Annotated in this window: 56 protein-coding genes and 1 pseudogene (2 of these 57 cut by a window edge); 31 read left to right on the forward strand and 26 right to left on the reverse strand. The window is 66.7% G+C overall.

Going from position 1 to position 55,619, the window contains the following annotated elements; genetic code table 11:
• Positions 1–1,975, reverse strand: partial view of a 2-oxoglutarate dehydrogenase E1 component gene (locus MasN3_RS18955; RefSeq protein WP_281909287.1) — the 5' portion only. Its footprint begins 881 nt before the window's first position; 1,975 of the gene's 2,856 nt are visible here — the first part of the coding sequence; it begins with the start codon at positions 1,973–1,975; its stop codon lies beyond the left edge, outside the window.
• Between the two features lie 288 nt (positions 1,976–2,263).
• Between MasN3_RS18955 and MasN3_RS18960 the strand changes: the two genes are divergently transcribed.
• From MasN3_RS18960 to MasN3_RS18980, 5 genes are read left to right on the forward strand one after another with little or no spacing between them, the layout of a single operon-like run.
• Positions 2,264–2,929 (forward strand): PepSY-associated TM helix domain-containing protein, encoded by a 666-nt coding sequence (locus MasN3_RS18960; RefSeq protein ID WP_281914549.1) that lies wholly within the window; start codon positions 2,264–2,266, stop codon positions 2,927–2,929.
• 37 nt (positions 2,930–2,966) lie between these two features.
• Positions 2,967–3,479 carry a DUF2271 domain-containing protein gene (locus tag MasN3_RS18965; RefSeq protein WP_281909289.1) on the forward strand — a complete coding sequence of 171 codons (513 nt, stop codon included), beginning with the start codon at positions 2,967–2,969 and terminating at the stop codon, positions 3,477–3,479.
• A 24-nt stretch (positions 3,480–3,503) separates the two neighbouring features.
• Entirely contained in the window at positions 3,504–4,322 is an 819-nt protein-coding gene (locus MasN3_RS18970) for a DUF4198 domain-containing protein (protein WP_281909291.1), read from the forward strand.
• Between the two features lie 14 nt (positions 4,323–4,336).
• Positions 4,337–5,350: an FAD:protein FMN transferase gene (locus tag MasN3_RS18975; RefSeq protein ID WP_307730380.1), complete on the forward strand. Its 1,014-nt coding sequence runs from the start codon at positions 4,337–4,339 to the stop codon at positions 5,348–5,350.
• Between the two features lie 10 nt (positions 5,351–5,360).
• Positions 5,361–6,707 carry a sulfite reductase subunit alpha gene (locus tag MasN3_RS18980; RefSeq protein ID WP_281909292.1) on the forward strand — a complete coding sequence of 449 codons (1,347 nt, stop codon included), beginning with the start codon at positions 5,361–5,363 and terminating at the stop codon, positions 6,705–6,707.
• A 51-nt stretch (positions 6,708–6,758) separates the two neighbouring features.
• Here the strand turns inward: MasN3_RS18980 and MasN3_RS18985 are convergent, their stop codons facing one another.
• Positions 6,759–7,184, reverse strand: a complete 426-nt coding sequence (locus MasN3_RS18985) for a KGG domain-containing protein (protein WP_281909294.1) — start codon at positions 7,182–7,184, stop codon at positions 6,759–6,761.
• Between the two features lie 258 nt (positions 7,185–7,442).
• Between MasN3_RS18985 and MasN3_RS18990 the strand changes: the two genes are divergently transcribed.
• The 8 genes from MasN3_RS18990 (at position 7,443) to MasN3_RS19025 (ending at position 14,275) form a co-directional block, all read left to right on the forward strand.
• Positions 7,443–9,008 (forward strand): ATP-binding protein, encoded by a 1,566-nt coding sequence (locus MasN3_RS18990; RefSeq protein WP_281909295.1) that lies wholly within the window; start codon positions 7,443–7,445, stop codon positions 9,006–9,008.
• Positions 9,005–9,667 (forward strand): response regulator, encoded by a 663-nt coding sequence (locus MasN3_RS18995; protein ID WP_281909296.1) that lies wholly within the window; start codon positions 9,005–9,007, stop codon positions 9,665–9,667. The genes MasN3_RS18990 and MasN3_RS18995 overlap by 4 nt, the downstream gene beginning before the upstream one ends.
• Positions 9,668–9,793: 126 nt before the next feature.
• A complete protein-coding gene (locus MasN3_RS19000; RefSeq protein WP_281909298.1) occupies positions 9,794–11,818 on the forward strand; it encodes a PKD domain-containing protein in 2,025 nt (674 codons plus the stop codon).
• Between the two features lie 94 nt (positions 11,819–11,912).
• On the forward strand, positions 11,913–12,368 hold the full coding sequence (locus MasN3_RS19005; protein WP_281909299.1) for a hypothetical protein: 456 nt from the start codon (positions 11,913–11,915) through the stop codon (positions 12,366–12,368).
• A gap of 54 nt (positions 12,369–12,422) precedes the next feature.
• Positions 12,423–12,815 (forward strand): BlaI/MecI/CopY family transcriptional regulator, encoded by a 393-nt coding sequence (locus MasN3_RS19010; protein WP_281909300.1) that lies wholly within the window; start codon positions 12,423–12,425, stop codon positions 12,813–12,815.
• Positions 12,812–12,988 (forward strand): oxidoreductase-like domain-containing protein, encoded by a 177-nt coding sequence (locus MasN3_RS19015; protein WP_281909302.1) that lies wholly within the window; start codon positions 12,812–12,814, stop codon positions 12,986–12,988. The genes MasN3_RS19010 and MasN3_RS19015 overlap by 4 nt, the downstream gene beginning before the upstream one ends.
• Positions 12,989–13,074: 86 nt before the next feature.
• Positions 13,075–13,539: a DUF421 domain-containing protein gene (locus tag MasN3_RS19020; protein WP_281909303.1), complete on the forward strand. Its 465-nt coding sequence runs from the start codon at positions 13,075–13,077 to the stop codon at positions 13,537–13,539.
• Positions 13,540–13,684: 145 nt separating this feature from the next.
• Positions 13,685–14,275 carry a CHRD domain-containing protein gene (locus MasN3_RS19025; protein WP_281909305.1) on the forward strand — a complete coding sequence of 197 codons (591 nt, stop codon included), beginning with the start codon at positions 13,685–13,687 and terminating at the stop codon, positions 14,273–14,275.
• On the opposite strand, the gene gluQRS is transcribed toward MasN3_RS19025, so the two are convergent.
• Together gluQRS and MasN3_RS19035 are read right to left on the reverse strand one after the other, a co-directional pair.
• Positions 14,268–15,191 carry a tRNA glutamyl-Q(34) synthetase GluQRS gene (gluQRS, locus tag MasN3_RS19030; protein WP_281909307.1) on the reverse strand — a complete coding sequence of 308 codons (924 nt, stop codon included), beginning with the start codon at positions 15,189–15,191 and terminating at the stop codon, positions 14,268–14,270. The genes MasN3_RS19025 and gluQRS overlap by 8 nt on opposite strands.
• A gap of 42 nt (positions 15,192–15,233) precedes the next feature.
• Positions 15,234–15,734, reverse strand: coding sequence for a nuclear transport factor 2 family protein (locus tag MasN3_RS19035; RefSeq protein WP_281909309.1), 501 nt, complete (start codon positions 15,732–15,734; stop codon positions 15,234–15,236).
• Positions 15,735–15,893: 159 nt separating this feature from the next.
• Between MasN3_RS19035 and MasN3_RS19040 the strand changes: the two genes are divergently transcribed.
• The 4 genes from MasN3_RS19040 (at position 15,894) to MasN3_RS19055 (ending at position 20,327) form a co-directional block, all read left to right on the forward strand.
• A complete protein-coding gene (locus MasN3_RS19040; protein ID WP_281909311.1) occupies positions 15,894–16,607 on the forward strand; it encodes a response regulator transcription factor in 714 nt (237 codons plus the stop codon).
• A complete protein-coding gene (locus MasN3_RS19045) occupies positions 16,594–17,814 on the forward strand; it encodes a sensor histidine kinase (protein ID WP_281909313.1) in 1,221 nt (406 codons plus the stop codon). The genes MasN3_RS19040 and MasN3_RS19045 overlap by 14 nt, the downstream gene beginning before the upstream one ends.
• 112 nt (positions 17,815–17,926) lie before the next feature.
• Positions 17,927–19,564 carry a phosphoethanolamine transferase gene (locus MasN3_RS19050; protein WP_281909314.1) on the forward strand — a complete coding sequence of 546 codons (1,638 nt, stop codon included), beginning with the start codon at positions 17,927–17,929 and terminating at the stop codon, positions 19,562–19,564.
• Entirely contained in the window at positions 19,545–20,327 is a 783-nt protein-coding gene (locus tag MasN3_RS19055) for a phosphatase PAP2 family protein (protein ID WP_281909315.1), read from the forward strand. The genes MasN3_RS19050 and MasN3_RS19055 overlap by 20 nt, the downstream gene beginning before the upstream one ends.
• Here the strand turns inward: MasN3_RS19055 and rnk are convergent.
• The 5 genes from rnk to paoA all read right to left on the reverse strand — a co-directional run bounded on the left by rnk (position 20,272) and on the right by paoA (position 25,948).
• Entirely contained in the window at positions 20,272–20,679 is a 408-nt protein-coding gene (gene rnk, locus MasN3_RS19060) for a nucleoside diphosphate kinase regulator (protein WP_281909316.1), read from the reverse strand. The genes MasN3_RS19055 and rnk overlap by 56 nt on opposite strands.
• 324 nt (positions 20,680–21,003) lie before the next feature.
• Positions 21,004–21,945 (reverse strand): hypothetical protein, encoded by a 942-nt coding sequence (locus MasN3_RS19065; RefSeq protein ID WP_281909317.1) that lies wholly within the window; start codon positions 21,943–21,945, stop codon positions 21,004–21,006.
• 122 nt (positions 21,946–22,067) lie between these two features.
• The gene (paoC, locus tag MasN3_RS19070; protein WP_281909319.1) at positions 22,068–24,326 is read right to left on the reverse strand and encodes an aldehyde oxidoreductase molybdenum-binding subunit PaoC; all 2,259 of its coding nucleotides are present in this window, start codon (positions 24,324–24,326) and stop codon (positions 22,068–22,070) included.
• A gap of 15 nt (positions 24,327–24,341) precedes the next feature.
• The gene (locus MasN3_RS19075; RefSeq protein WP_281909320.1) at positions 24,342–25,298 is read right to left on the reverse strand and encodes an FAD binding domain-containing protein; all 957 of its coding nucleotides are present in this window, start codon (positions 25,296–25,298) and stop codon (positions 24,342–24,344) included.
• Positions 25,295–25,948, reverse strand: coding sequence for an aldehyde dehydrogenase iron-sulfur subunit PaoA (gene paoA, locus MasN3_RS19080; protein WP_281909322.1), 654 nt, complete (start codon positions 25,946–25,948; stop codon positions 25,295–25,297). Before paoA ends, MasN3_RS19075 begins: the two co-directional genes overlap by 4 nt.
• A gap of 351 nt (positions 25,949–26,299) precedes the next feature.
• Between paoA and MasN3_RS19085 the strand changes: the two genes are divergently transcribed.
• Positions 26,300–26,722, forward strand: coding sequence for a hypothetical protein (locus MasN3_RS19085; protein WP_281909324.1), 423 nt, complete (start codon positions 26,300–26,302; stop codon positions 26,720–26,722).
• 1 nt (position 26,723) lies between these two features.
• Here the strand turns inward: MasN3_RS19085 and MasN3_RS19090 are convergent, their stop codons facing one another.
• The gene (locus MasN3_RS19090; protein ID WP_281909326.1) at positions 26,724–28,703 is read right to left on the reverse strand and encodes a TonB-dependent receptor; all 1,980 of its coding nucleotides are present in this window, start codon (positions 28,701–28,703) and stop codon (positions 26,724–26,726) included.
• An 80-nt stretch (positions 28,704–28,783) separates the two neighbouring features.
• The gene (locus MasN3_RS19095; RefSeq protein WP_281909327.1) at positions 28,784–29,140 is read right to left on the reverse strand and encodes a hypothetical protein; all 357 of its coding nucleotides are present in this window, start codon (positions 29,138–29,140) and stop codon (positions 28,784–28,786) included.
• Between the two features lie 155 nt (positions 29,141–29,295).
• On the opposite strand from MasN3_RS19095, the gene MasN3_RS19100 reads away from it, so the two are divergent.
• Entirely contained in the window at positions 29,296–30,540 is a 1,245-nt protein-coding gene (locus MasN3_RS19100; RefSeq protein ID WP_281909329.1) for a b-glycosidase, read from the forward strand.
• Positions 30,541–30,692: 152 nt separating this feature from the next.
• Here the strand turns inward: MasN3_RS19100 and ybgF are convergent, their stop codons facing one another.
• The 12 genes and pseudogenes from ybgF to MasN3_RS19160 form a co-directional block, all read right to left on the reverse strand.
• Positions 30,693–31,475, reverse strand: coding sequence for a tol-pal system protein YbgF (gene ybgF / locus MasN3_RS19105; protein ID WP_281909331.1), 783 nt, complete (start codon positions 31,473–31,475; stop codon positions 30,693–30,695).
• The gene (locus MasN3_RS19110) at positions 31,462–31,836 is read right to left on the reverse strand and encodes an excalibur calcium-binding domain-containing protein (RefSeq protein ID WP_281909333.1); all 375 of its coding nucleotides are present in this window, start codon (positions 31,834–31,836) and stop codon (positions 31,462–31,464) included. Before MasN3_RS19110 ends, ybgF begins: the two co-directional genes overlap by 14 nt.
• A gap of 114 nt (positions 31,837–31,950) precedes the next feature.
• Positions 31,951–32,484, reverse strand: a pseudogene (locus tag MasN3_RS19115) (DinB family protein).
• Positions 32,485–32,524: 40 nt separating this feature from the next.
• Complete coding sequence (locus MasN3_RS19120) at positions 32,525–33,403, reverse strand: PhzF family phenazine biosynthesis protein (protein ID WP_281909334.1); 879 nt, start codon at positions 33,401–33,403, stop codon at positions 32,525–32,527.
• A 94-nt stretch (positions 33,404–33,497) separates the two neighbouring features.
• On the reverse strand, positions 33,498–33,920 hold the full coding sequence (locus MasN3_RS19125; RefSeq protein WP_281909336.1) for a GNAT family N-acetyltransferase: 423 nt from the start codon (positions 33,918–33,920) through the stop codon (positions 33,498–33,500).
• Between the two features lie 130 nt (positions 33,921–34,050).
• Positions 34,051–35,352, reverse strand: coding sequence for a citrate synthase (gene gltA / locus MasN3_RS19130; RefSeq protein WP_281909337.1), 1,302 nt, complete (start codon positions 35,350–35,352; stop codon positions 34,051–34,053).
• A gap of 63 nt (positions 35,353–35,415) precedes the next feature.
• Positions 35,416–35,682: an FAD assembly factor SdhE gene (locus tag MasN3_RS19135; protein ID WP_370662306.1), complete on the reverse strand. Its 267-nt coding sequence runs from the start codon at positions 35,680–35,682 to the stop codon at positions 35,416–35,418.
• 233 nt (positions 35,683–35,915) lie between these two features.
• The gene (locus tag MasN3_RS19140) at positions 35,916–36,626 is read right to left on the reverse strand and encodes a succinate dehydrogenase iron-sulfur subunit (protein ID WP_281909340.1); all 711 of its coding nucleotides are present in this window, start codon (positions 36,624–36,626) and stop codon (positions 35,916–35,918) included.
• 51 nt (positions 36,627–36,677) lie between these two features.
• A complete protein-coding gene (gene sdhA, locus MasN3_RS19145) occupies positions 36,678–38,456 on the reverse strand; it encodes a succinate dehydrogenase flavoprotein subunit (protein ID WP_281909341.1) in 1,779 nt (592 codons plus the stop codon).
• Between the two features lie 2 nt (positions 38,457–38,458).
• A complete protein-coding gene (gene sdhD, locus MasN3_RS19150) occupies positions 38,459–38,827 on the reverse strand; it encodes a succinate dehydrogenase, hydrophobic membrane anchor protein (RefSeq protein WP_281909343.1) in 369 nt (122 codons plus the stop codon).
• Positions 38,828–38,829: 2 nt separating this feature from the next.
• Complete coding sequence (gene sdhC, locus MasN3_RS19155) at positions 38,830–39,243, reverse strand: succinate dehydrogenase, cytochrome b556 subunit (RefSeq protein ID WP_370662371.1); 414 nt, start codon at positions 39,241–39,243, stop codon at positions 38,830–38,832.
• A gap of 304 nt (positions 39,244–39,547) precedes the next feature.
• Complete coding sequence (locus MasN3_RS19160) at positions 39,548–40,312, reverse strand: GntR family transcriptional regulator (protein ID WP_281909347.1); 765 nt, start codon at positions 40,310–40,312, stop codon at positions 39,548–39,550.
• Between the two features lie 258 nt (positions 40,313–40,570).
• Here MasN3_RS19160 and MasN3_RS19165 point away from each other — a divergent pair, with 258 nt between their 5' ends.
• The 7 genes from MasN3_RS19165 to MasN3_RS19195 all read left to right on the forward strand — a co-directional run bounded on the left by MasN3_RS19165 (position 40,571) and on the right by MasN3_RS19195 (position 47,659).
• Positions 40,571–41,560, forward strand: a complete 990-nt coding sequence (locus MasN3_RS19165; RefSeq protein ID WP_281909348.1) for a malate dehydrogenase — start codon at positions 40,571–40,573, stop codon at positions 41,558–41,560.
• Positions 41,561–41,664: 104 nt separating this feature from the next.
• Positions 41,665–42,654: an HpcH/HpaI aldolase/citrate lyase family protein gene (locus tag MasN3_RS19170; RefSeq protein ID WP_281909349.1), complete on the forward strand. Its 990-nt coding sequence runs from the start codon at positions 41,665–41,667 to the stop codon at positions 42,652–42,654.
• The gene (locus MasN3_RS19175; RefSeq protein WP_281909351.1) at positions 42,654–43,214 is read left to right on the forward strand and encodes a hypothetical protein; all 561 of its coding nucleotides are present in this window, start codon (positions 42,654–42,656) and stop codon (positions 43,212–43,214) included. The genes MasN3_RS19170 and MasN3_RS19175 overlap by 1 nt, the downstream gene beginning before the upstream one ends.
• Before the next feature lie 86 nt (positions 43,215–43,300).
• On the forward strand, positions 43,301–46,009 hold the full coding sequence (gene acnA / locus MasN3_RS19180) for an aconitate hydratase AcnA (RefSeq protein WP_281909352.1): 2,709 nt from the start codon (positions 43,301–43,303) through the stop codon (positions 46,007–46,009).
• Between the two features lie 241 nt (positions 46,010–46,250).
• Positions 46,251–46,745 carry an Hcp family type VI secretion system effector gene (locus MasN3_RS19185; RefSeq protein ID WP_281909354.1) on the forward strand — a complete coding sequence of 165 codons (495 nt, stop codon included), beginning with the start codon at positions 46,251–46,253 and terminating at the stop codon, positions 46,743–46,745.
• A 2-nt stretch (positions 46,746–46,747) separates the two neighbouring features.
• The gene (locus MasN3_RS19190) at positions 46,748–47,140 is read left to right on the forward strand and encodes a Rap1a/Tai family immunity protein (RefSeq protein ID WP_281909355.1); all 393 of its coding nucleotides are present in this window, start codon (positions 46,748–46,750) and stop codon (positions 47,138–47,140) included.
• A 12-nt stretch (positions 47,141–47,152) separates the two neighbouring features.
• Complete coding sequence (locus MasN3_RS19195) at positions 47,153–47,659, forward strand: T6SS effector amidase Tae4 family protein (protein ID WP_281909357.1); 507 nt, start codon at positions 47,153–47,155, stop codon at positions 47,657–47,659.
• Between the two features lie 26 nt (positions 47,660–47,685).
• Here MasN3_RS19195 and MasN3_RS19200 read toward each other — a convergent pair whose 3' ends face one another.
• Positions 47,686–48,081, reverse strand: coding sequence for a hypothetical protein (locus tag MasN3_RS19200; protein ID WP_281909359.1), 396 nt, complete (start codon positions 48,079–48,081; stop codon positions 47,686–47,688).
• Between MasN3_RS19200 and MasN3_RS19205 the strand changes: the two genes are divergently transcribed.
• The 4 genes from MasN3_RS19205 (at position 48,074) to MasN3_RS19220 (ending at position 52,039) form a co-directional block, all read left to right on the forward strand.
• Positions 48,074–48,250 (forward strand): hypothetical protein, encoded by a 177-nt coding sequence (locus MasN3_RS19205; protein WP_281909361.1) that lies wholly within the window; start codon positions 48,074–48,076, stop codon positions 48,248–48,250. The two genes, MasN3_RS19200 and MasN3_RS19205, sit on opposite strands and share 8 nt — an antisense overlap.
• Positions 48,251–48,476: 226 nt before the next feature.
• The gene (locus tag MasN3_RS19210) at positions 48,477–49,646 is read left to right on the forward strand and encodes an ABC transporter substrate-binding protein (RefSeq protein ID WP_281909364.1); all 1,170 of its coding nucleotides are present in this window, start codon (positions 48,477–48,479) and stop codon (positions 49,644–49,646) included.
• Positions 49,646–51,754, forward strand: coding sequence for a hybrid sensor histidine kinase/response regulator (locus MasN3_RS19215; RefSeq protein ID WP_281909366.1), 2,109 nt, complete (start codon positions 49,646–49,648; stop codon positions 51,752–51,754). The genes MasN3_RS19210 and MasN3_RS19215 overlap by 1 nt, the downstream gene beginning before the upstream one ends.
• Positions 51,755–51,892: 138 nt before the next feature.
• The gene (locus tag MasN3_RS19220; RefSeq protein ID WP_281909368.1) at positions 51,893–52,039 is read left to right on the forward strand and encodes a lmo0937 family membrane protein; all 147 of its coding nucleotides are present in this window, start codon (positions 51,893–51,895) and stop codon (positions 52,037–52,039) included.
• A gap of 54 nt (positions 52,040–52,093) precedes the next feature.
• Here the strand turns inward: MasN3_RS19220 and MasN3_RS19225 are convergent, their stop codons facing one another.
• Positions 52,094–52,777 carry a Fe2+-dependent dioxygenase gene (locus MasN3_RS19225; protein ID WP_281909369.1) on the reverse strand — a complete coding sequence of 228 codons (684 nt, stop codon included), beginning with the start codon at positions 52,775–52,777 and terminating at the stop codon, positions 52,094–52,096.
• 91 nt (positions 52,778–52,868) lie between these two features.
• On the reverse strand, positions 52,869–55,217 hold the full coding sequence (locus tag MasN3_RS19230) for a TonB-dependent receptor (protein WP_281909371.1): 2,349 nt from the start codon (positions 55,215–55,217) through the stop codon (positions 52,869–52,871).
• Positions 55,218–55,434: 217 nt separating this feature from the next.
• Here MasN3_RS19230 and MasN3_RS19235 point away from each other — a divergent pair, with 217 nt between their 5' ends.
• A protein-coding gene (locus MasN3_RS19235; protein WP_281909372.1) for a DUF2863 family protein crosses the window boundary here: on the forward strand, positions 55,435–55,619 show its start. It continues 1,069 nt past the right edge of the window; the window shows 185 of its 1,254 coding nt (coding positions 1–185); its start codon is at positions 55,435–55,437; its stop codon lies beyond the right edge, outside the window.

A 55,619-nucleotide genomic window follows, 5' to 3' on the forward strand; every position in this document is an offset into this window, starting at 1 on the left:
GGTTGTCCGAGACGTTGGCCAGCGGCAGGTAGATGCCCTGGTCCCAGCGCTCGCGGTTCTGGTCGTGCAGCACGGCGTGGCGGTGCACGAAGGTGCCGCGGCCGGCGTCCTGGCCCGACAGGCGCACTGCGTAGCCCGAGGACAGCAGCGACGCGAATGCCAGGTGCTCGCCCATGCCCCAGTCGAGGTTCATCTCGCCGCGGCCCATGGCGGCGCGGTCGTTCAGGACCTTCTCGACCAGCGAGTGCGGCTTGAAGCCTTCCGGCACCTTGGTGATGCGTTCGGCCAGGCGCTTCAGTTCGGTCAGCGGCACGGCGGTGTCGCAGGCGTCGGTCCACTTCTTGTTCAGGAACGGCGCCCAGTCGACGGCGTACTTGTTCTTGAAGTCGGTCAGCACCGGATCGATGGTGTGCTTGCCGGCGTCCATCGCGGCGCGGTATTCGGCGACCAGCTTGTCGCCGCCGTCGGCTTCGATGGTGTTCTGCGCAGCCAGCTTCTCGGCGTACAGCTTGCGGGTGCCCGGGTGCTTGGCGATCTTCTTGTACATCAGCGGCTGGGTCAGGGCCGGGGTGTCCTGCTCGTTGTGGCCCAGCTTGCGGTAGCAGACGATGTCCACCACCACGTCCTTGCCGAATTCGGTGCGGTAGTCCATCGCGATCTGCGAGGCCAGCACGACCGCTTCCGGATCGTCGGCGTTCACGTGCAGCACCGGTGCTTCGATCATCTTGACGACGTCCGAGCAGTAGATGGTCGAACGGGCGTCGCGCGGGTCCGAGGTGGTGAAGCCGATCTGGTTGTTGATGACGATGTGGACGGTGCCGCCGGTGCCGTAGCCGCGGGTCTGGGCCAGGTTCAGGGTTTCCATGACCACGCCCTGGCCGGCGAATGCGGCGTCGCCGTGCACCAGGATCGGCAGCACTTCCTTGCCCTTGCGGTCGCCGCGGCGTTCCATGCGGGCCTTGACCGAACCTTCGACGACCGGGTTGACGATCTCGAGGTGCGAGGGGTTGAAGGCCAGCGACAGGTGGACCGGGCCGCCCGGGGTCGAGATGTCGCTCGAGAAGCCCTGGTGGTATTTCACGTCGCCCGCCGGCAGGTCGTCGGCGTGCTTGCCTTCGAATTCTTCGAACAGGTCGGCCGGGCTCTTGCCCAGGGTGTTGACCAGCACGTTCAGGCGGCCGCGGTGGGCCATGCCGATGACGATTTCCTGCACGCCCTTTTCACCGGCGCGCTGGATGACTTCGTCGATCGAGGCGATGAAGGATTCGCCGCCCTCCAGCGAGAAGCGCTTGGCGCCGACGTACTTGGTGTGGAGGTAGCGTTCCAGGCCTTCGGCCGCGGTCAGGCGCTCGAGGATGTGCTTTTTCTTGTCGCCCGAGAAGGTCGGGGTCGAGCGGATCGACTCCAGGCGCTCCTGCAGCCAGCGCTTTTCGGTCGGGTCGCTGATGTACATGAACTCGGCACCGATCGAACGGCAGTAAGTATCACGCAGCATGTTCAGGATCTCGCGCAGCGGCGCGGTTTCTTTCCCGAAGTAGGTATTGCTGATGTTGAAGACGGTGTCGAGGTCCGCTTCGGTGAAGCCGTAGAAGGCCGGATCCAGTTCCGGCAGCGGCGGACGTTCCTGGCGCTGCAGCGGGTCGAGGTTGGCCCAGCGCGAGCCGAGGTAGCGGTAGGCGGCGATCAGCTGGGTGACGGCCACGCGCTTGCGGCCCATTTCCGGATCCGACGAGGCGCTGATGGTGCGGATGGGGCCTTGTTTCGCGCGTTCCGCGAACGAGGCGACGACCGAGGAGTGGACCACGTCCGGACGGCTGGAGCCGTCGACTGCGGGCACATGCTGCATCTGGTCAAAGTAAGCGCGCCAGTTTTCCGGGACCGAACCCGGATTGTTCAGGTACGCTTCGTACAACTCTTCCACGTACGGCGCATTACCGCCGAACAGGTACGAGTTCGCATTCTGTTGCTGCATCATTCTTGCTCACCTTTCTTCGCGCTTCGCGAGTATGGGGCGGGTTGGTTTAACCTTCCGCGACACGGCCTGACCGGTTAGCGGATCGCACTTACTACATCAAGTTGTGGGGGAAGGGCGTATTTCTGTGGCACAAAACAAGACAGCGGGGCCTCCGTTGCCTTTTGGCGCACAGTATTGTAACGCAAGCTTCCGGGCAAGGCAGAGCGTTCAACAAGAAATGTTTTATTTCTATTTGTAAAGCCGCATCGCGCTGTTGACCAGGTAAATGATAATCGTTATCATTTGATGATGAGCCCAACCGGACCGACCACTTCCGCATCGACACCCGCCACCCTGCCCGGCGTGGGGCGTGCCGTCTATCTGAAGCAGCTGCACCAGTGGCACTGGATCAGCTCGGCCATCTGCCTGATGGCCATGCTGCTGTTCAGCTTTACCGGCCTGACCCTCAACAATGCCAGCCTGATCGAGGCCGAACCGCGCGTCACACGCCTGAAGGCGAGCCTGCCGGAACCCCTGCGCGCCCAGCTGCAAGCCTATGCAAGCGAGCATGCCGACGCCGAAGTGCCGCTGCCGAGCGAAATCGCGGACTGGGCCAACGCCAACTTCCCGGTCGAGGCGCGCGGCAAGCGCGCCGAGTGGAGCGAGGATGACGCCTACCTGGCCCTGCCCCGCCCCGGTGGCGATGCCTGGCTGCGGATTGCCGCCGACGGCAGCGCCGAATACGAACGGACCGACCGCGGCTGGATCTCCTGGCTCAACGACATGCACAAGGGTCGCAACACGGGCCCGGTGTGGAGCTGGTTCATCGACATTTTCTCGGTCGCCTGCGTGGTGTTCTGCATCACCGGCTTCCTGATCCTGAAATACCACGCGGCCAAGCGGCCGTCGACCTGGCCGATCGTCGGTTTCGGCATCGTGCTGCCGATCGTGCTGGCCTTGCTGTTCGTGCATTGAATCCCTTCGTCGCCGTATTTACCAGAGAAGACCAAGAATGAAACTGTCTCACTCGCTCCTCCTGACCCTGCCGTTTGCATCGAGCTGGGCCGTGGCCGCCGACCTGTCCGTCAAGTTCGAGCTGCCGCGCCTGAACGTCGCCGAGTACCACAAGCCCTATGTCGCGCTCTGGATCGAGCGCGCCGACCAGAGCGTGGCCGCGAACCTGGCCGTGCTGTACGACCTCAAGCTGAAGAACCGCGAAGGCGAGAAATGGCTGAAGGACCTGCGCACCTGGTGGCGCAAGGCCGGACGCGAAGCCACCATGCCGATCGACGGCGTGAGCGGCGCGACCCGTCCGCCGGGCGCCCACACCATGAAGTTCGACGGCGCCCGCCATGGCCTGGACAAGCTTGCGGCCGGCGACTACACGCTGGTGGTCGAGGCCTCGCGCGAGTCGGGCGGGCGCGAAGTGGTCAAGCTGCCCTTCAACTGGGCCGGCAAGGGCAAGGTCGCGGCCAGCGCGGTGGGCAAGGACGAACTGGGCGCCGTGTCGCTCCAGATCCAATAACGCATCAAGAACAGGAGAACCCTCATGCAACAACGCTTCACCAAGACCGCCCTGCTCGGCCTAATCCTCGCCGGCACGACCCTCGCGGCCCAGGCCCACGACGCCTGGCTGCTGCCAAACAGCACCATGGTGGACGCCAAGGAAGCCTGGGTCACGCTCGATGCCGGGATCTCGAACCAGCTGTTCGAATTCAACCACGCCCCGCTGCGCCTGGACAACCTGACGATCACCGATCCGGACGGCGTGGCCACCAGGGCGCAGGGCGCGGTGCTGGGCAAGTACCGCAGCACGCTCGACCTGCGCCTGCCGAAGGACGGCACCTACCGCCTGTCCATCGTCAACAACAACGTGACGGGCAGCTACAAGCTGGGTGGCGAGACCAAGCGCTTCCGCGGCCCGCAGGGCAGCCCGCAGGTGCAGATTCCGGCCGGCGCCACCGAGGTGCAGACCACCGACGTGCACACCCGCCTGGAAACCTTCGTCTCGGCCAACAAGATGAACGAGACCGCCCTGAAGCCGAGCGGCGTCGGCCTCGAACTGGTCCCGGTCACCCACCCGTCCGACCTGCGCGTCGGCGAGCCGATCCGCGTGCGCTTCCAGCTCGACGGCAAGCCGGCCGCCAACATGCCGTTCAGCGTGGTGCCGGGCACCGCCAAGTACCGCGGCTCCTCGGGCGAGCAGCGCCTGAATACCGACGCCAAGGGCGAAGCGAGCTTCACCGTGGCGACGCCGAACATGTACTACCTGAGCGCCAGCGTGCCGCACGGCGAGCGCGGCGCGCCGCAGCAGCCGGGCGCCAAGCGCTACACCTACGCCGCCACCTTCGAAGTGCTGCCGCAGTAAGGACGGCGCGCGCCATGCCGACCATGCGCAGCGTTCTCGTTCCGTTCGAGATCGACATGGCACTTCCTCCCGCGGGCAGCGTGCTGCGCCGGGCGGCAGGCCAGTCGATGGGCACGACCTGGTCGGCGCAGATGCTGGTGCCGCCAGCTAGCGGCCAGGGTCTGGAAGCGGCCCTGCAGCGCGAGCTGGACGAGATCGTCGCGCAGATGAGCCACTGGGAAGAAAGCTCCCTGCTGGCGCGCTACAACCGGGCGCCGGCGGGCAGCTGGCATGCGCTGCCGCCGCAGTTCTACGAAGTCGCCGAGCTCGCGCTGCAGATCCATGAAGACACGGCCGGCGCCTACGACCCGGCCGCCGGCGCGCTGGTCCAGCTGTGGGGTTTCGGCCCGAGCGGCCGCCACGACCGGGCCGGTTTCCAGCTGCCCTCTCCCATCGAGGTCGCCAGCACCCTGGCGCGGCGCGCCCGCGCAGTCCCTCAGCTCGACCGCACCAAGCGGCGCCTGCTGCAGCCGGGCGGCGCGGTCCTCGATTTCTCCTCGATCGCCAAGGGTTACGGCGTGGACCGCCTGGGCCTGTGCCTGGAGCGCCTCGGCGTGCGCCACTACCTGGTCGAAGTCGGCGGCGAGCTGCGCGGCGCCGGCATGAAGCCGGGCGGCGAGCCATGGTGGGTCGAGATCGAAGGCGTGCCCGATGCGGCGCCAAGCCCGCAGGCCATGGTGGCCCTGCACGGGCTGGCGGTCGCCACCTCGGGCGATTACCGCAGCTACTTCGAGCACGGCCGGCAGCGCGCCTCGCACACGATCGATCCGCGCAGCGGCCATCCGATCGCCAACGGCGTCGCTTCCTGCACGGTCGTGGCAAGCAGCTGCATGGTGGCCGATGCGCTGTCCACGGCGCTGACCGTGATGGGCGCCGAGGCCGGCATCGCGTTTGCCGACGCGCGCGGCATTGCCGGGCGCTACCTGGTCCGCCATGAGGACGGCCTGCGCGAACACGCCAGCGCCGCCTGGCGCGATCTGCTTCAATGAATCTCCTGCAATGATGCTCACCATCGATCCCGTGCGCTGGGGCAGTGCCCTGGCCCTGTCGAGCGGCTACCTGGCGATGTGCCTGGCGATCTGGCGCGCCCGCGCCGCCGCCCGCCCAGGCCCCGTCACGGGCGCGGCCGACTGGCTGGTGGTCCACGCCAGCCAGACCGGCAGCGCCGAACACCTGGCCGCCCGGACCGCAGCCACCTTGAGCACCGGCGGCCTGTCGGCGCGCGCCATGTGCATGTCGGAGCTCGGCCCGGACACACTGTCGGTAGCGCAGCGCATCCTGTTCATCGCCAGCACCTATGGCGAGGGCGACGCGCCCGATAGCGCCGCGCGTTTCGCCGGCGCGGCCATGGCCGCTTCGCCCGATCTGTCGCACCTGCACTATGCGGTGCTGGCGCTGGGCGACAGCAGCTACACCCATTACTGCGGCTTCGGCCGCGCACTGGACGGCTGGCTGGCGGCGCACGGCGCGACGGCGCTGTTCGACCGCATCGACGTCGACCGCGGCGACCCCGCCGCGCTGGCCGCATGGCAGCACCACATCGGCCGCCTGGCCGGCACCAGCGACGCGCCGGACTGGGAAGCACCGAATTACGGCAACTGGCGCATCGCGGCGCGCACGCTCGCCAATCCGGGCAGCGCCGGCGCGCCCCTCTACCGCATCGCGCTGGTGCCGGTGGATGCCGCGCTGCCGGACTGGGAGGCCGGCGACCTGGCCCAGGTCAGCGCGCCCGCCGACCCCGGGCATCCGCGCGAATATTCGATCGCATCCTTGCCCTCCGAAGGCCGGCTGGAACTGCTGGTGCGCCTGCAGCGGCGCGCGGACGGCAGCCTTGGTGCGGCATCCGGCTGGCTGTGCGAGACGGCCTCGCCGGACGAGCCGATCCCCCTGCGCATCCGCGCGCACGGGCGCTTCCGCCTGAACGGCAATGCGGGACGTCCCCTGATCGCGATCGGCAACGGCAGCGGTCTGGCCGGGCTGCGCGCCCTGCTCAAGGCGCGCATCGATGCCGGCAAGGGCGACAACTGGCTGCTGTTCGGCGAACGCAACGCGGCGCACGACTTCCTGTGCCGCGACGAACTGCAGGGATGGCTGGCCTCAGGCGGCCTGGCCCGGCTCGACCTCGCCTTCTCGCGCGACGGCGCGACGCCGCGCTACGTGCAGCATCTGCTGCGCGAGCATGCGCCGGCGCTGCGCAGCTGGGTCGACGACGGCGCGGCGATCTACGTGTGCGGCAGCCTGCAGGGGATGGCGGGCGGCGTGCACGAGGCGCTGACGGAAGTGCTGGGCGTGGAGATGCTCGATGCGCTCACGGCCGCAGGCCGCTACCGCAGGGATGTATATTAATTGACATGGCCGGCAAGGCCGGCCATGTCAGTGGAGAACGACGCGTGAGACTTACTTGTCGTTCTTGTGGCTCTGCGAGCCCGCCTTGGCATGCTGCTCCGGCGTGCCGCCGCGGGTGTTGTCGCCGCTTGCCTGGTTGCCGCTGCTTGCCTGGTTGCCGCTACTTGCCTGGTTGCCGCTACTTGCCTGATTGCCGCCGCGGCCGCCGCCGCTCTGCTGGTTGCCGCCCTGGCCGCCGCTCTGCTGGCCACCACCGCCGCCGTGGCTCATCGAGCCGGCACGGCGTGCTTCTTCCGAAGTGAACTCGTGGGCATTGCCCGATGCGTGCGCGGCGCGGCCGCCTTCCGCAGCGATCTCACGCTGCTTCTGCGGATCCATCGATGCGAAACCGCGCTTGCTGGTATCGCCGCTCTGCTGATTGCCGCCCTGGTTGCCGCCCTGCTTGCCCTTGTTGCCGCCTTGGTTATTCGATGCCATAGTTGCCTCCTGTTCATGTTGAAAGCACCAGCCGGAAGTGGCTGAGACAGGTCCATCCTAACCACGACGACTCCGGCAAGCCACCCAAAACAGGCAATGCTCTTGTAGGACTTGGCCTTGCCAACTCCGGCGCTTTCTCCCTCAGACTAGGAGTAATTGCTTTTGTGATTTTTCAACTAGTAGAATAGGATGCACTTTCGACAAGCCTTATTGAGAATAAAGAATCTCTATCACGTAGTCCCACACTGACGCGACATTGTGAAATTTTCCATCGGCCACCGCCTGTTCTTCTCGGTCCTGCTCGCCATCCTCGCGGTGGTGGCCAGCGCCGTTTACCTGCTGCGCCAGAACGTGCTGGCCAGCTTCGGCGACTACGCCGTCGGCATCGAACTCGACCGGCTGGGCGAATTGTCGGACAGCCTGGCGACGCGCTATCGGGCTGCGGGCGGCTGGCAATTCCTGCCCGCCGGCGATGAACGGCACGGCTGGATTGCGCGGGAACTGGCGCGCCTGCAGGACGAACGCGAGCGCCGGGCGCTGGCCGTCCCGCCGGCACCGGCGGCTCCCGCGCCGCCGGCCCCGCTGGCGCGCGCCGGCGCCCCGCTCCCGGCCGCACCGGTGGCGGCCGCTGCCGCGCCGGCGCCACCGGCGCCGCCCGCTCCTCCCGTGCCGCCGGCGCCGCCCCTGGCCCCGCCGCAACTGGACGCGCCGCACGCCGACGGCGTCACCTACGACCTGCACCAGCGCGTCACCCTGCTCGATGCGAACGACGCCTATCTGGCCGGGCGCGTGCCCGGCGACTTCCCGCTGGTCCACCGCGCCATCGAGGTCGACGGCCGCACGGTCGGCCTGCTCGGCGTGGCGCCCAGCCAGCGGCCGAGCGATGCGATGGCCTTCGCCTTCCTGGAACAGCTGCGCAGCAGCCTGTGGCCGATCGTCGCCGCGGCAGTGGGCCTGAGCGCGCTTGCCGCCGTGCTGCTGGCGCGCCACTTCCGCCAGCCGATCCGTGCGCTGGCCGAAGGCGCGGGCGCGCTGGCCGGCGGCCGCTACCAGGTGCGCCTGCCGGCGGCGCGCAGCGACGAGCTGGGCGAGCTGGCGCGCCACTTCAACGCCCTGGCGCAGCAACTGGAAAGCGCGGAAGGGGCGCGCCGCCAGTGGGTGGCCGATACCTCGCACGAGCTGCGCACCCCGCTGGCCGTGCTGCGCGCCCAGCTCGAGGCCCTGCAGGACGGCGTGCGCAGCGCCACGCCCGAGACCGTCGAGGCGATGCTGCGCCAGGTGCTGGCCCTGAACAAGCTGATCGACGAGCTGTATGCGCTGGCGCGCGCCGACGTCGGTGCGCTCGACTGCAAGCCGGTCGCGCTCGACCTGTGGCAGCTTGCCACCGCCCATGCGCAGGGTTTCGCCGCGCGCCTGCGGGCGGCCGGGCTGGCCCTCGAGCCGGGCGCCGCGCCGGCGCGCAGCCGCGTGCTGGCCGACCCCGACCGCCTGCGCCAGGTGCTCGACAACCTGTTCGAGAACAGCCTGCGCTACACCGCCCCGGGCGGACGCATCGCACTCCATGCGCACGCGGACGCGACCTGCCTGCACCTCGTCATCGACGACAGCGCGCCCGGCGTGCCGGATGCCGCCCTGGCGCGCCTGGCCGAGCGCTTCTACCGCGTCGACGCCTCGCGCAGCCGCGCCCACGGCGGCGCCGGACTCGGGCTGGCGCTGTGCCGGCGCCTGCTCGAGGCCCAGGGCGGCAGCCTGGCCTTCGCCCACTCGCCGCTTGGCGGCCTGCGCGTGACGCTGTCCTTGCCGCTGGCGGGAGACGCCGCATGAGCCAGACGATCATGATCGTGGAAGACGAGCCGGAACTGGCCGCACTGGTGGCCGACTATGCGCGTGCCGCGGGCTACACGGCGCAGGTGGTCGGCGACGGCCGCGAGGCACTGGCCGCGATCCGTACGCAGCCGCCGGCCCTGGTCGTGCTCGACCTGATGCTGCCGGGCCTGGACGGCCTGTCGCTGTGCCGCGCGCTGCGCGCGTCCAGCGACCTGCCGGTGATCATGGTGACCGCGCGGGTCGAGGAAATCGACCGCCTGCTCGGCCTCGAAGCCGGGGCCGACGACTACCTGTGCAAGCCCTTCAGTCCGCGCGAGCTGATCGCCCGCATCAAGGCCATCCTGCGCCGCGCGGGCCCGGCAATGCCCCGGCGTGCGCTGGCGATCGACGAGGCGGCGCGCCGGATCAGCATGCATGGACACCCGCTCGATCTCACGCCCAGCGAGTTCGCGATCCTGGCCGCGCTAGCGCGCCGTCCCGGCCAGGTGTTCTCGCGCGCCCAGCTGCTCGATGCCGCCCGCGCCGACAGTCTGGAGGCCACCGATCGCGCCATCGACAGCCACATCAAGAACCTGCGGCGCAAGATCGATGCCGCCGCACCAGGCCTGGAACCGATCCGCTCGATCTACGGGCTCGGCTACCGCTGCGACCTCTGAGCTTCCGCTACCGGCGCCATGCCTGCTTGGGGGCACGCTGACACCATACGGCCGCCAAGGTTCCGTAGCGTCCCTTGCGCTACTTCGTCTTGCGCGTCTTACGCTGTTTTACCTTTGGCCGGAACCATGTACGACGCATGGATCGACTGGACGGAGGCGGCAATGCGAACTCTTTCGGCAGGACGCGTTTCTGGAGGCATCGGGATACTGCTGCTGTCGGCGGCAATGTCCGTGTACGGCTGGGCCGACAGCGCCGCAGGACCTGGCGCCGCGGCAAACCCGGCCGCCACGCAGGACGCCGGCGCCGGCCCTGGCGGCCGGGACAGGTACGGCATCGTCAACCTGGTCCCGTCGCGGGTTGCATTCAGAACCGACTTCAACGCGCGCGGCCAAGCCGTGTTCGAATACGTCGCGCCCGACTTCACGACCCGGGTCGCCTTCCTCGACGGCGAGCGGGTGATCGCCCCCTTGCCGCCGGCCGCTACCGTGTCGGAACTGGGTGCGCTCAATGACAGGGGTGAGGTGGCCCTGCTGGCCCGCTACCTCGATCCAGCGCATCCCCTCTCCGACGGCTTCTGGCCAATGCGCTGGACCGACGCACGCGGCGCGGTCGTCCTGCCGGCGCCATACTCGCCCCAGGCCAGCATGTATATCGGCGCCATCAACAACCGCGGCGAGATCGTCGGGGAATCGGCCACCTCCGCGGGCGGTACAAGCTTCCGGGCGGTGCGCTGGACGGCAGCCAACCGCGTACTGCCCCTTCCCGGCCCCCCGGGCTTTGGCGACACGACCGCGTTCGACATCAACGAAAGCAACGTCAGCATCGGCTACGGCGTCACCGCCACCGGCGCTGCGCATGGATTGCGCTGGGATCCCGCCGGCCGCCCGCTTGACCTCGGCACCTTCGGCGCCACCGGCGCGGTACCGCGCTACATCAACAACCGCGGCGACATCGCCGGCGCGCTCGACCCCGTGGGCGACAACTTCCAGGCCTTCCTGTGGAGCCCGGGCAGGGGCACGGTGCGCGTCGGCTTGAACACCGTGCTCGCCAGGCTCAACGAGGCCGGCGAGCAGGTCGGACGCATCCAGCGCCTGAACAACGAGAACCGCGCCTACTATTTTTCGCGGGCACGCGGACTGGTCGACCTGCACCCACGCTCCTTCTATGCATCCGAGGCAAACGACATCAACGACAGCGGCACCGTCGTCGGCCTGGTGCGGCGCAGCGTCATCGACCAAGGGCTGGCCTACCGCTGGTCGCGGGCGGGCGGAGCGGTCAACCTCAATGCGCGCCTGCTGGCGCCGCCTTCCGGCCTGGTTGTCAACGAGGCGCTCGCCGTCGCGCCCAACGGCGACATCATTGCCACGTCGAGTGCCGGCCTGGTGCTGCTGCGCGCCAATGGCCGCGCCAGCGATGCACCGGTACTCGGGCCGATCCGGCTGCCTCAGCCGGTACTAAATCAGCCGGTCACGCTCACGCTGCCTTTCACCGACCGCAATCCCGGCGACACGCATCGCGCAACGATCGACTGGGGCGACGGCAACGGGCCACAGCCGGCCGCCGTGCGCGCGTACCGCGGCCGCGGCGAGGTGCGGGCCGTCCACACCTTCACCGCCGAACGCGAGTACAACATCGTCGTCCGCGTCACCGATTCGAGCGGGCGCAGCAAGGTCCAGTTCGCGACGACGACAATCTTCCCGAGCGGCGGACCGGTGCTCCTCGGCGAAGGCGCGCTTCCAGTCCCGGCGGCCGGACCGGCGGCGCGCGCAGACGCCGGACCGATGTTCCGCCTGGCCGCGCCGCTCGCTGTCAGGGACGGAAGCGGCACGCCGTGCAGTTTCCACCTGCTCGGCCGCAGCTCCTTCAAAGGCGAGCAACTCGAACGCGTCAGCCTGGACGGCAACGCAGTCCGGCTCGAAGGCAGGGGGCGGCTGGACGGCCGGCCTGGCTACCGCTTCGTGCTGGACGCCGTTCCCGGCGACCAGGCTGCGGGAACCGCTGCGCGGCTGGCTGTCCGGATCGTGGAAGCTGGCCCCGATGGTGACCGGCTGGTCCTTGGAGCCGGGGCCGTCGACAGCGCGGCGCAGGTCGCGCAAGCAGCTGCGCCTCCGCACATCCTCCACCGGGGGCGCCTCGATCTGATCCGCTAGCCGGCAAGGCGTCCATGTTTTCTCCACAATTGGCGTGCAGGATGCGCACATGGCCCGCGCATCCTGCGTGGGCCGCAGCCATGAGGAGAAAACCATGAACAAGACGACCGCCGCCCTCAGTGCCTTCGCCCTGCTGGCCGCGTTTGCCGGCAGCACCCAGGCGGGGGTACATGTCCACAGCAAATGCGCCTCGACCGTCGATGGCAAGTGTCCGCCGCCGCCAGTCCCGCCAACCCCACCTGCACCGCCTGCACCGCCAGCCCCGCCGGCGCCGCCTGAACTCCCGGGCGAGCGGGTCACCGGCATCGCCCCGCCGGCCCTGCCCGCGATGCCCGCGATGCCCGCGATCCCGGCCCCTCCTGCGCCGCCGCCACCGCCGCCCCTGCCCGACGTGCCGGAAGCCGCCCACGCCGCCTGCGCCGGGAAGGCCGCCGGCACCCGCGTCAAGCACGTGCTGCGCCAGGGAGAGACCATGACCGGGGTGTGCGTGCGGGAAAACGGCAAGACCGTGTTCGCGCTGCGCGAGTACCGGCTCCACGACCGGGACTGAGCGCCGCCGCGGGGACGGCTCGACGTGGCGGTCTAGATCATTTATTCTAGATCCATGAGCACTCCCGACCTTCCCGCCAAGCCGACCCCGTCCGAACTGGAAATGCTGCGCCTGCTGTGGCAGCTCGGTCCCGCCACTGCCCGCCAGGTGCACGAGGCGGCGCTGGCGGCGCGGCCCGACATGGCCTATGCCAACGTGCTGCGGCTGTTGCAGATGATGCATGCCAAAGGCCTGCTCACCCGCGACGAGAGCGCACGTGCGCACGTCTATGCGCCGGCCCAGCCGCAGGACCGGCACCAGGCCGGCCTGATCAAGGACCTGATCCACAAGGCCTTCTCCGGTTCTGGCAAGGAACTGGTGCTGGCCGCGCTGCGCGGCCACGTCAGCAAGAAGGAACGCGAGGAAATCCAGCAGATCCTGAATGGCGAGAACGGGCGCAAGGAATGAGCATGCCCGCGCCGCGCCCGGTTCCGCCGGTGCAGCCCGATCTCGAGGACTGCTGCCGCAGCGGCTGCGTGCCCTGCGTCTTCGACCTGTACGAGGAAGCGCTGGAACGCTACGAGCGCGAACTTGCCGCCTGGGAAGCCGCCAACACGGTCCTTCCCCCGCCCTCTTCCTGAGCTTGGTTCCTGTAGCGCACGCTTGGAAATCAAGATATTGACGTTTTGATTAGAATGAACCCATCGGTGTTGTGCATGGAGACGATATGTTCGACATGGATCTTGAATGGTGGGAATTCGTCGTACGCGGACTGACCGTATACATCTTGTTGCTGGTAATGGTGCGCCTGTCCGGCCGCCGCACGGTGGGCCAGTTCACGCCCTTCGACCTGCTGGTCGTCATGCTGCTATCCGAGTCCGTCTCCAATTCGCTGACTGCGGGCGACGACTCGCTGGCCGGCGGCCTGATCTCGGCTGCGACCCTGGTCGCCATCAATTCCACGGTCGCCGTCCTCAGCTCGCGCAGCCGGCGCTTCGAGAAATTCGTGGATGGCAGCGCCGTCCTGATCGGCCGCGACGGTGTGTTCTTCGACAAGGTCGTGCGCAACTGCCGCCTGTCCGAATCGGACATCGAGGAAGCGCTGCGCGAGCACGACTGCCCGCGTCCGGAGATGAAATGCGCCTTCCTGGAAGCCGATGGCGAGATCACCATCATGCGCAATCCCCACTGAGCCAGGCTCCTTTCTTTCGCGCTTCTGCCCAAGGTACTTTTATCGCCCGTACGGTGTGGACGGTGCGGAATTGATGCGCTACTTTTTTCGGCAGCACGCCGGCCGGGTGTGCTGTTTGGATTCTTTCCTAATCAGGAGGACTGCCATGAAAAAAGTACTGACCGCACTTGCGCTTGCCGCTTCGGCGCTGGCCCTCGCGCCGGCGGCCCAGGGTGCCGACGTCTACCGTGCCGTAGCCAGCGGCCCGGGCGAGTCGCCGCCCAACAGGTCGCCCGGCGAGAGCATCGCCACCCTTGAGGTCGATGGTTCGCTGCTGCGGGCCGACGTGCCGTTCCGCGACCTGCTCGCCGGCACGACCGTCGCCCACATCCATTGCTGCACCACCGAAGCTTTCACCGGGGTGGCGCCGCCGGCGATCTCGCTGACGGATTTCCCCATGATGGTGACCGCGGGCGACTACACCCACACCTTCGACCTGAGCGACGCGGCGGTCTGGGATCCGGCCTTCCTGTCCCAGTTCGGCGGCACGCCGTCGAGCGCCGGCGCGGCGCTGCTGGCGGGCATGAACGCCAACCAGGCCTACCTCAACATCCACACGACCGAGTATCCGAACGGCGAGATCCGCGGCTTCGTGGTGAGCGCGCCGATTCCGGAACCGGCGACCTGGGGAATGCTGGGGGTTGGCCTGGCCGGACTGGCGCTGATGGCGCGCCGCCGGCACAGCCAGGTCAGATGAGGCCTGGCGCGATCAATGCGCCCGGGCGGGTCGCCAGCAAGCGGCTCCAGGCCGGTATCGCCGCTTGCCAGAAGGCCTGCAGCGATGCCGGCCTTTCCAATGGCAAGCCAAGGAAGCGCGCCGCCTGCAGCAGTGCGTCGATCGCCGCCGCTTCATCGCCCGGCGCCACGGCCAGCGCGCCGGTCTGCTTCGACAGTTTTTCGCCGTGCTCGTTGCGCACCACGGGCACGTGCAGGTAACGCGGGGTCGGCACCCCGAGCACGCGCTGCAGGAAGATCTGGCGCGGCGTGGAGTCGAGCAGGTCGGCGCCGCGCACGATGTCGGTGACGCTCTGCTCGGCATCGTCCACCACCACCGCCAGCTGGTAGGCCCAGAAACCGTCGGCGCGCTTCAGGACGAAGTCGCCCGATTCCGCGCTGAGACGCTGCGTGACCTCGCCCGCGAAGCGGTCCGTGAAGCCGACGACGTCGTAGCCCGGTTCCGGCACGCGCAGGCGCAGGCTGCGCATGCCGCGTCCCTCGGCCAGCCCGTAGCGGCAGGTGCCGGGATAGATCGCGGCGCCATCGGGGGCGAATCCGAGGCGCGAATCGGCGATCTCGCGCCGGTTGCAGCCGCAGGGGTAGGTGTGTTCGGCGATGCGCGCGGCGGCGGCCTGGTACAGGTGCTTGCGCCGGCTCTGCCAGACGACTTCGCCGTCGGCGTGCATGCCCAGCTGCGCCAGCAGGGCCAGGATGCCTTCGGCCGCGCCGGGCACGCTGCGGCCCTCGTCGATGTCCTCGATGCGCACCAGCCAGGTGCCGTGGTGGGCACGGGCGTCGAGGTAGCTGGCCAGGGCCGCGACCAGCGAACCGGCATGCAGCGGGCCGGTCGGCGATGGGGCGAAACGGCCGATGTAAGGTGAAGTAGGTAGCGACATCCGCTGATGATAACCGCAGCGGGACGGCCGTGCGGCCTGCCCTTATTTGCCGGCCGGCTTGCCCGCTTGTTCGTGCTCGGCGATCAGCGCCGTCACCCGCCCCGCCACCTCGTTCGGCACCGCCATCGACAGCTGGTAATGCACGATCTCGAAGCCCTTGGCCGTCTTGCGGATCACGCCGCTGGCCATGCACGGGCCCATGTTCGGGGTGTCGAGCAGTTCGTCGAACCAGATCAGCGACTTGTCGGCCGAGGCATAGACATTGCGGCGCGTGGCCTTGAAGCTCCAGGCCGACTTGCGCTCAAAGTACTTCTTGGCCCAGGTCTTGAACGCGTCGCGCTTCCACAATTCGCTGCGGTCGGTGCCGATGTACACGCCGTCGGCGGCGATCTTGTCGAAATAGGCCATGCGCGCGTTGGCCGCGTCGTCGTGCCATTCGTCGACGAAGGCATTGACCTGCTTGGTGAGCTGGGCGTCGGTCTCGGCACGGGCGATGCCGATCAGGCCCAGCAACAGGAAGGCGGCGGCGAGGAATCGTTTCATGGTCTCTTTCGTTGGCAGTGTCGACTGCGCCCACGATAATCCAAACATGCGGATTTGCCAACATTTCTCGACGCCGCCCCCGGCGCCGGCGCAGTGTTAACGCGATCTTAACGTCTGGAAAGCTACGCTGAGCCCGCCCTACTCCACTAGAATAAGCGCATGCGCATCCTCATCGTCGAAGACCACCCCGACATCCTCGCCAACCTCTACGGCTTCCTGGAGCCGAAGGGCCACCAGCTCGACTCCGCCCGCAACGGCTACGGCGGGCTGGCGCTCGCCTCCGAGAACGATTACGACGTGATCGTCCTCGACGTCATGCTGCCCGGCCTGAATGGGCTGGAGCTGTGCCAGAAGCTGCGCACCGAGCTCGGCAAGGCCACGCCGGTGCTGATGCTGACCGCGCGCGACAGCCTGCCCGACAAGGTGGCCGGCTTCGACAGCGGCGCCGACGACTACCTGGTCAAGCCCTTTTCGCTGGTGGAACTCGAAGTGCGCCTCAAGGCCCTGGTGCGCCGCTCGTCGGCCGCCCATGCGGTGCACGCGACCATGCGCTTCGGCGAGCTCAGTTACGATCCCGAGACCCAGGAAGCCGCGCGCGCCGGCGTGCCGGTGCAGCTGACCCGGACCGGCTACACCCTGCTGCGCTGCCTGCTCGCCGGCGCGCCGCGCATCGTCACCCGCGAGACGCTGGAGCAGGCCGTGTGGGGCGAGGACCGCCCCGACAGCGACGCCCTGCGCACCCACATCCATGCGCTGCGCCAGGCGATCGACAAGCCCTTCGCCACGCCGATGCTGCAGACTGTGGCGGGCGTCGGCTACAAGCTGGTCCAGGGCGATTCGCAGGCCAGCTTGCAGCGCGATGCGTCCCGCTGATTCCCTCAAGCGCCGCATCGTCGTCGCCTTCATGCTGTTCGGCCTCGGCGCCTCATGCTTGTTCGCCGTCATCGCCGCCATCGCGGTGGAAGGCATCGAAGTGCAGCTGGTCGACAAGCGCCTGGAGGCGGCGGTGGCCTGGGCCGCCCCGCGCCAGGCCGCCGGCCTGGACGTCGACATGCCGGCCGGCCTGCGCTTCCACCGTAACGAAGGGATTCCCGCACCCTTGCGCGGCCTGTCCGACGGCGTGCATATCATCGACGTCGGCGCCAGTCGCCTGCACGTGCTGGCCGGGCATGACGCGTACGGCAGCTGGGTGCTGGCCGACCATGAAAGCGACTACGACAAGATCGAGCTGGTGGTGTACTCGATGTTCGCCGCCGTGCTGCTCGGCCTCGTGCTGCTGGCTTCGCTGCTGGGCGGCTTCTTCGCCGCCCGCGTGGTCACGCCGATCGTCGAGCTGGCGCAGTCGGTCCGCCATGGCGGCGCGGCGCCGGAACTGACGGGGCGCAAGGACGAACTGGGCGTGCTCGCGCGCGCCCTGGAAGACCACACCGCCGAGCTGCGCGCCTTCCTCGACCGCGAACGCTACTTCACCGGCGACGTCAGCCACGAACTGCGCAGCCCGCTTACCGTGATCATGGGCGCCGCCGAGATCCTGATGCAGCAATCCGCGCCCGCCGTGCGCGCCCCGGCCGAGCGCATCTACCGGGCGGCGCGCGAGGCCGCGGAATCGGTCACCGTGCTCCTGCTGCTGGCGCGCGCGCCCGAGCTCGGCACGCTGGCCCCGGTCGACGTCCATGCCGTGGCCGAGGACGAAGTCGAAAAATACCGCGCGCTGGTCGCCGGCAAGCCGGTCGCCCTGCGCTTCGTCGACGGCCCGCTGCTCGCCGTGCGCGCCCCGCGCGAGCTGGTGGCGGCCGCCATCGGCAACCTGATACGCAATGCCTGCCAGTACACCGACCGCGGCGAGGTCGTGGTGCGCCTGCTGCCGGACCGGGTGGTGGTCGAAGACACCGGACCCGGCCTGCCGCCGGCGGTCGAGGCCACCCTCGGCAGCGGCGGCGCGCCCTCGAGCGGATCGGGCGGCACCGGCCTGGGACTGGCGCTGGCCCGGCGCATCTGCGATTTCCTCGGCGCCGGTTTCGCCTACGAAGCACGCCTGGGGGGCGGCAGCCGCTTCACGCTCCGCTTTCCCGCCGCCTGAGAACCTTCGTTTTACGCTGCCTTAACGTCCGCTTGAGGCGCGGTTCACGCCCTGACTCGTATCCTGCATGCATGACGCGGCCATTCCGGCCGCGCGCTTCGATGGGTACGACGTGCCATACCAATTTCCGCGGCGCATCAGCGCCAACCTGCTCGTCTTCGGCGTCGCCCTGCTGCTGGCCAGCGCCGCCAACATCAATTTCTGGTCGAGTTTCATTCACGCCGTCGGCGGCTTCTCGCTGGCGCGGCTGCCGCTGCTGGCGGGCAGCTTCGCGATCGTGGTGCTGCTGTTCTACGCCCTGCTCACGCCGTTCAGCTTCCGCTACGTCGCCAAGCCGGCGCTGGTCGTGTTCATCCTGGTCGCCTCGGCCTCGGCCTGGTTCATCAACCAGTACGGCATCGTGATCGACAAGGCCATTATCCAGAGCATGTTCGAGACCGACTCGAGGGAGGCCGGCGAACTGCTGAGCTGGCGCCTGGCGGTCTTCGTCCTGCTGACCGGCGGCCTGCCGGCGCTGCTGGTGGCGCGCGCGCGGGTGGACTTCCCGCGCGGCCTGCGCGCAACAGGCCGCCGCCTGGGCCTGGGAGCGGCGGCGCTGGCCGCGGCCGCGCTGCTGCTGGTCCTGCTGTTCAAGACCCTGGCGCCGGTGGTGCGCGAGCACCGCGAGCTGCGCTACCTGCTCACGCCCACCAACGTGGTGCAGGCGCTCAACGGCTACCTGCGCAACCGCTGGAGCAAGCCGGTGCCGCTGCAGGCGATCGGCGGCGACGCGGCCAAGGGCAGCCGCTGGGCCGGCCAGGCGCGCCGCACGGTGACCGTGATCGTGGTGGGCGAAACCGCGCGCGCCGCCAATTTCTCGCTCAACGGCTATGCGCGCCAGACCAATCCGCGGCTGGCGCGCGAGGAAGGCCTGATCAATTTTGCACGGGTCGAGTCCTGCGGCACCGCCACCGCGGTGTCGGTGCCCTGCGTGTTCTCGGCGCTGCCGCGCGAGCGCTATGACGACAGCGTCGCCAAGCACCAGGAAGGCCTGCTCGACGTGCTCTCGCATGCGGGTTTCCGCGTGCTCTGGCGCGACAACAATTCCGGCTGCAAGGGCGTGTGCGAGCGCGTCGAATTCGTCGACGTGGCGACGCCGGCGCCCGGCAAGGCCCATTGCGCGGGCAGCGAATGCTATGACGAGGGCCTGCTCGAGGGCCTGCCGGAGCTGATCCGCCAGGGCGGGAAGGACCTGGTCGTGGTCCTGCACCAGAAGGGCAGCCACGGGCCCGAGTATGCGCGGCGCTATCCGGCCGGCTTCGGCCGCTTCGGCCCGGTGTGCCAGACCAGCGAATTCGAAAGCTGCACGCGCGAGTCCATCGTCGCCGCCTACGACAACACCATCCTGTACACCGACAGCTTCCTGGCCCAGACCATCGACCTGCTGCGCCAGGCCGCGCACGATGCCGACGTCGACACCGCCTTCCTGTATTTCTCGGACCACGGCGAATCGCTCGGCGAAGGCAATATGTACCTGCACGGCGCGCCCTGGATGTTCGCGCCGAAGGAACAGACCCACGTGCCGATGATGCTGTGGATGTCGGAGGGCTTCAGCCAGCGCTTCCGCATCGACCGCGCCTGCCTGCAGGCACGCCGCGACCAGCCGCTCTCGCACGACAACGTGTTCCACTCGGTGCTCGGCATGCTGAACGTCGAAACCGCCGTCCTGAACCCCAAACTCGACCTGTTCCATGCCTGCGTACGCAACTGAACGGGCGGCGCGCCGGCATGCGGGCATCCTGCTGGACGCGCGCAGCCGCCTGCGGCTTGCCGCCGCACTGGCCCTGATGGCGCCGCTCATTGCGGCATTGGGACAATGGACCGACGTCGACCTGATGCTGGCCGACTGGCTGTACAACCGCGCCACGGGCAACTTCCCCTGGCGCGAAGCATGGCTCACCGCGACCTTCGGCCACGAGATAGTCAAGGCGGGCCTGACGCTGCTGGCGATTGTCTTCGTGGTGCTGGCGCTGCTTGATGTCGTCCGACCGCAGCCGATGCTGGAGCGGCCCCTGGCGCGGCTGCGCCTGCGCGTGATCGCCTGCTCCGCCGTGCTGGTGCCGCTGGCGACCAGCCTGCTCAAGCAGGCCAGCAGCGCGCACTGCCCCTGGGATCTGGCGCGTTACGGCGGCAGCGAGCCCTATGTGCGCCTGTTCGAGGCGCTGCCGGCGGGAAGCCTGCCCGGCCATTGCATGCCGGCCGGCCATGCGTCGAGTGCGCTGTGGCTGGTGTCGCTGGCGGTGTTGTGGCTGCCGGGGCCGGGCCGCGGGGCATGGCGCGCCGCCTGCCTGGCGCTGGCGCCGGGGCTGGTGCTGGGCTGGATGCAGCAGATGCGCGGCGCCCACTTCCTGACCCACACCTTGTGGTCGGCCTGGATCGCCTGCGCCATCGTGCTGGCCCTGGTGGTGCTGCTGCAGCCTAGCGGTGAAACTGTCCGTCGCGCTCCGGCTGGTACTCGATTCCGCGCACGCTGAGCTCGAACATGGCGCCGTCGGGACGCTCCCAGCTGATCGAATCGCCGACCTTCAGGCCCAGCAGGGCGGTGCCGACCGGGGTCAGGATCGACAGCTGATCGGGATTACCGGCCATGTCTTTCGGATAAGTCAGCGTCATGATCACTTCTTCCTCGGCGCCGTCGAAGGAGAAGCGCACGCGCGAGTTCATGGTGACGACGTCGGGCGGCATTTCCCATGGCTCGGCGAGCGCGGCGCGGCCCAGTTCATCGAGCAGCGCGTCGCGCGCGGCAAGTTGTGCGGCAGGAACGGCGTCCAGCATGCGGTCGAGGCGGTCCATGTCCAGCCATGAGACGAGGATGGTCGGTTTCATTGTGTACTCCTGTGCTTGCCCGCGGTGTGGCGGGCGGATATCGATAAGGTATTAGCGGCCGGCAATGGAAATGGCCGGCTGGGCGGGGGGCGGCTCGGGAGGAGAGAAACGCGTGCAGGGGTCCTCACCGAGCCCGAACGAGCCAGGCGAGGTTGCGGGACGACTGCTGCACCGCTCGGGAGACGGCGGCGCAGTCACGCTCGACGGACGCGGCAAAGCCCCTGCCCTGCTGGCAGGCGGTATTGCGCGGCGATGTAAAGCGTGGTGGGTTCATGGTCATGAAAAAATCGTACAGGGCCCAGTATAGCCCTTGTGGGGGATTCGTCAACGTCGCATGTCACGATCCAGGCCGACACAGGCCGCGAACGGCACCAGGAACGGATACAGGCCCCACACGGCGCGGCCGTCGACGCGCACGCACAGCGCGGCATACAGCGGCGGCAGCGCCATCAGCAGGAGCAGGCCGGCGAAGGGACGCAGCGCCGCCGGCGCAGCGCGCCAGCCCAGCAGCGCCAGCGGCACGACCACCAAGGCGCTGCCGGTGATGGTGGCCAGCGAGCGCAGGTCCTGCAGCGCGGCCAGCGCCTGCCCCCAGTTCGGCGTCCAGGTATAGGCCGGCAATCCCGGGACCAGCCACCAGCGCACGGCGAGGATCCATGCCCCCGCCGCGGCCAGCGCCGCCAGGCCGGGCAGGATGGCGATGCGGCGCATCGCGACCAGCCACACCAGCAGCAGGATGTTTTCTTCGCGGATCGCGGTGCCGGCCAGGCCCGCGAGCGCGGCCAGCCACGGCTGGCCGGCCAGCACCGCCAGCACGAAGGCGGCGCGCGCGCAGACCGATCCCGGGTCGACCAGCAGATAAGGCGCAAACCAGAACGTGGGCAGCGACACGATCATCAAGAGGCCGGCTGCGATCGCACGGTGCGGGCCGAGCCCGGCGCGCAGCACGGCGGCCGACATGGCGCACGCCCCTGCGGTGACCAGCAGCCAGTTGAGCATGGCGAAGCCGTCGCGCAGTTCCCCGGGCATCCCCGCTGCGAGCGCCGGCACCAGCAGCCGGTAGGGGAAGGGGGCGACCAGGCTGCTCGCGGGGATCTCGCCGCGCAGCCAGCGCGCGGTATCGTAATAGGCTTGCGAAACGGCGACCGTGCCGCCCCAGCGCCAGACCATCACCAGGAAGGCCAGCAGCGCGAAGGCCGCGGCAAGCTGCAGCCAGTCGATGCGCAGACCGGCGCCGCTGCGGGCGCTCGGGTGGAGGTGCTTCATACGTCAAGGTGATCGCGTCAAAGCGACGCAGGATAGCAAAAGCGCGCGGGCAGAAATGCGCGCATTTTCACTTTGACAAAATTAAGGGCACAGGCGGCCGGCAATGCCGGCCGCCTGTGCCCTCAAGCCTGCAGCGGCATCTTCGTGATCAGCTTATCGAGGGTGATCGGATACTCGCGCACCCGCACCCCGGTGGCGTTGTACACGGCATTGGCCACCGCCGCCGCCACGCCGCAGATGCCCAGCTCGGCGATGCCCTTGGCCTTCATGGGCGTGGACATCGGGTCGACCTCGTCCAGGAAGATCACTTCCTGGTGCGGGATGTCGGCATGCACCGGCACCTCGTAGCCGGCCAGGTCGTGGTTGACGAAGTAGCCGAGCCGCTTGTCGACGGCCAGTTCCTCCATCAGCGCCGCCCCGGCGCCCATCGTCATCGCGCCGATCACCTGGCTGCGCGCGGTCTTGGGATTGAGGATGCGCCCGGCCGCGCACACCGCCAGCATGCGGCGGATGCGGATCTCGCAGGTCACCGCGTCGACGCCCACCTCGACGAAGTGCGCGCCGAAGGTGGACAGCTGGTAGCGCTTGTCGATGTCGCCGTATTCGATCAGGTCCTCGCCCACCAGCTCGCGCCCGGCCACCGCCTTGGACAGCGGCAGGCTGCGCTCGCCCATGCGCACCAGGCCGTCGGCGAAGATGGCGCGCTCCGGCTCGAAGCCGGCCTGGCGCGCCACCGCCTCGCGCAGCTTGAGGCAGGCGGCGTACACGCCGGCCGTCGAGTTGTGCCCGCCCCACTGCCCGCCCGAGCCGCAGGATGCCGGCAGGCTCGAGTCGCCCAGCCGCACCCGCACCCGCTCGAGCGGCACGCCCATCATCTCGCTGGCCGTCTGGGCGATGATGGTGTAGCTGCCGGTGCCGATGTCGGTCATGTCGGTTTCCACCGTCAGCATGCCGCGCCGGTCGAGGCGCACGCGCGCCGCCGACTTGGTCAGGAGGCTGTCGCGGAAGGCCCCGGCCACGCCCATGCCGACCAGCCAGCGGCCGTCGCGCACGGTGCCCGGCTTGCTCGACCTGCGCTCCCAGCCGAAGCGCTGGGCGCCTTGCTGCAGGCACTGGACGAACTGCCGCTTCGAAAACGGCGGATTGGCAATGTGCTTCTCTTTCTCCGGCTTCTTCGACTGCGGGTCGCTGGAAGCGGGCTTTTCCGGATTGTCCGGCACTACCTGGGTGTCGTTCAGGATGCGGAACTGCACCGGGTCCATGCCCAGCTTCTCCGCCATCTCGTCCATCGCGATCTCGAGCGCCGCCATGCCCGGCGCCTCGCCCGGGGCGCGCATCGCGTTCGCTTCCGGCAGGTCCATCGCGGCCACGCGGTTGGAAGTCATGCGGTGCTCGCCCGCGTACAGCGAGCGGGTCTGGGTCGCCGCGTTCTCCGGCGAGCCGTCCTTCAGGTTGCCGGACCAGCTTTCGTGGCCGATGGCGGTGATTTTCCCTTCGCGGGTGGCGCCGATGCGGATGCGCTGCACGGTCGCCGAGCGGTGCGTGGTGTTGTTCGGGATGAGCGCGCGCTGCAGCGGCACGCGCACCGGACGGCGCGCCGCCTTCGCCCCCAGCGCCGCCAGCACCACGTCGGCGCGCAGGAACAGTTTCGAGCCGAAGCCGCCGCCGACGTAGGGCGAGAGCACGCGCACCTTGTCCTTCGGGATGCCCAGGGTCTTGGCCAGGTCGCCCTTGGCCCAGGCGATCATCTGGTTCGAGGTCCACACCGTGAGCTGGTCGCCGTCCCAGGCGGCCACGCTGGCGTGCGGCTCCATCATCATGTGCGATTCGTGGGCGGTGTGGTACTCGGCGTCCAGCTTCACCGGGCTCGAGGCAAAGGCGCCGGTGAAGTTCCCGATCCTGGTCTCGGCCGCTTCCGACTTCGGCGCGATGGCCTTGTTCTGCACTGCCCGCAGGTCGAAGTCTCCCTTGTCGCGATCGTACTTGATGCGCACCAGCGACGCGGCGTCGCGCGCCTGCTCGAAGGTCTCGGCCACCACCAGCGCAACGGCCTGGTGGTAGTGCTCGACGCGCGGTCCGCCCAGCAGCATGGCGGTGTTGAAGTTGCCCTTGGTGAGCTTGCCGGCATTCTGGGCCGTGACGATGGCGATCACGCCTGGCGCAGCCCTGGCCGCCGCCAGGTCCATCGAGACGATCCGTCCGGTCGGGATGGCCGCGCCGATCACGTAGCCGTGCGCCTGGTTGGGCACCACGTCGTGGCGGTCGAGCGCATAGGGCGCGGTGCCGGTGGTCTTGAGCGGACCGTCGATGCGGTCGATCGGCTGGCCCACCACCTTGAGCTGGTCGATCGGGTTGCTGGTGGCTGGTTCGTTGAATTTCATGGCTGTCCCTTTCGCTCAAGTCGTGGCTTTGGCATCCGCGATCGCGGCGGCCAGGGTGCGCTCGACCAGCGGCACCTTGAATGCGTTGTCCCCGGTGGTGCGGGCGCCGGCAAGCAAGCCGCCCGCCACCGCCTGCGCCCCGCGCGGGAACGCGGCTTCGGCCGACTCCACCCGCCACGGCTTGTGCGCCACGCCGCCCAGCGCCACCCGGCCGCTGCCGTCGCGCTGCAGGATGGTGGCCACCGAGACGATCGCAAACGCATAGGACGCGCGGTCGCGCACCTTGCGGTAGCTCTGCACGCCGCCGACCGGCGGCGGCAGCGTCACGGCGGTGATCAGCTCACCGGGTTTCAGGTTGTGCTCGACGTGCGGCGTAGTGCCCGGCAGGCGGTGGAAGTCGGCGATCGGGATCACGCGCGTGGCGCCGCTCGGGTCGACCGTCTCGACCTGGGCGTCCAGCACGCGCATGGCCACCGCCATGTCGCTCGGATGCGTGGCGATGCAGGCATCGCTCTGGCCGACGATCGCGTGCAGGCGGGTGAAGCCGCCGATGGCGCTGCAGCCGCTGCCGGGCCTGCGTTTGTTGCAGGGGACGTTGGTGTCGTAGAAATAGGGGCAGCGGGTGCGCTGCAGCAGGTTGCCGGCGGTGGTGGCCTGGTTGCGCAGCTGGCCGGAGGCGCCCGCCACCAGCGCGCGGGTGAGCACGCCGTAGTCGCGCCGCACCCGCAGGTCGGCCGCCAGGTCCGAGTTGCGCACCAGCGCGCCGATGCGCAGGCCGCCGTTTGGCGCCGGCTCGATGCGGTCGAGCGCCAGGTCGTTGACGTCGATGAGGTGGGCCGGCGTTTCGATCTGGAGCTTCATCAGGTCCAGCAGGTTGGTGCCGCCGGCAACGAAGCGCGCATTCGGGATGCGCGCGGCGGCGGCGGCCGCTTCCTGCGGGGTCTTGGCCCGTTCGTAGGTAAAGGCTTTCATCGTTTCATCCCCGCTACTTCGGCAATCGCTTCCTGGATGTTGGAGTACGCCCCGCAGCGGCAGATATTGCCGCTCATGCGCTCGCGGAATTCCATTTCGCTCGGCTGCGCGCCGGCGTTCAGGTCGGCCGTGACGTGGCTCGGCGCGCCGGTGCGGATCTCTTCCAGCATGCCGACGGCGGAGCAGATCTGGCCCGGCGTGCAAAAGCCGCACTGGTAGCCGTCGTGCTTGATGAAGGCGCGCTGCAGCGGATGCAGGTTGGTCGGGGTACCGAGGCCCTCGATGGTGGTGATCTCATGGCCTTCCTGCATCACGGCCAGGGTCAGGCAGGAGGTGGTGCGGCGGCCGTCGATCAGCACCGTGCAGGCGCCGCACTGGCCCTGGTCGCAGCCCTTCTTGCTGCCGGTGAGGTGCAGGCGGTCGCGCAGCGCATCCAGCAGCGTGGTGCGCGGGTCGACCATCAACTGGTGCTCGATGCCGTTGACCTTCAGCCGGACGCTCATGGTCGTAGGCAGGGTGGAGGCGGCCGGCTGGGCGGCGGCGGGCGCTGCCTGGGCCGGCGCCGCGAGCTGGGAGGCTACCGCGACGCCGCCGACGGCGGCGGTCGACGCCTTGAGCAGCTGGCGCCGGTTGGGATCGAAGTCGGGCATCGTACTTCCTTTCGTATGGGGTGCTGGCTGGAGGGGCGATTTGATGAAAATGCGCATGCAAGAACATAGCGCTTTTTTAATTTTCAAGGCGTGCAGTTCGTTCCGGTGCGCAGCCCTGGGATGGTCGGGGCGTGACAAAGCCGCACTGCATGTGAAAAATGCAAGGGCTTATGAATAGAATTCATGAATCCGAGGCAGTAATCATTACGTACAGTAATGAATGCACGCGCTTATCCGGTCCGCATCATCGTGTGGGGCTTCATGCAGACTTAAGAATATGGCAATGCGTTCGGGTACAGTCGGCAGGCCATCCACTTCCGCCCCATGACGATGAAAGCCAGGTTCCTGACGATGCTCGTACCCCTCGCGGCCGCCCCTGGCCTGGTCCATGCCGATGCGCCGGATGGGCGCCAGCCGGCGCCCTACGATCCCTTCGCCATGCCCGCGGCGGCGCCCGCCGCGCCCGTGCCGGGCGCGCGTCCCAGCGACGAAGCGATCAGGGCCGCCATCCGCGCCACCCTCGACGACATGCCTTTGAGCGCGGTGCCGAGCGCCGGCGATGTCCTCAGCAGCCGTCCCTACCGCGAATTCGCCCGCAAGGTGTCGGAAGCGAAGAAAGCCCACTGCCTCGGCCCCGAACCGCTCAAGCACCAGCCGCACAGCTTCGTCGCCAAGACCGTGCTCGGCGACTATGTGTTCGGCGTCGGCGGCGTGTTCGCCGCGCCTTTCTGGGCCGCCGCCATCCTGCGCGGCAAGTGCAACTGGACCCGCTGAATCAGAAAGCGGCGCGCACGCCCACGGTGAGGCTGCGTCCCGCCAGCGGCGCCACGTCCTTCAGGACCGACGTCGAGATGCGGATCTCGTGGTCGAGCAGGTTCTTGCCGATGATGAACCAGGTCAGGTCGGCGTGTCGGAAGCGCTGGGTGTAGGACAGGTTGGCGTCGAGCTGGGTGTAGCCCGGCGTCGGCGTCGACTCGAACGCGGCCAGGCGCTCCTGCTTCATTGCGCGCAGCAGCGAGACGCCACCGCGCAGCGCGCCCTGGCGGTAGCCGGCCTCGAACCCGATGCGCTTGGCCGGCTGCAGCGGCAGGCTGCCGGCGTGGTCCAGCGAGCCGCGCGACAGATCGCCGAAGGCGCGCAGCGACAGGCCCTGCGTATGCGGATGCCGGTTGTAGCTGATCTCGGCCTCCGCGCCGCGGATGGTGGCGTCGGCCTGGCGGAAGATGCGCTCGCGCAGCTCGTCGCCCGGATTGCCCTCGTCGTCCAGCAGCGTATCGCCGACTTCGCCGTAGATGAAGTCGCGCACGCGGTTCTCGAACAGGTTGGCCTGCCAGCGCACCAGGCCCGTGACCTTGCGCAAGGACAGCTCCAGGTTGCGCGAGGTCTCCTTCTTGAAATTCGGGTTGCCGATGTCGTAGGTCAGGGTCGACTCGTGCGGACCGCTCGAATACAGCTCGTCGGTGCCCGGCGCACGTTGCGCCACCGAGGCGGTGACGCCCACTGTGTAGTCGCGCGCCAGGGGCCAGACCGCGCCCGCCGAGTAGGACAGCAAGTCGAAGCTGCGGCGCGGCGCCCCGCCTTCCGGCTCGCGCTTCACCGATTCCACCCGCACGCCGGCGTTCACGCGGGCCTTGCCGAACTGGCGCTGCTCGACCAGGAAGGCCGCATGGCTGTCCGACACGGTGACCGGCACCGTCGCCGCTTCGCCGCTGTCGGCGCTCAGGCCGGAGAAGCGCGTGTGCTCGGTCTGGATGCCGAAACTGCCTTCCCAGCCGGCTAGCGGCCTGTGGGTCAGCTCCAGGCGCGACTCCAGCGAGCGGTTCGAAAAAATGGTCTCGGGACCGCCCTCGGCGTTCAGTTCGACGTGGCCGTAGTCGGAGTAGCCGGCCTTGAAGCGCAGCTTCTCGAAGCCCGGCATCGGCGCGTTCAGCTGGCCGTCGATGTCGTAGCGCGTCTGGTCGAGGTCGATCGTGGCGCCCTCGCCGCCCGGGATGCCGTAGCGCTTGTCGAGCGAGCTGACCGAAGCGCCCAAGTAGCCGCGTTCGCCGATGTAGGAGGCGCCCGCGCCCAGGGTGTGCTGGCGCAGGGCCGAATTCGGGACCGTGTCGCCGACCGGCGTGTCCGGGACGTGATAGTCGCCGGCGTCGCGCCCGCTGCCGTCCACGTGCAGCGCCACCTTGCCGCTCGAGGCGTCGCCCGAGAACGAGACGGCGCGCCCGTGGTCGACGCTGCTGTAGCGGCTTTCCACCACGCCGCTCGGCTTGTCGTGCAGCTCGGTCGGGATGCGTTCGTTGACCACGTTGACTAGGCCGCCGATCGCGCCCGAGCCGTACAGCAGCGCCGCCGGGCCGCGCAGGATCTCGATCTGGCGCGCGGTGGCCGCCTCCCCGGTGACGGCGTGGTCGTTCGACAGGCCGGACAGGTCCGACACCGACATGCCGTTTTCCAGCACCTTGACACGGTTGCCTTCCAGGCCGCGGATGATCGGGCGCGAGGCGCCGGCACCGAAGGCCGATGCCGACACGCCCAGTTCACCGCTCAGGGTGTCGCCCAGCGAACTTCCCAGCTTGCTGCGCAGTTCGTCGCCGGCCAGCACCTTGGCCGGCGTGAGGATCTGGTCGCCCTCGGCGGCATTGAAAGGACTGGCGGTGACGACGACGGTCGCGACGGGCTGGCCGGTGCTGGTCTGGGCAAACGAGAACGGTGCGAGTGCGGCCAATACCGCGCTCGCCAGGATGGTACGCTGGACGTGCATGATGAATTCCTCAAAACGAAAACGGACGGACACGCCTGCGCGAAACGGACGGCGCAGGGGCATCGGGCGGGTTCAGGACATCAGGCGACGGGGGGAGCGCGGGACGAGAAGTAAGGCGTGAACGGCGCATGCCGCGATGCGAAGGCCGTCCACAGGGCCGGCATGCGGCCGGCAGGCAGGATGGCGATCGTGCACGCCGGGGTATCCAGCGCCGGCGCCACGGTGGCGGCGTCGAAGGCGATGCAGGAGTGCGGGACGGTGTTCTGGTGCGAGGCCGCGGAACCGTTGACGGCGCTGTCGAGCGCGGCGGATGCGTACTGCGTGGCGTGCGCGATCCGGTGCGCCAGGCCCTGCCAGTGCGCAAACACCATCGCCAGCGTCAGCAGGAATGCGACGAGGTAGCGGGTGGAGCGGATGCGTGGAAGGCTGGCGAGCATCTGTGTGGTCGAAGGGCCGGAGCGGAACGTGGCGCTGAAGGACGGCATTATAACTGGATGGCGGGCGCGCCGACAGCCATGGGTGGCGACCGGCCCGCGCATTGCGTGCTAGCTTCTCGTCCGACAACACCTTCCACCTTCCGCGAGGAGAGCACATGGCACGCCATCCCGGCATCTTCCCCACCTTCTTCCTGTCCGGCTTCGAATGCTCGACTTTCCTCTGGAAAGACGGCGTACGGCGCAACCTGGTCGCGGAGACCGGCCATGACTGGCATGCCGCCGAGGATTACCGCATCCTGAGCAGTCTCGGCATCGCCGTCGCGCGCGAAGGCATCCCCTGGCCGCTGGTGGACCGGGGCGGCGCCTGCGACTTTTCCATGATCGATCCCTACATCACGGCGATGAACGCGTCGAAGATCACGCCGATCTGGGACCTCTGCCATTACGGTTACCCGGACGACCTCGATCCGTTCTCGGATGCCTTCACGGAGCGCTTCGCGCGCTACTGCCGCGCGTGCGCTGAATACGTGGTTCCGAAGCTGCGCGGCCCGCACTTCTTCACGCCCATCAACGAGATCACCTTCTTCTCCTTCTGCGCCGGCGAATGGGGCTGGGCCGCGCCCTACCGCTGCAGCCGCGAGGACCGCGCCCGCCTGTTAAAGGCCCTGTGCCGCGCGGCGATCGCCGGCGCCAGGGCGATCCGCGAGGTCGATCCGCAGGCGCGCATGGTGCACATCGACCCTCTGGTGCGGGTGGTGGCGCCGCGCGACCGGCCCGACCAGATCGAGGCGGCGCGCTACGAAACCGAGGTGGACAGCTTCCTGGCCTGGGACATCATCGCCGGCCGCGAGCATCCGGAATTCGGCGGCTCGCCCGAGATCCTCGACATCGTCGGCACCAACGTGTATTCCTTCGGCCAGATGGAATACCGCGAGAGCGGCCCGCACGCCCCGCTGGAGCCCGGCGACGAGCGCATCGCGCCGCTGTGCGACATGCTCGACACCGTCTGGCAGCGCTACCGCAGGCCGATGATCATCGGCGAGACCAGCGGCCTCGGACACGGGCGGCCGGACTGGCTGCGCGACGTGATGGGCGAATCGCTGGCCGCGGTGCGGCGCGGCATGGACTTGCAGGGCGTCTGCCTGTTCCCGGCTGTGGACATGCCGGACTGGCATACCGGCGAATGGGTCGGCAACGGCATCTGCGACGTGCGCGAGGAGTGCGGCGAGCTCAAACGCATGCCGAACCAGGCCTATGTCGAGGAACTGCGGCGCTGGCAGAAGGAACTGAACCGGGTGACCAGCCTGGACGAGGATCCGTACAGCGATCCGGTGGAACTGCAGGACGTGGTCGACGCGGCGCAGCGCCTCAAGGTGCAGCCGGACAAGGACTGGGCTTGATGCTCGTTCCCACGGGGGTCAGGTCTGACATTCGGACACAAACTCAACAGTAAAGCTCGAGCACCCGACGTTGGAAGTGCGGTCGCAGCGTGGATGACAGCAGAGGTCGTGTCTGAATGTCAGACCTGACCCCGATGTTGACCTTGATATTGCTACTTCAACTGCGCCAGCCGCTGCCTGGCGACATTCGCCGCGGGCGAGCCTGCGTGGGCCGCGATCACGCGCTGCAGCGCTTCCCTGGCGTGCTTCTTGTCGTTCAACTGGGAGAAGCTGGCGGCGATGTTGAGCATCGCTTCCGGCACGTTGGCGCTGTCGGCATGGCGGGCCAGCATGTCTTCGTGCGCCGCGATGGCCTTCTTGTAGTCGCCCTGGGAAAAATAGGCATTGCCCAGCCAGTAGCGGGCGTCGGCCGCATGATCGGAATCGGGAAACAGGCGCAGGAAGGCTTGCAGGCCGGTGACGGCCTCCTTGTAGTGCCCTGCCCTGAAGGTGTTCATCACGCGCTCGTAGGCGCGTTTTTCCGGCGATACCGCTCCCGCTGCGCGCTCGTCGAGCGCTTCCAGGCGCGATTCGAACTTCCTGACACGCGTGTCGAGGTCGGCGTACAGGTCGCGCTGGTTCTTGCGCGCGTTGGCGATGTCGTTGGTCAGCAGCTCGATCTGTCCGCGCAGGTTGGCCAGCTCGCGCATGGTCTGCTCGTGCTGGTTCAGCATGTCCAGGCCCAGCGTCTTGTCGCCCTTGGTATCGATGCGCGCATGGAGTGCGCGAATCAGGGTGTCGATATCGCGCAGCTTGTTGTCGACCTTGGCGCCCAGCGCCACGATCGCGCTACGGGCTTCGTCGTCGGCGAGCAGTCCGGCCCCGGCATGCGGGGACAGGCAAGCGGCCAGCAAGAAAGCTGCGCCGGCGCGCCGGCGCAGGCTAGCGCCGTCCACGGTAAGGCTCGCACCCGATGCCATCGCCGTCGCGGTCGAGGTGGGGGCCATAGCCAGGCTCGCCGATGCGGACCGGCGCCGCGCCTGCCGCCCGCGCCTCCGTGCAGTTTTTAAAAGCACCGCCCCCGCGCATGCTCCCCTGCGCGCCCGTCCTGAGAGGCGCCAGGCCCTCGGCGGAGGCATAGGAGGGCGAGACCGGCTGCCGTGCCGGGCTGCGGTGGCAATGGTAGTCGCCGGTCTTGCGGTTGACGTGGCAACCGTCCGCATTCAGGCCGCCGCCATGGGCACTGGCGCTAGAGGAGACGAACGACGCGCCCAGCGCGGCCAACAGCCGAAGAGTTGCCTTCATCTGCACATCCATCCCCATTCGAATCGGTCAAACATCCTTACCAAGTCTCATGCATACCTGGTAACCCGATCCAATGGTAGTGATTGATGGAATTTCACGCAAGAAATAGTCGAGGGCGAAATGGCATTAATGCTGATCGGGTAGCCATTCGAGCAGATCGGTCACACCGATATCGACACCCGCTTGCGACAACAGGGGGCCGGCCTGGCCGCGGTGATGGGTTTGATGGTTGAAGAAGTGCAGCAGCAGGCTGCCGAAGTGCTTGCGATTGTCGCCGCGCGCGTTCCGGTATGAGAGGGGCTGGGCCAGGTCGCTCTCCAGCACCTCCGCCGCGAAGGCCGTGATGATTGCATCGAGCCGCACGCGGTGCTGGTGCAGCACAGGCAGTTCGTCGCTGTAGCGCTAGGCCAGGCCGGCGGGCGCGGGAATGTCGGCCAGCGGCCGCAAGGATGCGAAGGCCGAGGGATGTCCCATGAAGCGGCGCAGCCAGATGGTATCTCCGGCAACGATGTGATTCAGGGTGCCCACGATCGAGCTGAAGAACGCGCCCCGGTCGGCCAGCAGCAGCTCCTGCGGCAGGCTGGCGGCGGCGGCATACACCCTGCCGTTCATGGCCGCGTTATAGAACGCCAATAAGACGATGTCGTCGCGGGTCGGCATGCCGGTTGGTCTCCTGCCTGTTCAGTGTCGGAAGCGGCGATCATACGGAGAGCAGGCCGTCGATACAAGTGAGCGCATGGCCGCCGACCCGGATCGCTTCGTCCGAGATCGCCAGCCGCAGCACGCCGGCGCGCCCGACCATCTCGCCCTGGGTGGCCAGCAAGTTGTGGCCGAAGGTCTCGAGCTGCCCCGTGTGGCGCAGAAAGGCACCCACGGCGCCGGTGCCGCTGCCGCACACCGGGTCCTCGTTGACGCCATGCGCGGGCGCGAAAGCGCGCACCTCGATGCCCGCCGCGCTGCCCGGATCGTGGGCGCCGAAAATGACGACGCCCGTGTGCCGCTCCTTGATGTCCTGCGCCTTCATGCGCTGCAGGTCCGGTTCGCAGGCCAGCACCGCGCGGGCGCCCGTCAGCTGGGCAACCACCCAGCGTGCGCCGACCTCGACCAGGTAGGGGGCGACGTTCACTTCCAGGTCGGCGCCGAGGATGGATTCCAGCCGGGCGGCCTGCGCCGTGTCCAGCGCGGTGAGGCTGGGCGCGGGCAGTTCGAACGAGATCCAGGGTGCGCCCTGCCCTTCGTGCTCGACCGTCAAGGTGACCAGCCCGGCGCCGCATTGCTGCACCAATATACCCTCCCTTGCCTGCACGCTGCCTGCTTCCAGCAGCGCATGCGCGGTGCCGATGGTCGGATGGCCGGCGAACGGCAGCTCGCCGCCAGGCGTGAAGATGCGGACATGGTAGTCGGCGCCCGGCTGCGTCGGCGGCAGCACGAAGGTGGTTTCGGACAGGTTGGTCCAGCGGGCGATCTGCTGCATCTGTCCGGCCGACAGGCTAGCGGCGCCCAGCACGACGGCGACCGGGTTGCCCTTGAACGGGACGGTGGTGAAGACGTCGACGGTCTTGATGGGTAGGCGTGCCATGCTTGCTCCCCGATACGTGAAGAATAAGGCTGGCGATCAGTGTACAGGCACGGTATGCGATCGGCCACGGCATCGCCGCGAACCAGGCTCGAGGTCAGGACAATTGTCGACGCATCGCTAGAACCTGCTGCCCTTCGGCCAGGTACGAAGCCAGTCGGTGTGCCAGAAAGTCCGGCAGTTCTGCGCTCTGCACTACTTCGAACCGTGCAGCCGAGTAGAAATCGACCAGATGGCTGTAGGGAAGGCAGAAAGCCTGCTGCCGGTCCAGATAAGGTCGGCAGGCGGCCAGCATCCTCGAGCCGATTCCTTGCCGCTGAAAGTCTTGGTTGACTTGCATCCCGCGCAAGACCGTGACCTGCTCTTCGCTACACAGGCGTACCACGCCGACGACGCGTCCAGCGGCCTTTGCCACGATTAGCGCATCCCCGGGCTGGACCGGAGCACCATACCCGGCTTCGCGATACAACTCAACGACGCCCGCCACATCCAGCGGGCTTGCTTCGCAAATTTCTATCATCTGTCAGGAACCCGAGCCGATACTGAACGCATCCGTTGTTCCTAGTGTACGCCGTATATCACGCGTTACAGACCGAAAGACATAAAAAAAGCGGACCGAAGTCCGCTTTCCTGTTGAGTCGCTTGAGCGATCAGCGCTTGTCGATCCCCGGCACATCACGCACCGGCGAACCCACGAACAGCTGACGCGGACGGCCGATCTTCTGTTCCGGATCGGCGATCATTTCGTTCCACTGGGCGATCCAGCCGATGGTACGGGCCATCGCGAAGATACCGGTGAACAGCGAGACCGGGATGCCCAGGGCCGACTGCACGATGCCCGAGTAGAAGTCGACGTTCGGGTACAGCTTGCGCGACACGAAGTATTCGTCTTCCAGCGCGATGCGCTCGAGTTCCATGGCCAGCTTGAACAGCGGGTCGTCCTGCAGGCCCAGCTCTTCCAGCACTTCGTGGCAGGTTTCGCGCATCAGCTTGGCGCGCGGGTCGAAGTTCTTGTAGACGCGGTGACCGAAGCCCATCAGCTTCACGCCCGAGTTCTTGTCCTTGACCTTCTCGATGAAGGCCGGGATGTTCTCGACCGAGCCGATTTCCTTCAGCATGGTCAGCGCGGCTTCGTTGGCGCCGCCGTGCGCCGGGCCCCACAGGCAGGCGATGCCGGCAGCGATACAGGCGAACGGGTTGGCGCCCGACGAACCGGCCAGGCGGACGGTCGAGGTCGATGCGTTCTGCTCGTGGTCGGCGTGCAGGATCAGGATGCGGTCCAGGGCGCGCACCAGCACGTCGTTGACCTTGTACTCTTCGCACGGGTTGGCGAACATCATGTGCATGAAGTTCGCGCTGTACGACAGGTCGTTACGCGGGTACATGAACGGCTGGCCGACCGAGTACTTGTAAGCCATGGCGACCAGGGTCGGCAGCTTGGCGATCAGGCGGATCGCCGAGATCTCGCGCTGCTTCGGATCGTTGATGTCGAGCGAGTCGTGGTAGAACGAGGCCAGCGCGCCGACGGTGCCGACCAGGACCGACATCGGGTGCGCGTCGCGGCGGAAGCCGCGGAAGAAGAAGTTCATCTGCTCGTGAATCATCGTGTGACGGGTCACGGTGTCGTCGAACTTTTTCTTCTGTTCGGCGTTCGGCAGTTCGCCGTTCAGCAGCAGGTAGCAGGTTTCCAGGAAGTCGCAGTTGACGGCCAGTTGCTCGATCGGGTAGCCGCGGTACAGCAGTTCGCCCTTGTCACCGTCGATGTAGGTGATGCTCGAGTTGCACGAAGCAGTCGACATGAAGCCAGGGTCGTAGGTGAACTTGCCGGTCTGGCCGTACAGCTTGCGGATGTCGATGACGTCCGGGCCGATGGTGCCTTTGTAGATCGGCATGTCGACCGACGGGCTGCCGTCGGAGAACGACAGGGTGGCTTTGGTATCAGAGATATTCATGGCACTTCCTTCTTGTGGGAGTGGATCTAAAAACAATTACGAAATCTGGCGGTAGGTCTCGAACTACGCCTGCCGCAGGCGCGCCAGCAAGGCGCGTACGTGCGGCTGGTCGACCTCGCCTTCAGGCTCGGTCCGGCCCAGCAGCAGGTCCAGCAGCGGGTTGTCCGCCAGGTCCAGCAAGCGGGTCAGCGCATCGACGTCCTCGTCGCTCAATTCTTCTTCATGCGCATCGAGGAAGCGCGTGAGGATCAAATCGTTCTCGAGCAGGCCGCGGCGGGAGCGCCAGCGCAGGCGGGCGCGGTTCGCGGGGTCGGATTGATGCGTTTTCACTAGAGTCCGTTGTTGGGTCAACATCATACTCCGCATGCCGGGAATAGGCAGTACGGTACTTTTACTGTATTTGCGGCATCTTTACTGCGGGATGCTGCGAGTTGCTGCTATGTGCTACGGCTGGCTGAACGCGCGGTCGGCGGAGCCGACCACCCTACAAACATCCGTATCTCGTAGGGTGCACGGCTTTGCCGTGCGCGCGTTCAAATCACGCGTGAAAAGACGAAACCGTCTTAAATCGCGCGGCGAACCAGCAGTTCCTTGATCTTGCCGATCGCCTTGTTCGGATTCAGGCCCTTCGGGCACACGTCCGTGCAGTTCATGATCGAGTGGCAGCGGAACAGGCGGTACGGGTCTTCCAGGTTGTCCAGGCGCTCGTTGGTGGCTTCGTCGCGCGAGTCGGCGATGAAGCGGTAGGCCTGCAGCAGGCCGGCCGGGCCGACGAACTTGTCCGGGTTCCACCAGAACGACGGGCACGAGGTCGAGCAGCAGGCGCACAGGATGCACTCGTACAGGCCGTCGAGCTCTTCGCGCTCTTCCGGCGACTGCAGGCGTTCCTTCTCCGGCTTGATCGAGTCGTTGATCAGGTAAGGCTTGATCGAGTGGTACTGCTTGAAGAAGTTGGTCATGTCCACGATCAGGTCGCGGATCACCGGCAGGCCCGGCAGAGGACGCAGCACGATCGGCTGGGTCAGCTCGTTCAGGTTGGTGGTGCAGGCCAGGCCGTTCTTGCCGTTGATGTTCATCGCGTCCGAACCGCACACGCCTTCGCGGCAGGAGCGGCGCAGGGCCAGCGAGTCATCGACGTCGGACTTGATGCGCTGCAGGGCGTCGAGCAGCATCTTGTCGGTGTCTTTCAGCTCGACGGTAACGTCTTGCATGTAAGGCTTGGCATCCTTGTCAGGATCGTAGCGGTAGATCTTCAGTTGGATGGTGCGTGCCATGTTTTTACCTGTTCATAAGGGCCGCGAACGCGGTCGCGGCCCTGTAAAAAATTAGAAAGTACGGGCCTTCGGCTTGAAGGTGTCGACGGTGAGCGGCTTCTGCACGACCGGCTTGTACTCGAGACGGTTGTTGTCCGAGAACCACAGGGTGTGCTTCATCCAGTTCTCGTCGTCGCGGTTCGGGTAGTCGCTGTGAGCGTGGGCGCCGCGCGATTCCGGACGCGCGGCGGCCGACACGATGGTCGCCTTGGCGGTCTCGATCAGGTTGTCGAGTTCCAGCGCTTCCTGGCGGGCGGTGTTGAACACCTTCGACTTGTCCTTGAACGACACGTGCTTGCGGCGCTCGTCCAGCTTCATGATCTCCTTGACGCCGGCGTCCAGCAGTTCCTGGGTACGGAACACGCCGCAGTACTTCTGCATGGTGGCGCGGATGTCGTTGGCGACGTGCTGGACCTTCTCGCCGCCGGTCGAGGTCTCGAGGCGGTTCAGGCGGTCCAGGCCGAAGTCGGCGGCGTCCTTCGGCAGCGGCTTGTTGACCTTCTGCTTCAGGTTCGATGCCACCACGTGGTTGCCGGCCGCGCGGCCGAACACCACCAGGTCGAGCAGCGAGTTGGTGCCGAGGCGGTTGGCGCCGTGGACCGAGACGCAGGCGCATTCGCCGATCGCGTACAGGCCGCCCACGATCTTCTGGCCGCCGGTGCCGTCAGGTGCGACGACCTGGCCGTGGATGTTGGTCGGGATGCCGCCCATCTGGTAGTGGATGGTCGGGACCACGGGAATCGGTTCCTTGGTGGCGTCGACGTTGGCGAACTTGTGGCCGATTTCCAGGATCGACGGCAGGCGCTTCTCGATGGTGTCCTTGCCGATGTGGCGCAGGTCCAGCAGCACGTGGTCCTTGTTCGGACCGCAGCCGCGGCCTTCCTTGATTTCCTGGTCCATCGAACGCGAGACGAAGTCGCGCGGCGCCAGGTCCTTCAGGGTCGGCGCGTAACGCTCCATGAAGCGTTCGCCGTTCGAGTTGATCAGGATGCCGCCCTCGCCGCGCACGCCCTCGGTGATGAGGACGCCCGCGCCGGACACGCCGGTCGGGTGGAACTGCCAGAACTCCATGTCCTGCAGCGGCAGGCCGGCGCGCGCCGCCATGCCCATGCCGTCGCCGGTGTTGATGAAGGCGTTGGTCGACGCGGCGAAGATGCGGCCTGCGCCGCCGGTGGCGAAGATGGTGGTCTTCGCTTCCAGGATCATCACGTCGCCGGTTTCCATTTCGAGGGCCAGCACGCCGAGCACGTCGCCGTCGGCGTCGCGGATCAGGTCGAGGGCCATCCACTCGACGAAGAAGTGGGTGCGGGCACGGACGTTACGCTGGTACAGGGTGTGCAGCAGCGCGTGGCCGGTACGGTCGGCCGCGGCGCAGGCGCGCTGGACCGGCTTTTCGCCGAAGTTCGCGGTGTGGCCGCCGAACGGACGCTGGTAGATGGTGCCGTCCGGGTTGCGGTCGAAGGGCATGCCGAAGTGTTCGAGTTCGTACACGACCTTCGGGGCTTCGCGGCACATGAATTCGATCGCATCCTGGTCGCCCAGGTAATCGCCACCCTTGACGGTGTCGAACATGTGCCAGTACCAGTCGTCTTCGCTCATGTTGCCCAGCGAGGCACCGATGCCGCCCTGGGCAGCCACGGTGTGCGAACGGGTCGGGAACACTTTCGACAGCACCGCGACGTTCAGGCCGGCTTCGGCCAATTGCAGCGATGCGCGCATGCCGGAACCACCGGCGCCAACGATGACCGCGTCAAAGCGGCGGGTAGGGATTGCAGTTTTGATTGCTGCCACGATTACACACTCCAGAGAATTTGCACGGTCCAGGCGGCGCAGGCGAGCAGCCAGAAGATCGTCGCCAGTTGCAGGATCAGGCGCAGGCCGGCCGATTTGACGTAGTCCATCCAGATGTCACGGACACCGACCCAGGCGTGGTAGAACAGGCCCAGGAAGGTCACCAGCGCGAACAGCTTGAACCACTGGCGGGCGAACAGGCCGGCCCAGCCTTCATACGTGAAATTCTGGCCGGTCAGGAAGGAGACCAGCAGGACGACCGTGAACACGGCCATGACGATGGCGGTGACGCGCTGCGCCAGCCAGTCCTTGACGCCGTAATGGGCGCCGACGACGAGGCGGCGCGGTCCGATATTATTCTTGTTTGCCATGATTAAAACACTCCGAACAGTTTCAGGGCGACCAGCGCGGTCAGCACCAGGCTGATGATCAGCACCCAGCGTGCGGTCTTCTGTGCCGCATCCTTGTCCAGGGCCAGGTGGTTATCCATGAACAGGTGACGCACACCGGCGACGAAGTGGTGCAGGTAAGCCCACGACAGGCCCAGAATGATGATTTTCGCGAACGGATTGCTCACGACGCCACGGAAGTGCTCGAACGAGATTTCCGACATCAGGCTTTCCTGGAACAGATACAGCAGGAAAGGCAGGAACAGGAACAGACCAGCGCCGCTGACGCGGTGCAGGATCGACACGATGGCCGATGGTGGCATGCGATATTTACCTGTGATATCACCAATGCCAACGTTGCGGAACTCCGGCCGCCCTTTTTTTGCAGCTTCTCTCACGGCTTCGGACATGAAACACCTCCCTCTATGACGACAGTTTTTTAATGAACCCTTCATTCTCGCCGATTTTGTGACGGGGGACCAGGCATCCAGGGGTGGATCACCGGGGCATCCCTGCGCCGAACCGGGCACTGTTCGTCGCGTACGCAAAACCAACTTATTTTAATCGCTTGAAGCGATCCTTGCTGTAGGGTGGTCGGCTACGCCGACCGCGCGTTCAACTTCCGGATGCGTTGTGGCGACGCATATCATGGCTGGACGCGCGGCCGGCAGAGCCGGCCACCCTACGGTAATCCGTGCATTCTTATGACAACTCGTTCTGGTAATGGTGGCGAGCGGTCGAATAAATTCCACGCCGCAACTCCACCGGTTTGTCTCCATAGCTGAACGACACCCGGTCCGCGCACAGCAGCGGCGTGCCTTCGGGCACCTTCAGGTGTTCGCTGGCGACCGCATCCGCCGCCACCGCACGGATCTTCTCGGTCGCCCGGATCATGCGGGTGCCGAATTCCGATTCGAACAGGCCGTACATCGGCCCCTTGTACTCCACCAGGCGCTCCGCCGTCAGGCCCTTGAACAGCTGCCCCGGCAGCCACAACTCTTCCAGGATGGTCGGCACGCCGTCGAAGGACTGCACGCGCTTGATGTAGACCACGGCGTCGCCCGACTTCAGTTCGAGCAGGCGCGCGACCTCGGACGTGGCGCGGATGCGCAGCACGGCGATGAAGCGGTTGTCCGGATGGTGGGGAATGCCCTCGTCGGGCATCAGACGCAGGAAGCGGAAGTGGGCGCGCTCTTCGGCATGGGTGGCGACAAAGGTGCCCTTGCCCTGGCGGCGCACCACCAGGTTTTCGGCCGCCAGCTCGTCGATGGCCTTGCGCACCGTGCCCTGACTGACCTTGAAGCGCCCCGCCAGCTCGACTTCGCTCGGCATCAGCTCGCCCGGTTTCCACTCGCCCGACTGCAGGCTTTGCGTGATCAGGGACTTGATCTGCTGGTACAACGGACGGAACGACGGCGATGCGTCGGTACCGGTTGCATCGCTGCTGTTGGGTGACAGGGGGTTCATAGACCGCGATTTCACCACAAAACAGCCCCCTACGTCCAGTATATGACCGCTGAGACATGTGTCTTATATAAGACATATGATATGAATTGACAGATAGAACAGTCGAGGCATAAACTCGTGGCCGGCCTGGACCTCCGCGCCTGCCCTTCGACCATGCGCGCGATATCCAATTGACACGGTGCGCTTTTGGTATCATTGCAGTTTCCCCAAATTCGCACCCCGGCTCGACCGTTTTCATTCCCTTTTTGGAGATTCATCATGGCTAAAACCCCAATGCGCGTCGCCGTAACCGGCGCGGCCGGCCAGATCGGCTATTCCCTGCTGTTCCGCATCGCCAACGGCGACATGCTGGGCAAGGACCAGCCGGTCATCCTGCAGCTGCTCGAGATCGACAATGAGAAGGCACAGAAGGCGCTCAAGGGCGTCATGATGGAGATCGACGACTGCGCATTCCCGCTGCTGGCCGGCATGACCGCCCATGCCGACCCGATGACCGCCTTCAAGGACGCCGACGTGGCCCTGCTGGTCGGCGCCCGTCCGCGCGGCCCGGGCATGGAGCGCAAGGACCTGCTGGAAGCCAACGCCCAGATCTTCACCGTGCAGGGCAAGGCCCTGGACGCCGTCGCTTCGCGTGACGTGAAAGTGCTGGTGGTCGGCAACCCGGCCAACACCAACGCCTACATCGCCATGAAGTCGGCCCCGAACCTGCCGGCCAAGAATTTCACCGCCATGCTGCGCCTGGACCACAACCGCGCGCTGTCGCAGGTTGCCGCCAAGCTGAACAAGCCGGTCGGCGCCATCGAGAAAATGGCCGTGTGGGGCAACCACTCGCCGACCATGTACGCCGACTACCGCTTCGCGACCGTCGACGGCCAATCGGTCAAGGACCTGATCAACGACGACGTCTGGAACCGCGACACCTTCCTGCCGACCGTCGGCAAGCGCGGCGCCGCCATCATCGAAGCGCGCGGCGCATCGTCGGCAGCCTCGGCGGCCAACGCGGCGATCGACCACGTGCGCGACTGGGTGCTGGGCACCGGCGGCAAGTGGACCACCATGGGCATCCCATCGGACGGTTCGTACGGCATCCCGGAAGGCACCATGTTCGGTTTCCCGGTCACCACCGAGAACGGCGAATACAAGATCGTCCAGGGCCTGGACATCGATGCTTTCTCGCAGGAACGCATCAACCTGACCCTGAAAGAGCTCGAAGAAGAGAAGGCCGGCGTCGCTCACCTGCTGAACTGAGCTGCCGACTTAAGTATCAACGGCGCGGCCACCCGGCCGCGCCAACCGTGCCATGCCGGCGCCGTCGAGGCGCGCGGCATGGCCGAATCGTTTCAAGACATACCATGCATCCTTCCGAGGTTTTATTCCAGGGCAAACGCCAGCCGCTCCTCCTCCCCGCCTGCGACCACTACGCCGGCTCGGAGAAGCTGATGCGCAAATCGATGGCCCTGCAACAAGAGCTTGGGCCGGTTTTCGACATCACTTTCGATTGCGAGGACGGCGCCGTCGCCGGTAGCGAAGCGGCGCACGCCACCCTGGTGGCCAGCCTCGTCAACAGCAGCGACAACCGCTTCAACCGCATCGGCGTGCGCCTGCACGACACCAAGAGCCCGCACTTCGCGAACGACGTCGCCACCATCGTCGGCAGCGGCGCCGAACGGCTGGCCTACGTGGTGCTGCCGAAAGTCGACAGCGCCGACGAGGTGATCCGCGCCATCGACCTGGTCAACGAGCATGCCGTCAAGGCCGGCCGCAACGATCTTCCGGTGCACGTGCTGATCGAAACCCATTGCGCCCTGCGCGAAGCCTACGACATCGCCGCCCTGCCCCAGGTCGAGTGCCTGTCCTTCGGCATCATGGACTTCGTCTCGGCCCACTACGGCGCGGTGCCGGCCAGCGCCATGCGCACGCCGGGCCAGTTCACGCACCCGCTGGTGGTGCGCGCCAAGCTGGAAATGGTCGCGGCCTGCCATGCGCACGGCAAGGTGGCTTCGCACAATGTCACCACCGACATCAAGGACAGCGCGGTGGTCGCCAACGACGCCCAGCGCGCCGGCGCGGAATTCGGCTTCACCCGGATGTGGAGCATCCATCCGGACCAGATCAAGCCGATCCTGAAGGCCTTCACGCCGCGCCTGTCGGAAGTGAACGAAGCCACCAATATCCTCACCGAGGCGATGGCGGCGCAGTGGGGGCCGATCGCGCAACACGGCCGCTTGCACGACCGCGCGAGCTACCGATATTATTGGACCGTGTTGCAGCGCGCAAGACTGGCCGGCCTGGCGCTGCCGGAAGCCGCTGCGGCAATCGTCAACCTCACGGATTCCAACTAATGGCCACCCTCCTCTCCCGCATCCTTGCCGCTGGCGCATTTGCGTTCGCGGCCGCCGCCATCTGCACCAGCGCAGCCGCCGCACCCGAAAAACATCCGAAGGCCGACAAGGTCGTGAAGGCCAAGGCGAAAGCCAAGCCGGCATCGAAGGCCAAGCCGGGGGCGAAGGCCACCGGCGCGGCTGCCGCCGGCGTAGCCGGCGCCGCCGTGGCCGCACCGGCCTATGGCGCCGACGTCATCGACGAGCCGGACATCACCGACACGGTGGTTACCGACTACGCTTGCGAACTCGGCAACAAGATCACGATCTACACGAACGCGCAGGACAACGCCCACATCGCCCTGCGCTGGAAGAAGCGCCTGCACCGCCTGAGCCGCGTGGGCACCACCACCGGCGCGCAGCGCTTCGAGAACCCGCACTGGGGCCTGATCTGGATCGGCATCCCGGCCAAGGGCATGCTGCTCGATTCGAAGCTGAACCGCCAGCTGGCCAACGAATGCAAGAACGCCGAGCAGGCGGCGCCGGTCGTCGCGGCGCTGCCTGCCGAAAAGAATGGCTGATCCGCGGCTGAACCCCGTCGGATCGCCCTAATGAAGTAAATAGCAGTACCGGAATAACAACACATATCCCCACTGAAGGAGAGATTATGTCTCGCAACACCCTGAACACGCTGAAGGAATTCCCGGTCGGCGCCGGCCAGAACGGCCAGTACTACTCGCTGCCGGCGCTGGGCGAAGCCCTCGGTGTGAACCTGTCGCGCCTGCCGGTGTCGATCCGTATCGTCCTCGAGTCCGTCCTGCGCAACTGCGACGGCAAGAAGGTCACCGAAGAGCACATCAAGCAGCTGGCCAACTGGGGCCCGACCGCCGAGCGCACCGAAGAAATCCCCTTCGTCGTGGCCCGCGTCGTGCTGCAGGACTTCACCGGCGTGCCGCTGCTGGCCGACCTGGCCGCCATGCGCAATGTCGCCGCCAAGACCGGCGCCGATCCGAAGAAGATCGAGCCGCTGGTGCCGGTCGACCTGGTGGTCGACCACTCGGTCACCATCGACCACTTCCGCGAGCCGGGCGCGCTGGACCTGAACATGAAACTGGAATTCCAGCGCAACAACGAGCGCTACCAGTTCATGAAGTGGGGCATGCAAGCCTTCGACACCTTCGGCGTCGTGCCGCCGGGCTTCGGCATCGTCCACCAGGTCAACCTGGAATACCTGGCACGCGGCGTGATGCGCCAGGGCGACGTGTTCTACCCGGACACCCTGGTCGGCACCGACTCGCACACCACCATGATCAACGGCGTCGGCGTGGTCGGCTGGGGCGTGGGCGGCATCGAAGCCGAGGCAGGCATGCTGGGCCAGCCGGTCTACTTCCTGACCCCGGACGTCATCGGCGTCAACCTGACCGGCAAGCTGCGCGAAGGCTGCACCGCGACCGACCTGGTCCTGACCATCACCGAACTGCTGCGTAAAGAAAAAGTCGTCGGCAAGTTCGTCGAGTTCTTCGGCGCCGGCACCCGCTCGCTGTCGACCACCGACCGCGCCACCATCGCCAACATGGCCCCGGAATACGGCGCGACCATGGGCTTCTTCCCGGTGGACGAAGCAACCGTCGACTACTTCCGCGGCACCGGCCGTACCGAAGAAGAGCTGGCAGCCTTCGAAGGCTACTTCAAGGCCCAGGGCATGTTCGGCGTCCCGCAAGCCGGCGAGATCGACTACACCCGCGTGCTGGAACTGGACCTGTCGACCGTCACCCCGTCGCTGGCCGGCCCGAAGCGTCCGCAGGACCGTATCGAACTGGGCAACGTGAAGAACACCTTCACCGAACTGTTCAGCAAGCCGACCACCCAGAACGGCTTCAACAAGGACCCTAGCGAACTGCACAAGGTCTACGAAACGACCAACGGCGTGCGCGTGAAGAACGGCGACGTCCTGATCGCCGCGATCACCTCCTGCACCAACACCTCGAACCCGAGCGTGCTGCTGGCTGCCGGCCTCTTGGCCAAGAAAGCAGTCGAGCGTGGATTGAGCGTGGCGCCGCACATCAAGTCCTCGCTGGCCCCCGGCTCGCGCGTGGTCACCGAGTACCTGACCGCCGCCGGCCTGCTGCCTTACCTGGACAAGCTGGGCTTCGGCGTGACCGCCTACGGCTGCACCACCTGCATCGGCAACGCCGGCGACCTGACCCCGGAACTGAACGCCGCGATCGTCGAGAACGACATCGTCGCCTCGGCCGTCCTGTCGGGCAACCGTAACTTCGAAGCACGTATCCACCCGAACATCCGTTCGAACTTCCTGGCCTCGCCGCCGCTGGTCGTGGCCTACGCCATCGCCGGCAACATGACCCGCGACCTGATGAGCGAGCCGCTGGGCAAGGACCAGAACGGCGTCGACGTCTACCTGGGCGACATCTGGCCGTCGTCGCAGGAAGTGGGCGAACTGATGCGCTTCGCGATGAACTCGGAAGTGTTCCGCAAGAACTACGCCGACGTGAAGGGCAACCCGGGCGAACTGTGGCAGCGCGTGTCGTCGACCGAAGGTCAAGTGTACAACTGGCCCGAGTCGACCTACATCGCCGAGCCGCCGTTCTTCGCCGACTTCGAGATGACCCCGAAAGCAGCCGCCACCGGCATCCAGGGCGCGCGCGCACTGGGCGTGTTCGGCGACTCGATCACCACCGACCACATCTCCCCGGCTGGTTCGATCAAGGAAGACGGCCCGGCAGGCAAGTGGCTGAAGGACCACGGTGTCCTGAAGGCGGACTTCAACTCCTACGGCTCGCGCCGCGGCAACCACGAGATCATGATGCGCGGCACCTTCGCCAACGTGCGCATCAAGAACAAGATGATCCCGGCCAAGGCGGACGGTTCGGCGGTCGAAGGCGGCATCACCATCCACCAGCCGTCGGGCGAGCAGCTGTCGATCTACGACGCGGCGATGAAGTACATCGCCGAAGGCACCCCGACCATGATCTTCGGCGGCGAAGAGTACGGCACCGGCTCGTCGCGCGACTGGGCAGCCAAGGGCACCCAGCTGCTGGGCGTGAAGGCCGTGATCTGCCGTTCGTTCGAGCGCATCCACCGCTCGAACCTGGTGGGCATGGGCGTGCTGCCGCTGCAGTTCATCGGCAACGACAGCGTCGAGTCGCTGGGCATCACCGGCAAGGAAACCTACGACCTGAAGGGCCTGGAAGGCGAGATCAAGCCGCAACAACTGGCCACCCTGGTGATCCACCGCGAAGGCGGCGAATCGCAGGAAGTGCAAGTGCTGCTGCGTATCGACACCCCGATCGAAGTCGACTACTACAAGCATGGCGGCATCCTGCCGTTCGTGCTGCGCCAGCTGCTGGCTGCGTAATTACAGGGCCCGCGCCAGCGGGTCTACTGTGAGTGATAAGGCCTGAACCCTGCAAAGGTTCAGGCCTTTTGTTTTTTCTGAGGTCATTTAACAAGGTAGAGCGCTGGCGCCGGCAAGCAAGCCGGCAAACCGCTGCAGATCAAGCGTTACAGTCGAGTCAGGCGCTACGTTGTCGCTTCATAAAACCTCACACCCCTGCCGATGCAACAATGGCTATTTCCCAATTAACTTGAGGAATCACATGGCCGTAGATGCCTATTTGCGAATTGACGGAGTAAAAGGCGAGTCGACAGACGACAAACACCGGGACTGGATTGAGCTTGCGGCTGCATCATGGGGGCATAAGCAAGCCCACAACGATCGAACGGGCTCGGCAGGCGGGCACACCGTAGGAGCTGCGGATTTCGATCACTTCCTGTTCTCGAAGGCTGCCGACCTGGCTTCCCCCATCTTGATGCAGCTGTGTGCCTCGGGTAAAACCATTCCAACAGCCACGGTGGAGTTCATGCGGGCCGACGGCAATGGCCAGCGCGTGAAATATTACGAGATCGAGTTCGAGAACATCATCATCTGCGATGCCTCCCAAAGCCTTCCGGGCGCCGGCGTCGTGCACGACCAGTACGCCCTGCAGTTCAGCAAGGTCAAGTGGACGTATACCCAGCAGAAGAAGAGTGGCGGCAAGGCTGGGAGCACCTCAGGCGGGTGGAATCTGGCCACGCGCAAATCTGCGACCTGACCATGAAGCTCGCTGGTCTCATGCTCATCAGCGTTCTCACGCTCCCGCCCGGCGCCACGCAAGCACCAGCGGCCGACCTTCCTCCAGTTCCGCCGGAAGATGTCGCGGCCACGCAGCGCGTCACACCTCGCCTGTTGGTGGCGGCCCTGCGCCCGAGTCCAGCGCAGCGGAGCGCGGGCGCCTGGATACCCGCATTTCACCAGGCACGCGGCTACATCCGAGCGATCAAGGATGCCACGCCTGGATGGTGTGCGCCGGTGCTGGGGGCCGCTGAAATCGACGGCATGATCGTCAGCCATCTAGCGCGTCTTCTCGAAGAAGCCCCTGATAAAGCAGGCGCCGTGGCAGCGCCGGTCATCGCTGCCGCTTTACGCGAGCATTTCCCTTGCAAATGACAGGAGTAAGAAATGCCGAACGCACGTCCGCTCTTTCACGAGTTTTTGAGGCATTACCCATCTACCTGGGATATGGGACGGGAATACCTGTTCAAGTCGATCGGTTGGGAAGATCTGCTCGATAACTCAGCTTACATGAACACATGCGCTGTTCGCTTGAGCATCGGCCTGCTCGGCGCCAAGGTTCCACTCAAAGGACGCATGCGCATCAAAAAGGGCGAATTCGCTGGGCTGATGATCGAACCCGGACAGCGTTACCTCTCGAACTGGCTGAAGCAATACTGGGGGGATCCCGAAATTTACAATGACAAAACGGTGGGCTACGTCCGCAACCGTGCAGGGATCATCTCGCACTTTGCGATAGATCCGAGCAGCCCGATCGCGCAAGGTCATATCGACGTCCTGTCACCAGAGCCAGGCGACCCGTTCAGGTGTGCGAGCCTCTGTCATTGGAAAGCTCGCACGACCTGGTTCTGGCCACTCCCGCTGGGCGCAGGAACGGCGCAAATGTCGACATAACACACTGCTTTGCGCGCGGCGAAGCATCAATACTTCACTTCAATCCCGACATGGCGCTCGAGATTGTGACTCCAGTTCTTCGCGGTATAGCATACGACGTCACCCCGTGCGGTGGATTCGACCGAAGGTCCAATGATCGCCCACCAGTTGCCAGGATTAACCAGCTCTGGAAGACCTGCCGGAAGATCCCCGCGCCAGCCGTAAGGGTCACTCACTCCTCCCTTTGCAGTAAAGCTGGCTCCCTGCGGGACGATCACACATAAGTCCATGCACACCGATTGATTCAGGCGGCGCGTATTGAATGGATCTCCGGGAAGCCCGAGGACGGCGCTCGCCTTGCCGATACCTTCGATTCCTTTCTCCACCAGGGCCTGCCCCAGCGTTTTCGCATGCGCGTCAGCAGTACACGGAGGGTTGTCCATCGCAGCGGGCGTGCCGGTTGCCGGCATCTTGGCCCTGGCTTACACGGTCTTGTCCTGCGCGTTCGCCGACATGGCTGTAAAAGCCGCCGTGGCCAGCAAGAAAGTTCGGAAGCAGATTTTCATGGCATCACCTGTCATAGTGGACATCGAACATGACCCCGCGGTCTGACGATCCGCGCCTGGCATGCGGACCCGGCCGATCGTAAAAAAATACTATCAGTCGCCCATCGCGTCAATGTTGTAAAAATCGGCCTGCGGGCCGACCCGGCAGGTCCGGATGATTCGTGTTGTTCGTCGAACTCTGGCGTTTCACGATTACAATGTTGAACCAAAATTTTTTTGCAGTGGACATGCTGAACCCGATCCTTCCCCGCCTGCCAAGGATGTTGGCCGGTATGATGGCCGCCGTCCTCCTCCTCGCGCTGTGGTCCGCTAAAGCCCATGGGGTAGCACCGCCGCAGCCGGTACGCGTCGGCCTCGATGCCGAATTCGGGCTCGACAACAGCACCTCGGCCCAGGCCGTCGAGCTGGGCATGCGCACCGCCATCGCCGAGATCAACCGCGCCGGTGGCGTGTTGAACGGCAGGCCGATCGAACTGGTCACCAAGGACCATCGCTCGATCCCGGCCCGCGGCATCCGCAATATCGAGGAATTTGCCCGCATGCCGGACCTGGTCGCCGTGTTCGGCGGGCGCTTCAGTCCCGTCATCATCGAAGAGCTGCCGACCCTGAAGGCGACCAGGACCCTGTTCATGGCGACCTGGTCCTCGGCCGAGGGGATCATCGACAACGGCATGAAACCGAATTACGTCTACCGCCTGTCGCTGCGCGACAGCCTGGCCATGCCCAAGCTGCTGCAGACGGCGCGCAAGCGCGGCTTGCCGAAGGTCGGACTGCTCTTGACCAATACCTCCTGGGGACGGAGCAACCTGGCTGCCGCCGAAAAGTTTGCCGAGGCCAACAAGGACATCACGATCGTGCGCACCGCCTGGTACAACTGGCGCGACCAGACCCTGGTCGCCAAGTACAACGCCTTGCGCAGCGCCGGCGCCCAGGTGGTCGTACTGGTCGCCAACGACGATGAAGCGGCCGTGCTGGTGCGCGAAGTGGCCGCGCTGCCGAAGTCCGAGCGCGTGCCGATCCTGAGCCACTGGGGCGTCACCGGCGGCGAGTTCGTGCGCCAGGCCGGCCCTGCCCTGAACCAGGTGGACTTTTCCGTGATTCAGACCTTTTCCTTCTTCCGGGCCGACCGGAGCCAGCTCGAGCGCTTCATGCGCAACGTCGCCACCGTCTCGAAGGTGCGCCGGATCGAAGACATCCAGGGGCCGGTGGGCGTGGCCCACGCCTATGACCTGATGCACATCCTGGCCAGGGCGATCGACCAGGCCGGCAGCACCGACAGGAAGGCCGTGCGCGACGCCCTGGAAAAGCTGCGCAGCTACCGCGGCCTGGTGAAAACCTATGCCCCGCCCTTCACCCCGACCCGCCATGAGGCGCTGAGCGCGCGCGAACTCCTGATCGCACGCTACCGTGCGGACGGCGTCATCGTGCCGACCGACGACTGATGATGGCGCTGTGGTCGACGTCCCGGGCCGCGAGCCTGACGCAGCGTTTTGCCATCGCCTCGGCGATCCTGGCCGGCGCCGCCGTGCTGCTGGTGGCGGCCGCCTCGTTCTGGCTGGTCAATCGCCAGCACGATGCGGCGCTCGCCCTGCTGCAGCAGCGCGAAGCGGCCTTCAACGCACGCAGCGTCGCCAATACCGTCAAGACCCTGGTCACGCGCATGGGCGAAGTGGCCGACAGCCCGATCCTGGCGACCGGCCTGGTCGACAGCGCGGGCAGGGAAACCTATCTCGCGCCCTTCCTCGGCGGCCTGCGCCAGATTGCCGGCATCCCGGTCCAGGTGATATTCACCGACTTCGAAGGCAAGACGGTGGCCGGCAATGGGCTCGAGCGCTTCGACCAGGAGCAGCTGGCCTGGCTGCGCGAGCGCATCGAGCGCGGCGTGGACCAGGCCGACATCTTCGGGCAGGGGCAAGGCGCGGAGCTGGTCGGCGTCAGCCTGCTGCGCTACTCGCGCACCAATACCCCCGAGGGCGCCTTGGTCTACAAGGTCAGGATGCAGGACCTGCAGCCGGGGCCTTCGTCGACCCTGACCTGGAAGGGCCAGCCCGCCGCGGCGCAGGCGCGCAACGTCCTGGAGGTGCCGGTGGCGGTGCCGTCCCAGCTTGCGCACCTCGGCCTGAAGCTGCGCGTGGACGCCTCCGCGCTCGACGACATCCTGGAGGAGCCCGCGTCCCAGTACGGCCTGATCGGCGGCATCGCCGCGCTGATCGCCCTCGGGGTGTTCCTGCTGGGCTCGCGCCTGTCGCTGGGACTGACCCAGGACCTGCGCAAGCTCGAGCGCTTCGCCGGCCGGTTCGGCGAGGAAGGCATCACCGAGCACCGCGCCGAACTGGCCGGCAGCAGCGAAACGGTCACGCTTGCGCGCTCGATCAACCAGATGCTCGACCGCCTGCAGGAGCAGCAGGAGCACCTGCAACAGGAGCACCGCCGCAAGGACGAGTTCCTGGCCATGCTGGCCCACGAATTGCGCAACCCGCTCGCGCCGATCAGCAGTGCGGCCCAGCTGCTGCGCATGCTGTTCGCGGGCGAACCCCGGGTCAAGCAGGCGAGCGAGGTCATCTCGCGCCAGGTGACGCACATGACCCACCTGGTCGACGACCTGCTGGACGTGTCGCGCGTCACGCGCGGCCTGGCCACGATCGACAAGACCGAGGTGGAGCTCGGCGACGTGCTGCGCGAGGCCGTCGAGCAGGTCACCCCGCTGGTCGGCGCGCGCGGGCACCGCCTGCTGCTCGACAGCGCGGACCGGCCGCTCCTGGTCAGCGGCGACCGTACCCGCCTGATCCAGGTCGCGGCCAACCTGCTCAGCAATGCGGCGAAATACACGCCCGACGGCGGCCAGCTGCGGGTCTCGCTGCGCCGGCAGGGAGACAGCGCGGTCCTCGAGGTGCAGGACAACGGGATCGGCATCAGCCCGGACCTGCTGCCGGTGGTGTTCGACCTGTTCACCCAGGGCCAGCGCACGCCCGACCGCACCCAGGGCGGGCTGGGCCTGGGCCTGGCCCTGGTGAAGAAGCTGGTCGAGCTGCATGGCGGCACGGTCGAAGCCCGCAGCGGCGGCGCCGACCAGGGCAGCAGCTTCTTCGTCCGCCTGCCGCTGCTGCCGGCCACGCAGACTCCCGCCGCCGCCGCCGCAAGGGGCACGGGCAGCGCGCCCGGAGCCCGGGCCCGCCGCATCCTGGTGGTGGACGACAACGTCGACGCCGCCAACACCCTGGCCCTGCTGCTCCAGAGCGCCGGGCACACGGTGCGGACCGAGCATTCGGCGCATGCCGGGCTGGCGGCGGCCGGGCAGGAAGATTTCGAGGTGATCCTGCTCGACATCGGCTTGCCGGACATGAGCGGGCACGAGCTGGCCAAGGTCTTGAAGGGGCAGCCGCGCAGCGCCGGCGCCCTGCTCGTCGCCGTCAGCGGCTACGGCCAGGAACAGGATCGCCGCATGTCGCTGCAGGCCGGCTTCGCGGCCCACCTGGTCAAGCCCGTGGTGGCGGAAGAACTGCTGGCCACCATCGCCGGCGCCGGAGACGGGCACGCGGCGCTTCCCTAGCGGCGCGCTCAAGAATTTTTTTGAAACAAGCGTTCTGTACGGCCCCGCACCGAGGGAATGGGCGCTCAGGAGGATGATGGCTTATCGGGACAGCAGGCAGCATGCGGGCCTGCCCCCTCATCCCAAACGGAGGCCAACATGCTCTATACCATCGCAATCGTACTTCTCGTTCTGTGGGTGCTCGGCATGCTTACTTCGGTAGCCGGCGGACTGATTCACCTTCTTCTCGTCGTCGCCGCCGTCGTCATCCTGATCCGCCTGTTCACCGGCAGAAAAGTGCTCTGACCTCGTGAAACGACCAGGCCGGAAACCCGCGGGATTTCCGGCTTTTTTGTGCGTTCAGGTCTCCGCCCACATCCTCAGCAGGTTGTGGTAATGCCCCGTGATCCCCACGACGGCCTCGGTTTCGCCATGCGCCGCGCGCAGCTTCTGGATGTTGGTGTCCAGCTCGAACAGCATGGCGCGCTTGGCGTCGTCGCGCACCATGCTCTGGGTCCACAGGAACGAGGCCACCCGCTCACCGCGCGTCACCGGCAGCACCTGGTGCACGCTCCCTGACGGATACACGATGGCGTCGCCCGCCGGCAGCTTCACCTCGTGCGTGCCGTAGGCGTCCACCACCACCAGCTCGCCGCCCTCGTAATCGTCCGGATCGCTCAGGAACACGGTGGTCGACACGTCCGCCCGCAGCGGCGCCAAGCCGCCGCGCTGGGGCCGGATCGCCCCGTCCACGTGCAGGCCGTAGTGCTCGCCCCCGCCGTAGGCGTTGAAATACGGCGCCAGGATCCGCAAGGGCAGCACGCTTGAAAAGAACAGCGGATTGTTCATCAGCGCCTGGCTCACCACCTGTCCCAGCTCCACACTCAATGCCGAGCCGTCCTTGAGCTGGCGGTTGCGCTTGACCCGGGCGCCTTGCGAGCCGACGCTTTCGCGTCCGTCCACCCATTCGGGCGCTTCCTCCATGCGGGCGCGGATGGCGGTGACCTGCTCGCGCTGGAGCACGCCCGGGATGTGCAGCATCATGATCGAGTCCTCGTGAAGGAAAAAAGCCCTCCCGATCATATCAGGAGGGCGAAGTCCGGTTGCCCGGCGGGGGTGGTGTTGCCCTGCGATGTCAGAACTTGAGGTTGGCCGTCAGGCTGGCCGAGCGGCCCGGGCCCACGCCGGCGTAGTGCGGCGACGAGACGCGGTCGAAATACAGCTTGTCGCCCAGGTTCTGGATGTTCAGCTGGAAGGACACGTTCGGGTTCAACACGTAGGTCGCCATCGCGTCGAAGCGGGTGTACGAAGGCGAGTACTTGGTGTTGTTCACGTTGGCGAACTGGCGGTCCACGAAGTTGGCGCCGCCGCCGATCGTCAAAGCACGGCTCACCGCGTAGGTGGTCCACAGCGAGGCGCTGTGCTTCGGCGTGGTCGGGAAGGCGTTGCCGTTGAAGGGCGACGGGGTCCAGACCGGATTCGCGGTCGTGCCGGTGTTGGCGTAGCCGTTGTCGGCGACGATGCCGTCCAGGTAGGTGTAGCCGCCGAACACGGTCCAGTCCCGGGTGATGCGGCCCGACAGGCCGAGTTCGACGCCCTTCATCTCCTTGCGGCCCACGTTCTGGCTGGTGCCGTCCGGCGCGGTGACGCGGGCATTGTTCATGTCGTTCTTGAACACGGCGGCGCTGAGCGACAGGCGGCCGCCCGGCAGCACTTCCCACTTGGTGCCCAGTTCGATGCTGCGGCTGGTCTGCGGCTGCAGGTTCTGCACCGCCACGCTCAGCGCATCGAGGCCGTCGCCGCCGTCGTTGCCCGGCGGGGTGGCCGAGGTCGCCCACGACAGGTAGATGCTGCCGTTCGCCTTCGGCTTGTACACCAGGCCGGCCTGGTAGGTGTCGAAGCTCGATTCGACGCGGGCACGGGTGGCCGCGCCGCCGGCGGTGGCCGGCGAGGTGTGCAGGGAGCTCGAGAAGTCGTCCCAGCGCGCGCCCAGGTTCAGCAGCCACTGCGGGCTGAACTCGATGGTGTCGAAGCCGTACACGGCGCGGGTGCGGGTCACGACGTCGGTCCTGGCCGGCGACACGCTGCGGGTAGTAGCCCACGGGTCATACGGGTTCGGGTTGACCAGGGTGGTGCAGTTGTACCGGGTGGCCGCGCCCGCGCTCGGGCAGGTGAAGCTGCCGGTCAGCGGGTTGTTGGTGCCGGGGGTGAACACGTAAGTGCCGCGCTCGGTGTTCTCGCGCGAGAACTCGACGCCGACGTTGAAGCTGTGCTTGAGGCCGGCGGTGGCGAAGTTGCCGGTCAGGCTGGTGGCATTGGCCAGGGTGCGGGTATCGACCAGGCGGGTGTTGGCGCGGCGCCAGACGGTGCCGTACAGGACGGTGTTGCCTTTGGAATCGTCCGGCTGGGTGTAGACGTAGTCCTGACCGGTCTTGCCCCAGCGGCTCACGTTGCGGATCGCCAGGTTGGGGCTGAATTCGTGGCGCAGGTCGACGGTGGCGACGTCGGTCTCGGTGTCGCGGAAATCGCGGTTCTTGAGGCCGTAGAAGGCTTCGCGGTCCACCGTGAACGGGGTGCCGCCGCCGTTCCTGGCGGTGTTGGGGCCGCTCGCGAAGGGGTTGTTGAACGGGATGCCGCTGTCCGGGGTCTCGTTGCTTTCCATATGGTAGTAACTGAGGATCGCACGGGTCGGACCGTTCAGGCCGAAGGTGACGGTCGGTGCGATGCCCCAGCGCTCGGTGTTCACGACGTCGCGGCCGGGCACGTCGTTGGCGTGCACCATGGCGTTCAGGCGGAAGGCCGTGTTCTCGCCGACGACGCGGTTGATGTCGGCGGTGGCGCGGCCGTACTTGTCGGTGCCCAGGCCCACGGTGGCATTGCTGAAGTTGCTGTCCTTGGCGGTCTTGGTGACGATATTGATACCGCCGCCGGCCGAGGAACGGCCGCCCAGCGCCGAATTCGGGCCCTTGACCACCTCCACCTGCTCGATCGCGAAGATCTCGCGCGACTGCGAGCCTGAATCGCGCACGCCGTCGATGTAGGTGTCGGTCTGGGCGTTGTAGCCGCGGATGAACAGGTTGTCGCCCACCGGGTTGCCGCCTTCGGAAGCGCCGATGGTGATGCCCGGCACGGTGCGCAGCGCGTCGGTGAGCGACACGGCGCCGGTCTGGGCAATGGTTTCCGAGGTCACGACGGTGACCGACTTCGGGGTGTCGAGCAGCGGCGCGGTGAACTTGTCCGAGCTCGACTTGACTGGGCCCTGCACGGCGCGGTCGTTGCCGCCAGTCACGTGCACCTGCGGGAGCTTGATGCCTTCGGCCAGCTCCGGCGCGGGCTCCCCGACGCCGCTGGCGTGCACGGCCAGGGGCATGGCCAGCGTGGCCAGCACGGCCAGTGCGGGAGCCGACAGGGCGGGAGCGGAAGGACGGGCGTGTTTCTTGCTCTTGATGAAGCTGCTGCTTGCCTGCGAAGTGATCGTGGTCATTTTATTGTTGGGTCAGAGAAAGGCACCAGGCCTAAAGCAAACGTTAATGAGAACGATTCGCATTATCCTTTCTATTCAGACGTTTTGCAAGCGCCGCGCCCTTCCTTTTCACAAGCCGGCCTTGTTTTCATGGCATGTGGCCGAATCAACTACAATACCGGGGATATGGGTTTATCATGACCTTGACCATTATTTGAAAAGAGAGACCCCTAGCGCCATGCATCGTCCTTCCAAAGATTCAACCCCTAAACTCTCCGCCGAAAGCCAGCGTCTCGTCAGCATCGCGCAAGCCATCATGCAGGCCGCCAGCCGCGTTGAAGAACGGACCTGGGAGCACCAACTGGACACGCAACTGCAGAAGCTGCTCAAGACCAACCACCAGGACAGCATCGATGCCGCGTT

Source organism: Massilia varians, from assembly GCF_027923905.1.
In the GTDB taxonomy this organism is placed as follows: domain Bacteria; phylum Pseudomonadota; class Gammaproteobacteria; order Burkholderiales; family Burkholderiaceae_D; genus Telluria; species Telluria varians_B.

Coding starts and splice junctions, on each gene's coding strand:
- MasN3_RS18960 (WP_281914549.1), top strand. CDS start 2,264: ATGAGCCCAACCGGACCGACCACTTCCGCATCGACACCCGCCACCCTG.
- MasN3_RS18965 (WP_281909289.1), top strand. CDS start 2,967: ATGAAACTGTCTCACTCGCTCCTCCTGACCCTGCCGTTTGCATCGAGC.
- MasN3_RS18970 (WP_281909291.1), top strand. CDS start 3,504: ATGCAACAACGCTTCACCAAGACCGCCCTGCTCGGCCTAATCCTCGCC.
- MasN3_RS18975 (WP_307730380.1), top strand. CDS start 4,337: ATGCCGACCATGCGCAGCGTTCTCGTTCCGTTCGAGATCGACATGGCA.
- MasN3_RS18980 (WP_281909292.1), top strand. CDS start 5,361: ATGATGCTCACCATCGATCCCGTGCGCTGGGGCAGTGCCCTGGCCCTG.
- MasN3_RS18985 (WP_281909294.1), bottom strand. CDS start 7,184: ATGGCATCGAATAACCAAGGCGGCAACAAGGGCAAGCAGGGCGGCAAC.
- MasN3_RS18995 (WP_281909296.1), top strand. CDS start 9,005: ATGAGCCAGACGATCATGATCGTGGAAGACGAGCCGGAACTGGCCGCA.
- MasN3_RS19000 (WP_281909298.1), top strand. CDS start 9,794: ATGTACGACGCATGGATCGACTGGACGGAGGCGGCAATGCGAACTCTT.
- MasN3_RS19005 (WP_281909299.1), top strand. CDS start 11,913: ATGAACAAGACGACCGCCGCCCTCAGTGCCTTCGCCCTGCTGGCCGCG.
- MasN3_RS19010 (WP_281909300.1), top strand. CDS start 12,423: ATGAGCACTCCCGACCTTCCCGCCAAGCCGACCCCGTCCGAACTGGAA.
- MasN3_RS19015 (WP_281909302.1), top strand. CDS start 12,812: ATGAGCATGCCCGCGCCGCGCCCGGTTCCGCCGGTGCAGCCCGATCTC.
- MasN3_RS19020 (WP_281909303.1), top strand. CDS start 13,075: ATGTTCGACATGGATCTTGAATGGTGGGAATTCGTCGTACGCGGACTG.
- MasN3_RS19025 (WP_281909305.1), top strand. CDS start 13,685: ATGAAAAAAGTACTGACCGCACTTGCGCTTGCCGCTTCGGCGCTGGCC.
- gluQRS (WP_281909307.1), bottom strand. CDS start 15,191: ATGTCGCTACCTACTTCACCTTACATCGGCCGTTTCGCCCCATCGCCG.
- MasN3_RS19035 (WP_281909309.1), bottom strand. CDS start 15,734: ATGAAACGATTCCTCGCCGCCGCCTTCCTGTTGCTGGGCCTGATCGGC.
- MasN3_RS19040 (WP_281909311.1), top strand. CDS start 15,894: ATGCGCATCCTCATCGTCGAAGACCACCCCGACATCCTCGCCAACCTC.
- MasN3_RS19045 (WP_281909313.1), top strand. CDS start 16,594: ATGCGTCCCGCTGATTCCCTCAAGCGCCGCATCGTCGTCGCCTTCATG.
- MasN3_RS19055 (WP_281909315.1), top strand. CDS start 19,545: ATGCCTGCGTACGCAACTGAACGGGCGGCGCGCCGGCATGCGGGCATC.
- rnk (WP_281909316.1), bottom strand. CDS start 20,679: ATGAAACCGACCATCCTCGTCTCATGGCTGGACATGGACCGCCTCGAC.
- MasN3_RS19065 (WP_281909317.1), bottom strand. CDS start 21,945: ATGAAGCACCTCCACCCGAGCGCCCGCAGCGGCGCCGGTCTGCGCATC.
- paoC (WP_281909319.1), bottom strand. CDS start 24,326: ATGAAATTCAACGAACCAGCCACCAGCAACCCGATCGACCAGCTCAAG.
- MasN3_RS19075 (WP_281909320.1), bottom strand. CDS start 25,298: ATGAAAGCCTTTACCTACGAACGGGCCAAGACCCCGCAGGAAGCGGCC.
- paoA (WP_281909322.1), bottom strand. CDS start 25,948: ATGCCCGACTTCGATCCCAACCGGCGCCAGCTGCTCAAGGCGTCGACC.
- MasN3_RS19085 (WP_281909324.1), top strand. CDS start 26,300: ATGCTCGTACCCCTCGCGGCCGCCCCTGGCCTGGTCCATGCCGATGCG.
- MasN3_RS19090 (WP_281909326.1), bottom strand. CDS start 28,703: ATGCACGTCCAGCGTACCATCCTGGCGAGCGCGGTATTGGCCGCACTC.
- MasN3_RS19095 (WP_281909327.1), bottom strand. CDS start 29,140: ATGCTCGCCAGCCTTCCACGCATCCGCTCCACCCGCTACCTCGTCGCA.
- MasN3_RS19100 (WP_281909329.1), top strand. CDS start 29,296: ATGGCACGCCATCCCGGCATCTTCCCCACCTTCTTCCTGTCCGGCTTC.
- MasN3_RS19110 (WP_281909333.1), bottom strand. CDS start 31,836: ATGGATGTGCAGATGAAGGCAACTCTTCGGCTGTTGGCCGCGCTGGGC.
- MasN3_RS19120 (WP_281909334.1), bottom strand. CDS start 33,403: ATGGCACGCCTACCCATCAAGACCGTCGACGTCTTCACCACCGTCCCG.
- MasN3_RS19125 (WP_281909336.1), bottom strand. CDS start 33,920: ATGATAGAAATTTGCGAAGCAAGCCCGCTGGATGTGGCGGGCGTCGTT.
- gltA (WP_281909337.1), bottom strand. CDS start 35,352: ATGAATATCTCTGATACCAAAGCCACCCTGTCGTTCTCCGACGGCAGC.
- MasN3_RS19140 (WP_281909340.1), bottom strand. CDS start 36,626: ATGGCACGCACCATCCAACTGAAGATCTACCGCTACGATCCTGACAAG.
- sdhD (WP_281909343.1), bottom strand. CDS start 38,827: ATGGCAAACAAGAATAATATCGGACCGCGCCGCCTCGTCGTCGGCGCC.
- MasN3_RS19160 (WP_281909347.1), bottom strand. CDS start 40,312: ATGAACCCCCTGTCACCCAACAGCAGCGATGCAACCGGTACCGACGCA.
- MasN3_RS19165 (WP_281909348.1), top strand. CDS start 40,571: ATGGCTAAAACCCCAATGCGCGTCGCCGTAACCGGCGCGGCCGGCCAG.
- MasN3_RS19170 (WP_281909349.1), top strand. CDS start 41,665: ATGCATCCTTCCGAGGTTTTATTCCAGGGCAAACGCCAGCCGCTCCTC.
- MasN3_RS19175 (WP_281909351.1), top strand. CDS start 42,654: ATGGCCACCCTCCTCTCCCGCATCCTTGCCGCTGGCGCATTTGCGTTC.
- acnA (WP_281909352.1), top strand. CDS start 43,301: ATGTCTCGCAACACCCTGAACACGCTGAAGGAATTCCCGGTCGGCGCC.
- MasN3_RS19185 (WP_281909354.1), top strand. CDS start 46,251: ATGGCCGTAGATGCCTATTTGCGAATTGACGGAGTAAAAGGCGAGTCG.
- MasN3_RS19190 (WP_281909355.1), top strand. CDS start 46,748: ATGAAGCTCGCTGGTCTCATGCTCATCAGCGTTCTCACGCTCCCGCCC.
- MasN3_RS19195 (WP_281909357.1), top strand. CDS start 47,153: ATGCCGAACGCACGTCCGCTCTTTCACGAGTTTTTGAGGCATTACCCA.
- MasN3_RS19200 (WP_281909359.1), bottom strand. CDS start 48,081: ATGGACAACCCTCCGTGTACTGCTGACGCGCATGCGAAAACGCTGGGG.
- MasN3_RS19210 (WP_281909364.1), top strand. CDS start 48,477: ATGATGGCCGCCGTCCTCCTCCTCGCGCTGTGGTCCGCTAAAGCCCAT.
- MasN3_RS19215 (WP_281909366.1), top strand. CDS start 49,646: ATGATGGCGCTGTGGTCGACGTCCCGGGCCGCGAGCCTGACGCAGCGT.
- MasN3_RS19220 (WP_281909368.1), top strand. CDS start 51,893: ATGCTCTATACCATCGCAATCGTACTTCTCGTTCTGTGGGTGCTCGGC.
- MasN3_RS19225 (WP_281909369.1), bottom strand. CDS start 52,777: ATGATGCTGCACATCCCGGGCGTGCTCCAGCGCGAGCAGGTCACCGCC.
- MasN3_RS19230 (WP_281909371.1), bottom strand. CDS start 55,217: ATGACCACGATCACTTCGCAGGCAAGCAGCAGCTTCATCAAGAGCAAG.